The organism is Pseudomonas sp. Ant30-3, assembly GCF_000690905.1.
Classification (GTDB): Bacteria; Pseudomonadota; Gammaproteobacteria; order Pseudomonadales; family Pseudomonadaceae; genus Aquipseudomonas.
In genome coordinates this window covers 1-57,482 of sequence record NZ_JMCL01000026.1, presented here as the reverse complement: position 1 = coordinate 57,482, position 57,482 = coordinate 1, and the positions used below count along the sequence as shown (strand labels likewise).

Sequence of the window (57,482 nt, the reverse complement as noted above, 5' to 3'; positions counted from 1 at the left end):
CGTTACCGCCGGAGCAACAACCGCCGAGCGCAGGTACCAGCTGTTTTGGCTGCCCTCAGTAACACCGCCTTTGAACAGACGATAATCGAATGCACCTGCGGAAATGAGGCCACCATTGAGCGCGAAGGCCGTGTTGTTGCTGACCGTCGCGCCTTGCGCGTCAACCAGCTGGATGCCGTTTTGTAGCGTCAACCCGCCGGCGCCGCCCAGGTTCTCTACTGTAATCACGGTATTGCCGGTCAAAGTGCCGTTATTCACCACCAGCTTGTCGCTCGGTGAGCTGTCGTCACCCAGCACGCTTTGCAGCAGCAGTTTGCCTCCGTTGCCCACGTAGTTGCCCTGTACCGTCAGCGTGTCATCGGTGTGCAAATTGCCTGTGGTGAGATTAATGGTGCCGGCGTTGTTCAGAGTTGCCAGTTGGCCTGCGGTGAAGGCGCTGATGCTGCCCTGAGCAGAGGTCATGGTGCTGCTGCCATCAATGTTGAACACGCCTGTGCCGCTAACGTTGTCGCCCATCTGGAAAACGCCGTCGAGATCGAAGTTGGAGCCGCTGTTCAGATTGACCGTTTCCCAGTTGACATAACGCGCGGCGCCCGCCGAGGAGGAGGTGTCGAAAGTCAAAACGTCGTTGCCCGTACCGCCGTTGATACTCGGCGTCCGTGCAAGTGTAGTTTCGGTCAGATTGCGCAACGTCGCGCTGTCGTTGCCGGCGTCCAGCAGAATCGCCGAGAGAACCGTGCCACCGTTGCCCCAGACAAACGTGTCATCGCCCGCACTCGCGCGAATTTCACCAGCGATTTCGCCACCTGTCAGCGTGATGCTGTCGTTGCCGCCGCTGACAGACACATTGCCGCCAATGCGGCCGCCGGAGACGATGATGGTGTCGGTACCGAACCCGGTTACCAGATTGCCGAAAATCTCACCGCCCGAGAGGTCAAACAGGTTGTTATCGAGTTTCATGTCAACCCGGCCAATCGTGCCGTCGGTCATTGTTGCGCTGTCGCCGTCCTCAAATGCGCCGGTGATGGTGCCCCCGGTCATCAGGAAAGTGTCGCGGCCGTCGCCTTGGGCAAGGGATAGAATAACACCGCCGCTCATGAAGAAATTGTCGATGCCATTGCCCTGGCTGACTGCCCCGGTAATCTGGCCGGAGGTGATGGTGAATGTATCAGCGCCGTCACCTTGAGCCAGTGCGCCAATCACTGTTCCGGAGTTCATGCTGAACGTGTCGCTGCCGCCGCCGAAAACCACGTTACCGGTGATTACGCCGGAGCCCTTGGCAGGAAAAGTCAGGCTGTTGTTGCCCAGCAGATCGGTCAGCGCGCCGCTACTGGCGCTGTCGCACACGTAATTGTCGTTACCGGCGGTGGGGACCAGCGTGCAGGCCGCCTGTGCCGGTTGCGCCCAAGCGGTGCACAACCAAATGGAAACAGCGCAGGCGCTGCAGCGATAGTCGGGCCGGGTTGGCAAAAAGATCATGCTTGTCTCCGCAAGTGAGTGCCGTCCATACCTGACGCTTACTGAGTGGCATCGGGGTGTTCGTCAGCACGATTTGCGAGACAGCTACGGATAACTAACTACCCGAAAGGGAGGTTTCGGCAATCGGCTACGGTGAGTCACGCGTCCATGTATAAAACTTACGAGAACAACTCACCGTAGCTATAGAGATCCAGCAAACCTACTGACAGAAATGACAGTAGCTCATCTGGTGAGATCTGCTCATAGATGAACTTCAACCGCCAAGGGCAAATGGTCCGACAAATGCGTCCATGGTTTATTGCCCAATATCCGCGGGTTGTGGCTGCTGGCGTTGCGCAGGTAAATCCGGTCCAGGCGTAACAAGGGGAAACGTGCCGGGTACGTTTTCGCCGGACGGCCGTGGTGGCGCTCGAACGCTTCATGCAAGTAATTGCGGCGGGCGAGGGTGGCGTTGCCTTGCAGCTGCCAGTCATTGAAATCGCCAGCGATAATCACCGGCGCATCATCGGGCAGCGATTCGAGCAGTTGGCACAACAGCTGAAGCTGCAACTGGCGATGGCTCTCCAACAGGCTCAAGTGCACGCAGATCGCATGGACTTCGGCGTGCCCCGGTACGTCCAGAACGCAATGCAGAAGCCCACGACGCTCGGGGCCGGTGATGGAGACATCTAGATTGCGGTATTCACGAATGGGATATTTCGACAGCAGTGCGTTGCCATGATGACCATCAGGGTAAACGGCATTGCGACCGTAGGCGAAGTCGCTCCACATACTGTCGGCGAGGAATTCGTATTGCGAGGTCTGCGGCCACTCATTGAAGCGGTTGGAATGACGTTCATGTTCGCCGACCACTTCCTGCAGAAACACCAGGTCCGCCGAAGTGCTGCGCACTGCCTCGCGCAGTTCCGGGAGGATGAAGCGCCGATTGAACGCGGTGAATCCTTTATGAGTGTTGACCGTCAGCACCTTGAGTCGATGAATCGCCGATTGCGCGTCCAACGCTACGGGTTCGATGGCTTGCGGCTTGGAATCACTGGTCACGTTCACTCCTCTGGATCAGGCTTGCTTATGCATGCGACTGATCCGCGGGCGAGCAGTTCAGCGTGATTCGTCGTGACGCCGCGAACCTCCCGCAGCGGCGCCCACCCCTGTAGCGGCTGCCGAGCCTGCGAGGCTGCGTCCGAGGCCGAAGGACTCGCGGCACCAGGCGACTCCGGCTGCCAGGCACATTGCGTCAGCCGGTTCAGGGCTTCTGCGTCTGAACGTGCCTGAGCCGGACGCAGCCTCGCAGGCTCGGCAGCTGCTACAGGTGGTATATGCGTTACAGGGGTTGCATCAGACAAAAACGATTTCATACGGCAAGCGCATGCGTTCCAGCAGCACTGGCGGAATTAGCGGGGCAATGCCGATGGCGGGTTCGCCGTCGAGCTGGGTGGCGTAAGCGTGGGTGGCGTGGCTTTTGCGGGCCACCGTCCAGGTGTCCAGGCGCAGCTTTCGGGCGCGATGCCAGGGAATCTGCGCTTGATCGCGGGCTGCCCAGTGCCACGCCCAGACAGGCACTTCATTGCAAATTGCCCCCACTGAGGCAGCGGCCAGAGCGGCGGCACGGCCTACAGCCTCGTGGTCGCAATTGCCGTCGCCGGACCAGGTAGTGAACACCACATCGTCGGGACGCAGGTAGCGGGCGATAAATTGCGTCAGCTCGTCTTCCCGCTCGTTCAAGGCATTGTCGGTAAACCCGCCGCGAATCCACTTCAAGCTGTGCATCGGCAGGCCGAGCCGCCGCAGAGCTTCGACGCTTTCCTGCGGGCGGAACACGCTGAGGCGTTTTTCCGACCACTGGCGTGAGCCCGGGTGACTGGCACTGCCGTCGGTGATAGAGATGAGTTGCAAGGGATGGCCCAGCGCGCTGAGCAGTTGCAGCAGCCCCCCGCACGTCACCACTTCATCACCCGGATGGGGCGCGATGACCACCGCACGTGCACCTGGAGAAACAAGGCTGCGGGTGCTGATCACAGGAATGTTGTCGAGTTGAGCCGCGTGGTTCCAGATTTGTGGCGCGAGGCTGGCGTCATTGCTGGAGACAGGTTTCATGGGTCTACGTCCTTGTATCAATTGATTGCGAAGTGCCGTGCTCCAAACCCTGGATTGCGGCGAGCAGAGTATTGCTCAAGTAAGGCAATTCGTCGCCCTAATGTTCTACCTGTTTCGTTTTTCAGCCGACTTGCAGCATCCCCCGCAGATAATCACCGAAACCGCCACGAGCCCGCGCGTCCAGACGTGCGCTGGTCAGCACCTGTGGCCGGTGACTCCAGGCAATCGTCGCACCGCAGCGTTCGAGCTGCCGCACCAGATGCACGTCTTCATGACAGGCCAGAGGCTTAAATCCGCCAGCCCGCCGGTAGGCCTCGGCGCTGATGCCCAGATTGGCGCCGTGGATATGCCGATGCCCTTCACGGGCCTGGTAATGTTGGTGATAACGAATTTGCGCCGCTTCATCGAACGACTCATGCCAGGCATCCACGGTTACCGTGCCGCACACCGCATCGGTGCCAAGGGCCAGTTGTGCCACCAGCCAATCGTGGGCTACCCGGCTGTCGGCATCGGAACAGGAAATCCAGCGCGCGCCACGTTCCAGCAGATACCGGGCACCCACTGCGCGTGCTTCGCCGACGTTACGCGCCTGGATCACCAGGCTGTGCACCGGGTGACTGTTGACGATATCCAGCGAGCGATCGGTGCAACTGTCCAGCACCACCAGCACTTCAACATCTTCACCGTTCAATAACTCGTGCCGGGCTGCCACTAATGCCGCCCGAAGACATTCTTCAAGCAATGCTTCTTCATTGTGTGCCGGGATCAGAACTCCAATCATCGCAAACCCTCAAGCGCCGCCACGGAGCGTGGTTCACGGCTCCAGACTTCCAATAAAAAATCAGCTTCCTGATGCAAAACCAGGCGCGGCAAATGCAGCTGCTCGTGCAACTGGTCATGCACCTGTCGGGCGTTGAGTGGGCAGCCATCGATCGGCGGGCGCCAATGACAGGCCAGCAGTTGACCGTCGGCCGTCAGTGACCGCGCGGCGTGTTCGATCAAGCGGGTCAAATCGTCGGCATCGAGGTAATAGCCGACTTCACTCAATACAATCAGGTCGAATTGCTCGTTTGGCCAATCCTGCGGCAAACGACCCTGGCGTACTTCGGCATGATCGAACAGGCTCAGCCGCGTACGCGCCAGGCTGACCGCTGCCGCTGCAGTGTCGTAGCACAGCAGGCGATCGCAGCGGCCGGCGAGTTCCGCGCTCAGCTCACCGTTGGCGCAACCGGGCTCGAAAATGGCGCGATAGTGTGGTCGGGGCAGGGCAGAGAGGGTGATTGCGCGTTTGCGTTGTTCATACCAGCGTTGCCGGAACGACCATGGATCATCGTTGCCGGCAAACAGTCCGTCGAAATAGCGATCGTCGACACTCATATAAACACCACCTCGAACGGTTGCAGCAAACGATCGACCACATGGGGCGCCAGCACCGGCGGCAAGCCAATCTGCGGATCACCTTCCAGTTGGCTGGCGAAGGCGTGAATAGCGTGGCGCTTGCGCGCGACCAGATGCGGGCTCAACAGAATTTTTCGGGCTCGATCCCAAGGCACCGCGCAATCTTCCGGCGATGCCCAGTGCCAGGTCCACACCGGCAGTTCATACAGCGTGGCGCCCACACGCTGTGCTGCTTCAGCACTGGCGCGGCCCACGGCTTCGTGATCGCAATGGCCGTCTTCGCGCCACGTAGTGAACACCACATCAGCCGGGCGCAAATACCGTTCGATGAAATCGCACAACTCCATCTCGCGTGCTGCGACCTGACTGTCGGCAAAACCACCGCGCAACCATTTCAGGCTGTGCAGCGGCAGACCCAATCGGCGTAAAGCCTCGACGGATTCCTGCGGTCGCACTGTGCTCAGGCGTTCTACCGGCCAGCTCGCGGAGCCGGGATGACTGGCGCTGCCATCGGTCACCGAAATCAGCTGCATCGGCCGGCCGGCAGTGGCGAGCATTTGCAAAAAACCACCACAGCCGAGCACTTCGTCATCCGGGTGCGGTGCGATAATCACCGCACGCGCGCCTTCAGGCACCAGTTGCAGAATGTCGATTTCAGCCAGCTGCGCCAGCTGGCTGGAGCGTTGCCATTGATGCAGCGGCGTACCCTGACCGACGATTGGATTGGCTTTCATAACGTCCATGTTCCGCGCAGTACTTGTTCGCCGAGGGCCGCGAGGTCTCGTTCGGCGTGGCTTTGACGGAGGAACACCGGCAGATCGGCGATCAGCCGGGCGAAGTGCCGATCCTTGCAGTAGGGGCCTGCACCGAGGGCATGGCCGACGTGCAAAATGACCTGCTCGGCCGCCTGTTCGACCACACCGCGGGCGCGGCGAGCCAAGAGTTGCGCATCATCAAGGGGCGCTGCATCAATGGTCAGGGCGCTGATTCGCAAAATTGCCGCAGCCGACTGCAATGCGCAATCGACAGCGCCGAGGTGAGCGAGGGCATGAGGCTCGGGACGTTGCGCACAATGGCTGCGCAGGTACTCAGCGATGCTTTGCGCGGCGCCGTACCAACAGGCGGCGATGCCGATGCCGCCCTGCCAGAAACCGGGTCGTTGCAGGTAATCGCCGGGCTGTCCGATGGCTTGTGCCTCGGCGCCTTCAAACACCACTTCGACACTGCCGGTTGCGCCCATGCCGACCGCTTGCCAACCCTGATCGGTGACGGTCACGCCCGGTTGATCCAGCGCCACTGCAACCAATTGCTGACGGTCCTGATCATCCCAAGCGGTCAGCAGGGCATGACTCAACACCGCTGCGCCGGAACACCAGGCCTTGCGCCCGTTCAGTGTGACCAGATGGCCGTGCGGACTGATTCGAACCCGAGCTTCCGGCGGTTCCGCTGCCCACATGCCCCACGTGCTGCCCGGGGTGGGTGAACCACCGAGTTGCTGGATAATCGCCAGCGCGTCGGTGTGACCTTCATACAGTTTGCACAGCCCCAGATCATGCCCGCCGACCTCGGCCAAACGCTGGAAACGTTCCAGCGTTTGACCGTTACCGGGCAATGGAAGCTGATCGAGACCTGCCTCGACCATCTCCCGCAGGCATTGCCCTAACGCATCGGCGTCAGGGTAATCCGGTGACCAACGCAGCAGAAATGCGTTGAGGTCCATTTCACTCTTCTTCCTCATGCTGCAATTCGAACAGCAGCAACGAACGGCCGGTGACCGAGTATTCGTGACCAAACTCGAAGCGCTCCTGGCCACGAATCGACGGCTGGTTGGTGTCGATCATGCAAGTCCAGTGACCACCGTCCGGCACTTCGGGCAGGGTGAAATTCACCACGTCGTGGTGCGCGTTGACCACCAGCAGCAGGGTCGCGTCGGCGCCCTTGCGGCGAATCCCGGTTTCCTGTGCGCGGCCGTCCATCAACATGCCCAGGCATTTGCCGTGCGCATCTTCCCACTGCTCGATCGACATCTCGGCGCCACTTGGCGCGAGCCAGGTGACGTCCTTGACGCCGATGTCCTCGTTGTAATTGCCCACCAGGAAGCGACCACGACGCAGGATCGGGTAAGTCAGACGCAGCTTGATCAGACGCTTGACGAACTTGAGCAGCGCCTTGCCATCTTCACTGAGGTCCCAGTTGACCCAGCCGATGTCGCTGTCCTGGCAGTAGGCGTTGTTGTTGCCATCCTGAGTGCGCGCAAACTCATCGCCGGCCAACAGCATCGGCGTGCCTTGCGACAGCAACAGCGTGGCGAAGAAGTTGCGCATCTGCCGCTGGCGCAGTTCGTTGATTTCCGGATCGTCGGTCGGACCTTCAACGCCATGGTTCCAGGACAGGTTGTTGTTGCTGCCGTCCTGATTGTTTTCGTCGTTGGCTTCGTTGTGCTTGTCGTTGTACGACACCAGGTCGTTGAGGGTGAAACCATCGTGGGCGGTGATGAAGTTCACCGACGCATACGGACGACGTCCGCGCTGGTTGAACATCTCGCCAGAGGCGGTCATGCGACTGGCGAAATCGGCCAGTTGGCCTTCATCACCTTTCCAGAACGCGCGAACGGTATCGCGATACTGGTCATTCCACTCGACCCAGCCCGGTGGGAAGCCACCGACCTGATAGCCACCGGGGCCGCAATCCCACGGCTCGGCGATCATTTTCACCTGACGCAGCACCGGGTCCTGACGGCAGGCAACGAGGAAGCTGTGACGCTCGTCGAAGCCATCGTGGTAGCGGCCGAGGATGGTCGCCAGGTCGAAGCGGAAACCGTCGACGTGCATTTCCGTGGCCCAGTAGCGCAGCGAATCGGTGACCATTTGCAGCACGCACGGGTGACTCAGATCGAGCGTGTTACCGGTGCCGGAGTCGTTGATGTAGTAACGCTTGTCGTCCGGCATCAAGCGGTAATAAGAGGCGTTGTCGATGCCGCGCATGGACAGGGTCGGGCCCTGTTCGTTGCCCTCGGCGGTGTGGTTATAGACCACGTCGAGAATCACTTCCAGATTGGCTTCGTGCAGGTGCGCAACCATCTCCTTGAACTCGGCAATCTTGCCGCTGGCCAGGTAGCGCGGGTCCGGGGCGAAAAACGCGATGCTGTTGTAACCCCAGTAGTTGGTCATGCCTTTATGCAGCAAGTGCTGGTCATTGACGAACGCGTGGATGGGCAGCAACTCAACCGACGACACGCCAAGCTTGCGGATGTGTTCCAGCACGTCATCGACCATCAGCCCGGCACACGTACCGCGGACGTTTTCGGGGACGGAAGGGTGGCGCATGCTGATGCCGCGCAAATGGGTTTCATAAATGATCGTCTTGTCCCACGGCACGCTGACGCGCTGATCATTGCCCCAGGTGTGAGCCGGGTCGATCACTTTGCACTTGGGCACAAACGGTGCACTGTCGCGCTCGTCGAAACTGAGGTCGGCGTCAGGGTGACCGATGGTGTAGCCGAACAGCGCCTCGGACCATTTGAGTTCCCCCACCAATTGCTTGGCGTACGGGTCGATCAACAGTTTGTTGTGGTTGAAGCGATGGCCGTTCGCCGGGTCGTACGGACCGTAGACGCGATAGCCGTAGATCATGCCCGGATGCGCATCGGGCAGGTAGCCGTGGTAGATCTCGTCGGTGTATTCCGGCAACTCGATGCGCTCGAGTTCTACTTCGCCGGTGTCATCGAAAATGCACAGCTCAACTTTGGTGGCGTTGGCGGAAAACAATGCGAAGTTGACCCCCAGACCGTCCCAGGTTGCGCCTAGCGGAAACGGCAGACCTTCACGAACTCTCGATGGCTCGGCATTGACTTCTGGGGCGGATTTATCGGGACTGCTCATAGGTGCTCCTGCAAATAGGGGGGACATACGCGGCGTGCGTGGCTCTAGGTTTTTTCGAGGGCGAGCGAAGCCTCGGTGGCGAGCGCACTCGCCACGAGTCATTCAGGACAAAAGGGTGAGCGCGTCAGACAGCGGGCGGTTTACGCGCTGCGCGGGGCTTTTTATCTGCCGCTTTTTCGCCGGGCGGAACCACGGAAGAGGCCGCTGCTGGCTTCTTGGCCTTGGCTTTTGGTTCAGCACCCTTGCTATCAGCCACTTTACTGTCAGCCTTTTTCACCGGCGCTTTGCCGGCTGACTTACTGCCGGCAGCCTTAGGCGATTTGCTCGGAGCCAGTGCTTCAGCTTCAGTCAGTTTGCGAGCCATTTCCCAATGGCGGGCTTCCTGGCCCTCGGGTTTGCCTTCCGACTCCCAGATTTGATAAGCAAATTCTCGAACGCGTTTATCGTCAGTACTCATCGCATTGCTCCTGAACTCAACTCAAACTTTGATAAAGACGTTGACGGGGAAACTCCCCAGCGCTGCGCTCACGGCCAGCTCTCTGTGTTCTGTGACTGCGGCGCTACTGAAAAGTCCCTTCAGATTTTCACCGGAGACCGCGAACGGTAACTGCACCCGTGTATCGCCCCATTGCCGCGTGTCGATCTGTGGCTCGGCACTGTCTTCCAGCAACTCGGCGCAACGGATCGGTACGATGACGATGGCGGTTTTGCCTTCCAGCGATCGAGCGAAAGCGAGCACCCGATGCGCCTGGCTGCCGACCACTTCCAGCGCTTCATAGCTGCCATGTCTAAACAGCTCGGCATGCTCGGCGCGCAACTGCAGGGTGCCCTGGATCAGGGTCTGCTTGATCCGCCCGTCCCGCCAATGGCTGACCAGCTCTGGCAGCTGCGTAGCGGGCGGCACGGTTTGCTGGCGAGTGGCGTAATCCACCGGACGGCGGTTGTCCGGATCAACCAGCGAAAAATCCCAATACTCGTTGCCCTGATACAAATCCGGAATGCCCGGTACGGTCATGCGCAGCAAGGTTTGCGCCAACCCATTCAGGGCACCGGGGGCGGCGAGGGCGTTGGCAGCCTCGCCGAGGGCAGTGCGCAGCGGCTCACCTTCAGGGCTCAGCAGCAGGCGTTGCAAAAATTGCTGCGCGGCTTGCTCGTAAGCGTCGTTCGGCGCGCTCCAGCTGCTTTGCAGTTTGGCTTCACGGAGGGCTTTCTGTTGCCACTGCCAAACGCGTTCATTGTAGGCCTTTAGCGCCGCATGATCGTCGCTGCGCAGGTCCAGCGGCCAACTGCCGAGCAGCGCCTGATACAGAAACAGCTCGTCACCGGGCGAGGGCATTTGCTCGTCGTCGCGCAATGGGCGGGCGAGGGCCTGCCACAGCGGCACCTGCTCGGCATACCAGGCACTGCGTTCGCTCAATACCGCCAACCGGGCGCGGGTATCTTCGCCGCGCTTGTGGTCATGGGTCGCGGTGGCGAGCAGGTTGTCCGGGAATTCCTGCAAGCGATTGAGGCAAGCCGCATGGAAATCGGCTACCGGTGCACTGAACTGTTCCGTGCTGAAGCCGACATCGTTGCGCGAGAGCAACACTGCGGAGCGATAAAACGCCGTGTCTTCCACTGCCTTCGCCGCCGCTGGCGAAGTCAATTGCTGGAAGCGCACGCAGGCATGTTTAAGGATTTTGCGCGAGCGACCCACAGGCCGCTTACGCCAGAGCTCACCACCGAGCCAGCGCGCCAGGCAATCGAGCACCGGCCAGTCAGCTTCACCGAGCGTTTGCCGGGCGCCGTCCATGGCTTGCTGGAAGAACACATCGTCTTCGGCTGAACGTCCGCGAGGGCTGATGTAAGTGCGATACACCGGAAAGTGCACAATCAATTCCTGCAGCGCCCGACGGATTGCGCCCAGTGTCAGGTCGCGGGTCATCAGGTCGTCGCGGGCCACTTGCAGCAAGGCCTGAGCGACACTTTCAAAGTCACCGGCGAGCGAGCCGTTGAGAATCTGCTGGCGCGCCAGATGCGCTTCCTGCAGGAAATGCGCAGGACGCTGGCTGATGCTGCTCCACAAATCGCCGAGAATTTCGGCACCGGCCGGGTCGTGTTGCAGCAGCGACACCTGGTTCATGAATTCATAACCGGTGGTGCCATCCACCGACCAGTCGCGGTGCAGAGTTTCGCCTTCGCCGAGAATTTTTTCCACATAAATCGGCAAGTGTCGATCCGGGCACAGGCTATCGACGCGACGACGCAACTTGCGGCAGTAACCGCGCGGGTCAGCGAGGCCATCGATATGGTCGATGCGCAAGCCGTCGATCAGGCCTGCGGCAACCAGTTCGAATATCTTGGCGTGAGTCGCTTCGAACACGGCCGGGCGTTCTACGCGCAACCCCCCCAGTTCGTTGACATCGAAGAAACGCCGCCAGTTGATATCGTCACCCGCCGTGCGCCAACTGGCGAGGCGGTAGCTTTGCCGTTCGAGCAAGGCGTGCAGACGCTCGAAACCTTCAGGCTTGAGCGAATCGTAAGCGCCGAGGGATTGCTCGATGAGCTGGAGAATTGCCGGATCGCTCGCCAGTTCGCGCAGCTCTTCCTTCAACGGCATCGCCAGGTTGTGGGCGTCGCTTAGAAAATTGAGGGCGCTGAACCGCTCCGCAAGGGAATTAAGCGGTCCTTTGTCGACGCGCAACAGCTCGCCGTAATTCATCGGGCAGATCGGAAAGTGGTGGTCGTAATGCTCGACATAAAACGCGCCGCGCTCGGCGTCGAAGCGCAGATGCAACGTGCCGTCCTGCAAGGCGACACCGTAGTCGCTGCCCAGAAACGGCAGCAGCAGCTGGCCTTCCATCAACGGGTCGGGTGAATGCCACTGGATGTCGAAGAACTCGCCATAAGGGCTCAGGCGTCCCCATTCCAGCAAGTCTTGCCACCACGGGTTATCGCCACCGCCCACCGCCATGTGATTGGACACGATGTCGAGGATCAGCCCCATGCCCTGTTCGCGCAGGGCGGCGACCAGTCGGCGCAATGCCGCTTCACCGCCCAGCTCCGGATTGACCCGGGTCGGGTCGACCACGTCATACCCGTGCATTGAGCCTGCACGGGCGGCGAGCAGGGGAGACGCGTAAATGTGGCTGATGCCCAGGCTGGCGAAATACGGCACCAGTGGCACCGCTTGATCCAGGGTGAAATCTTTGTGAAATTGCAGGCGCAAAGTCGCCCGCAGCGGTTTAACAAGTGCTTGATTCATCGGTCACGCTCAGCTGCTTGAAGTCGCGCACAGGCGAGCAATTCCAGGCGCCGTGCGGCGTCCGGGTCATCCAGTAGGTTTTCGCTGTCGCCGGGCAGGCGACGCGACCAGTTGGGGTGTTCGTTAGTGGTGCCGGGCAGGTTGGCCTGCTGTTCGATACCCAAGGCATCTTCCAGCGGCAGCAGCACCAGCGGTGCGGGCGTGTGGCCCAGAAAACGGATGGTTGCGTCGAGTACCTGATCAGTCTCATGGGACTCTTCGCGGAAATTCTGCGGGTCTTCCGCCAACACTCGACGCAGGCCTTCACGCTCGCGTTCGCGATGCTGGCGCCATTCGATCTCACCTTGCGCATCGACCATTCCCAACCGGGCATTCCAGTCAATATCGTGACCGTGCCACCAGCCATTGATGGTCGGCAGGTCGTGGGTGCTGGTGGTCGCCAACGCGTTGTCCGACCAGTCGAGCGTACCTTTGAAATGCGCATTGTCTTGCTCGAACAACATCACGCGCATGCCCAGAATCGAACGGGCGATCAGCTTTTCCTGCAGGCCGTCCGGCACGGTGCCGAGGTCTTCGCCGAGAACAATCGCCTGATGACGATGGGATTCCAGTGCGAGCAGACGAAGCATGTCGTCGATCGGGTAATACAGGTACGCACCGTCAGCGGGCGGCGCACCGTTGGGAATCACCCACAGCCGTTGCAGGCCCATGACGTGATCGATGCGCAAGCCACCGGCGTGCGCGAAGTTGGCCCGCAGCATCTCGATGAATGCACGGAAACCGTTACGCACCAGGCCTTCCGGAGAAAACGCGGAGATGCCCCAGCCTTGGCCGCTGCGATTGAGAATGTCCGGTGGCGCGCCCACCGTCAGTGCGGCGAGCAGCTCATCCTGACGACTCCAGGCCTGGCTGCCGCCACCGTCTGCACCCACCGCCAGATCGGCGATCAGGCCGATGCTCATGCCGCTGCTGCGGGCAGCGGTTTGCGCACGCTCCAGGCAGCGGGTAATCAGCCATTGGCAGAACGCAAAGAAGCCGATGCGTCCGGCGTTTTCTTCAGCAAACTCGGCGAGTGCGTTGCTGCGCGGATCACGCCATTGCTCGGGCCACTCACGCCAGTCCAGGCTTTCACCCTTGGCGGCGCGAGCCTCTTGCACAGCTTCGAAACGGCAGTGATTCTCCAGCGCTTCACCACCGGCATGACGAAAACTGCTGAAGTCCGCATGCAGCGGGTGTTCACCCTGAACAAATCCTTCGTACAACGCTTGCAGCAGTCGATGCTTGGCTTCGGCGGCAACCGGCCAGTCAATCAAGGGCAGTGCTTCGAGTTCCTTGAGTTGCGCGGCAAGCCCGGTCGCGTCAATCGCGGTGCGCAGCGCCCGCTCGCCCAGGATTGCGCCCGGTGCGGCGTACAGGCTGTTGAGGAACAGGCGACTGGACGGCGAGTACGGGCTGTAGCGATGGGTATCGCTGCTGAACATCGCGTGCATCGGGCTGATCGCCAGCGCCTCGGCACCGCGTTCACCGGCCACTCGGGCAAGATTTTCCAGTGCCTGGGTGTCGCCAAAACCGCCATCGCCGGGACGACGCAACGAGTACAGCTGAACGCTCAGACCCCAGGCGCGGGGCAACGGATTTTCCACCGCGTCGCCCACGCTGTAGCAACGCTCCGGGGCCACCGCCAGCGTGAACTCCTGGTCGTCGATGCGCACGCTCTGATACCCGACCGGGATCAGGCCTGGCAGAAACGCTTCCGTGTCCAGCTTCAGGTCGATCCGTGAACCGTCCTCAAGATAGATTTCACAAGGGGTCTGTGGCGCGAAATACCGAGACAGATCAAGGCCGACACCGACGTCCGCGGTCAGCAACGGCGGCAGGTGCCGGGTCTGTTGCACGGCTTGTAATTCGAGCAGGCTGGCGTCGATTTCCATCGCCGTGCTCGCAGGGTGGCCGAGCCCGGTCAAAACGTTGCGTAATACTGCTGGAGCGACTTTCTGTTGGCGACCGTTGGCGTCGATCCAGTCAACGGCCAGGCCAGCTCGGCTGGCGAGTATTTCCAGTTGCGCATCACTCATGGGCGCTCTCCATCCAGGGGTAGCAAAGGGGCTGCGGCCGTGAGGCTGACTAGCGCGCAATACGGGGCAAGCGTGCCCTGATCCAGTAGGACGAACGCCTGCGGCGGATGTTCGAACACCCGCAAAGCCTCGGCCTGTGGGGAGTGGACCACTGGCGTATCGCTGAGGTTCAGGTCGATTCGCAGCTCGCTGCCATTGGTCAGGCGCCAGCGTGCAGACACCGCGCCCTTGCCCAGCACGTCGGCGCCGAGGGCCTCTGCATCGGTCAGATGCGGCACGATGTGTTCGCGGCGCAGTTGCAGCAATTGCCGGTAGAGGTCGTGGATCTCCGATGAGCGCTCACGCAGGTCAGGGCGCGATGCCTCGAACGTCTCCCGAGCATTCGGATCGGGGATTCGCTCACGCTTTTCCGGATCGGCAAAGGCACTGAAAGCCGAGAATTCGTTGCGTCGTCCTTCACGGACCAGTTCTGCCAGTTCACCGTGGTGACTGGTGAAAAACAGGAAGGGTTGCTCTGCGGCGAACTCATCGCCCATGAACATCAGCGGGATCATCGGCGACAGCAACAGCAGCGCGGTCGCAGCTTTCAAGGCATCCGGGTGAGCCAGTTGCGGCAGACGTTCGCCAAAGGCGCGATTGCCGATCTGGTCGTGGTTCTGCAGGAATAGCACGAACGCGCTGGTGGGCAGATGTCCACTAGGTTCACCGCGAGCTTCGCCGTGACGATTGGTATGGCCTTGAAACACGAAGCCCTGGCTCAGGCAACGCGCCAGCTTTTCAGTGGTGTCGTCGGCATAGTCGGCGTAATAAGCGTCAGTCTCACCTGTCAGCAATACGTGCAAGGCGTTATGGCCGTCGTCGTTCCACTGTGCGTCAAAACCTTCCTGCAACAGGCTGGCCTGGTTGTGTTCGTTCTCGACGGTAAGCCAAACCTGCCGTGCCGGATCGATCTGCTCGCGCACTCGTTGCGCCAGCTCTTGCAGAAAATCCGGGCTTTTAATCGCGTGCACAGCGTCGAAACGCAAGCCGTCGAAGCGATATTCCATCAACCACATCAGCGCGTTGTCGATAAAGAAGTCGCGCACTTCGCGCCGCTGGAAATCGATCGCTGCGCCCCACGGGGTGTGCTTGTCCTCGTTGAAGAAACCCTTGGCGTAACGATGCAGATAATTGCCGTCGGGGCCGAAATGGTTGTAAACCACATCAAGCAGCACCGCCAGACCATGACCGTGGGCGGTGTCAATCAGGTGCTTGAGTTGCTCGGGCGTGCCATACGAGGCCTGGGGCGCATAAGGCAGAACCCCGTCGTAGCCCCAGTTGCGGTCACCGGGGAATTGCGCGATGGGCATCAGCTCGATGGCGGTCACGCCTAATTCGGCGAGGCGGGCCAACTGCTTTTCAACTTCGCTGTAGCCGCCGAGAGCACCGACGTGCAACTCGTAGATCACCGCTTCGTTCCATGGCCGTCCCTGCCAGTCGCGGTGTTGCCAGGAATAGGCGAGGGGATCAACCACAATGCTGTGGCGGTCGATATCGCCGTCCTGGGCACGGGAGGCCGGATCAGGCACCTCCAGTTCACTGTCGATCTTGTAGCGGTATCGCGTGCCGGCCGAGCACCGCGCCTCGTTCATGTACCACCCATTGGCCTGAGGCAACAGTGGCAAGGATTGTCCATCCTCCAATTCAACGCTGACAGAAACCGCGTCCGGCGCCCACAAGGCAAAACGCGTGTGTTCAGCGTCCAGCATTATTGCGCCGTGGGGCCAGGTCTCTTGGGTCCGTAACGGCATTTGTAAAACCTCTTACTGTCTGTGCGATTTACCGAGCGCTTTAGCGACGAGTTGTTCATAAAGTTCGGCATAGGGTTCAACGGCTTTGCTCCAGTTGAACGGAGCGGCCATCGCGCGGCAGCGCATGGCGTTGAGCAAATCGGGGTAAGCGAACACCTTGAAGGCCCGGCTCAACGCTTCCTGGTAGCTCTCTACCGTGGATTCGTCGAACAGAAAACCGGTCACGCCATTTTCAATGGTGTCGGCCAGTCCGCCAGTGTTGCGTGCAACCGGCAATGAGCCGAAGCGTTGCGCGTACATCTGGCTCAAGCCGCAAGGCTCGTAACGAGATGGCATCAGCAGGAAATCGCTGCCGGCAAACATGCGCCGTGCATCGGTTTCGTTGAAGCCGATGCGCACGCCGACCTGCCCTGGGAAACGCAGGGCCAGCTCACGCATGGCCTGTTCTTCTTCCGGTTCGCCACGACCGATGATTGCGATCTGGCCACCGGACTTGACGATGTATTCAGTGACGCCTTCGGTCAGGTCCAGACCTTTCTGGTAGACCAGTCGGGAAACCACGGCAAACAAAGGGCCTTTGGACTCTTCCAGACCGAAAAGGTCGCGGACATGCGCGGCATTGACGGCTTTGCCTTCCCAATCGCCAATCTGGAACGGGCGGAACAAGTGGGCGTCGGTCGCCGCATCCCAGCTTTCATCGATGCCGTTAGGGATGCCACTGAGCAGGCCTTGTTGGGTCTTGGCGGCAAGAAAGCCGTCGAGGCCGCAGCCGAAGTCCGGCGTGGTGATTTCCTGGGCGTAGGTCGCGCTGACGGTGGTGATGTGGCTCGAGTAGGCCATGCCGGCCTTGAGGTACGACATCTTGCCGTAGAACTCCATGCCTTCCTGCTGCAAAGCGTGCGCAGGAATGCCGAGCTCCGGGCAGGAGCCCAGGCCGATCACGCCCTGATAGGCGAGGTTGTGGATGGTAAACAGCGTTGGCGTACGCTGCCCGCGCCAGTGCATATATGCAGGCGCCAGGCCCGCCGGCCAGTCATGCGCGTGCACCAGGTCCGGGCACCAGTGAATCTGCGCGAGGTTGGCAGCAATGTCCGCCGCAGCCAGACCGAGGCGGGCGAAACGAATATGGTTGTCCGGCCAGTCGCGACCGTTATTGGCGCCGTAAGGCGAACCCTCGCGCTCGTACAGCTCAGGGCACATCAACACGTAAATGACCAGACCGTCCGGCATGTCCATACGCCCGATCTTGCACGGCGGCAGTGCGGCATGGCCACCCAGCTCACCGATGATGTGAATCGGATTCTCGCTGTTCAGCACTTGCGGATAACCGGGAATCAGCACGCGCACATCATGCAGATGCGCCATGGCGCGGGGCAGCGCTGCGGAGACGTCGCCCAGGCCCCCGGTTTTCACCAGGTCGGCGATTTCCGAGGTGACAAACAAGACTTTCTTTCGATTCGGATTCTGGCTCGGCGTCGGTGTGAGCGTCCGCACACCCGGAACGATCACCGGGATGTTGCTGGTTACGCTCAAAGCGCTCGATTCGCCGACCTGCTGATGAGCACGTTCTCCCTGAATGTCTAAAGCCGCACTGATCATTTGAATCTCCCGTGTTATTGATCTAATTCTGGTCTGGCGAGCAATGGTCCAAAGGCCAATTCCTGTGGCCGGGCGCTAGCGCGACGCATAAGCGCGGCACAAATGCGCTGCGCAGGTGAGCAAACGCTACCCATGCGCTGAAGCAGAATGGCTGAGGTGATGGTTGCAAGGATTGCACCAGTGCAACCCGCCTACCATTAAGAGGACCGGCCACGAACAGCAAAAGTTTCGATTATTTTCGTGCTTTGTGGCTGACCGGTTTAACGCCCCGAAAATCAGTCTAGGCCAGAACATAGAGCGCTGCGGTGCAGATGGCAAAATTGTTCGACAATCGGTTCAAAGCGGTACGGACGTGCCGGATACGGTCGCGATCGCACCGACGAAGGGCGGTTTAATTTTTCCTGCGAGCTAAAAAGTGACTCATTAGTCATGTAAAGGTGCACGTCGGTTTGAGCTTTTCGCACCAACATGAAGCAACATTAAGTCCTGTGTTTGTCCGAAGCGCTGCCTTACTGGTCATCGCCGGTCCTTGGTATAGTCCGGACCTCGTTTTTCTCCGGTAAAGGATCACTGCCATGCCTGGATACACCGCGTTCACCGTCGAACTGGCCGATAAGATTGCCCATGTGCAGATTAATCGGCCGGAAAAAATCAATTCGATGAACGCTGCGTTCTGGAGTGAGATCATCGAGATCTTTCAATGGATCGATGACACCGATGAAGTGCGCGTTGTGGTGCTTAGCGGGGCCGGCAAACATTTCTCTTCCGGCATCGACCTGATAATGCTCGCCGGTGTGGCCAATGAAATGGGCAAGGACGTCGGTCGCAACGCACGGCTGCTTCGGCGCAAGATTCTGGCGCTGCAAGCTTCTTTCAATGCCGTGGACAGTTGCCGCAAACCGGTATTGGCGGCGATTCAAGGCTATTGCCTGGGTGGGGCGATCGATCTGATCGCCGCCTGTGATATGCGCTACGCTGCCGGGGATGCGCAATTCTCGATCAAGGAAATCGACATCGGCATGGCCGCCGACGTCGGTACCCTGCAACGCTTGCCGCGGATCATCGGGGACGGCATGCTGCGTGAACTGGCTTACACCGGGCGCACCTTCGGCGCTGAGGAAGCACGCGAGATTGGCCTGGTTAACCGCGTCTACAGCGACACGGCCAGCCTGCTTGAGGGTGTGATGGGCATTGCCCGCGAGATCGCCGGCAAGTCGCCGATCGCCATCAGCGGCACCAAAGAGATGATCGGTTACATGCGCGACCATCGCATCGACGACGGTCTCGAATACGTTGCCACCTGGAACGCCGCCATGCTGCAATCCAATGATCTGCGCGTGGCCATGGCCGCCCACATGAGCAAACAGAAACCCGAATTTCTGGATTGATAGACCATGACTTCACGCTGGACCACCGCAGTACTGGACACCGATCAACCCGGCGGCTGGGCCGTTGCGCGCAGCCCCGATGGTTTTCTGTTCGATGACAATGGCGCGCTGTTCCCGCGTGAATGGCTCAAGCGTCAGGATGTGTCGGTGCTGGCCGAACATGGCATCGGCCATCTGGATGGCGAGCCGGTCTATCTGCTGGAACTGCGCAGTTCCAGCGAGGTAGCGGGGTGCAACTGGAAAGGGCTGCGGGCGCTCATGCTCGAAGGCGATCACACGCTGTTCAAGGTGCTCGGCTATGCCGCGCAGATCGGCACTTGGGCCCGTGAACATCGCTTCTGCGGAAACTGCGGGCAGGCCACGCATCAAGTCCCGCGTGAGCGGGCCATGTATTGTCAGCCTTGTAATCTGCGCTACTACCCGCGGATTTCGCCGAGCATGATTGTGCTGATTACCCGCGGCGATGAGATTCTGCTGGCGCGTTCACCACGTTTTGTCACGGGGGTTTACAGCACGCTGGCGGGTTTCGCCGAGCCAGGAGAATCCGCCGAGGACTGTCTGATTCGTGAGGTCCGCGAAGAAGTGCGGATCGAGGTGAAGAATATTCAGTACATGGGCAGTCAGTGCTGGCCGTTTCCGCATTCGATGATGCTGGGTTTTCACGCTGAATATGCCGGGGGCGAGATCGTCTGTCAGGAGGACGAAATCGAGGATGCCCAGTGGTTCAACGTGCATGAGCTGCCACCGTTGCCGGCGTCGCGCTCGATTGCACGTTACCTGATTGATGCCTACGTGGCGCGCCGGTCAGGCCACGCTGAACCAGTGCTGCCACGCTAGGCGTACGGTCAGGCCCAGCACCACGGTGATGAATACCGGCCGGATGAACTTCGCGCCGCCACTGATGGCGGTGCGCGCGCCGAAGAACGCGCCGACCATCACCGACAGGCCCATGCTCAGGCCGATGATCCAGTCCACCTGACCCGAGAAGATAAACACCGACAGCGCCGCGATGTTGCTGACGAAGTTCATGCTGCGCGCGACACCGCTGGCTTTGACCAGATCGATCGGGTACATGAGCATGCTGCTCACCGTCCAGAACGCGCCGGTACCGGGGCCGGCCACACCGTCGTAAAAACCAAGGGTGAAGCCTTGGGTTGATTGCCATTTCTTCTTGATCGGAGCGTCGCTGTCCAGAGGTGCTTTGGGTGTGCCGCCGAACAGCAGGTAGAGGCCGCAACCGAATACGATCACCGGGAGCATCTTGTTCAGCCATTCGGCAGGGAGGTAGTGCGCGACCACGGCGCCGGTCAGTGCGCCGATCAGCGTGCCGACGATCGCGTGCATCCACTGTCGGGGATGGAACAGCTTGCGCCGGTAGAAGGTGAAACTGGCGGTGGCCGAACCGAAGGTCGAACTGAGCTTGTTGGTGCCCAACACCAGGTGCGGCGGCAGACCTGCGGTCAACAGCGCTGGCGTGGTCAACAAGCCGCCGCCGCCAGCAATGGCGTCGATGAAACCGGCAATAAAGGCAACGACGGCCAGAATGGCCAGGGTAGTGAGGTCAACGCTGAGTTCGAATGGCATGGAATCGACTTATTCGGCGGGGTGCAGATTTGAGCTGCGGGGAGGGCGGGTATCTTACCTATATCCACATTGGGCGGCGACTACTCAGGCGCCATCGCGGGCAAGCCCGGCTCCCACAGGTTTTGGGCCAGCCGCAGATTTTGCATTTCACACGAATCCTGTAGGAGCAAGCTTGCTCGCGATTGCGGTGGCTCAGTCACAGTCTGAGTTGAATGACACACCGCCATCGCGGGCAAGCCCGGCTCCCACAAAATTCTCGGCCAGTCGCAGATTTTGCATTTCACACGAATCCTGTAGGAGCAAGCTTGCTCGCGATTGCGGTGGCTCAGCCAGAGTCTGAGTTGAATGACACACCGCCATCGCGGGCAAGCCCGGCTCCCACAAAATTCTCGGCCAGTCGCAGATTTTGCATTTCACACGAATCCTGTAGGAGCAAGCTTGCTCGCGATTGCGGTGGCTCAGCCAGAGTCTGAGTTGAATGACACACCGCCATCGCGGGCAAGCCCGGCTCCCACAGAATTCTCGGCCAGTCGCAGATTTTTATATTCGGGCTCGGCTCCTGTGGGTTAAGCGGTGATTACAACCCCAACTCCGACAGACCCGCATGGTCATCCGGACGACGGCCCAGTGGCCAGTGGAACTTGCGATCGCTTTCCTTGATAGGCATGTCATTAATGCAGGCAAACCGATTGGCCATCAGCCCGTTTTCGTCAAATTCCCAGTTCTCATTGCCATACGAGCGAAACCAGTTGCCCGAATCGTCGTGCCATTCATAGGCATAACGTACGGCGATGCGGTTATCCGTAAAAGCCCAAAGCTCCTTGATCAGGCGATAGTCCAGTTCCTTGGCCCATTTGCGCGTCAGGAAGTTCTTCGCTTCCTCACGGTTATGCGCGAATTCCGCCCGGTTACGCCATTGCGTGTCCAGCGTATAGGCCAGCGAAACCCGTTCAGGGTCGCGGGAGTTCCAGCCGTCTTCGGCGAGGCGGATTTTTTCAATCGCAGTTTCACGAGTGAAGGGCGGCAACGGCGGACGAACTTCTGCACTGGACATATCAATGTCTCCCTATCAAGTTAACGATGTAATCAGTTATCAACGAGTTACAGGTCCAACAACTTTCGCGCGACATTTTGTGCATCATCAGCGGCGCCGTGATCACCCATGATCAATGCCACGGTGATGGCGCCGTCAATCAGGATCAGCAACTGCCTGGCGGCTGTCAGAGGTTCAGCAACCCCATGCTCGGTACACAGCTCGCACACATAGTCGAGCAGCTTTTGTTTATGCTCTTTGGCCACCAGGCGGACCGGGTCGTGCGGATCGCCGGTTTCGCCGCTGGTATTGATGAACGCGCAGCCCCGAAAACCTTCCGAGGCAAACCAGGTCTTCAACACGGTAAACAGGTTGAGCAAACGTTCGGCAGGGGTTTCTGCCTTGTTCACCTCCGTTCGGTACCAGTGCATCCAGCGCACATCGCGGCGTTGCAGGGCGGCAACGGTCAACGTCTCCTTGTTGGTGAAGTAGCGGTAAATGCTTTTCCTCGAGACGCCGGCAGTTTTCACCAGCAGATCCATGCCGGTGGCCGCAATGCCACTTTTATAGATCAGCTTCTCAGTGACATCCAGAATGATATCGCGGGTTTGATTGTTGGTGAGTTCGTTCATGCGCTTACAGTAGAACGACCGTTCTACATGGTCAAGGTCATATTTATAATGGCTGATGAAATGCCTCCGCCGGCAGGCGGCTCGGAGAAGATCAGGGCACACCACAAGACCCGAACGGATCCATGGTGTAAGCTCTGAAGCTCTTCGGATTCGACCCATTGCGAGCCCTATGCCGTCGCTTTTCAAACGCTCCCTGCTGCCCAAACTGCGCAGTTTCCCGCTGACCGCCGAGGCCGTCACCATTCTCTCTGGCGCTGCCGAGTTTCGTCGTTGCCTGCTGGAACAGATCGCCAGCGCAACCCGGCGGATCTACATCGTGGCGCTTTACCTGCAACAGGATGAAGCCGGCCAGGAAATTCTTGACGCCTTGCATGCTGCCAAACTGGCGCGTCCGGAGCTGGATGTCGTGGTGGTGGTCGACTGGCTGCGCGCCCAGCGTGGTTTGATCGGCGCGGGCAAGCAGCCGGGCAACTCGGCGTGGTATCAGGAAACGACTCGCACACACCAAAGTGAAGTGCCCGTATACGGGGTTCCGGTGCAAACCCGCGAGCTGTTCGGTGTATTGCATCTGAAAGGTTTCGTGATCGACGATTGCGTGATCTACAGCGGCGCGAGCCTCAATAACGTCTATCTGCACAAGTTCGACAAGTACCGTTACGACCGTTATCACCTGTTGAACAACGCCGCGCTGGCCGACTCGATGCAGCACCTGATTCAGCATGGTCTGATCGCTTCCAAAGCGGTGCATCGCCTCGATCTGCCGAATCTGCCGACCACCCGCAGTCTGCGCAATGACATCGGCGACTTGCGCAGTCGCCTCAAGCACGCGGCGTATGACACGACCGCCGGCAGCACGGCCAGGAATGGTTTGTCGGTCAGCCCGCTTTTGGGCGTCGGCAAGAACAACCCGTTGAGCCGGGTGATCTGCGAGTTGATTGCCAGCGCCAAATACCAACTGACCATCTGCACGCCGTACTTCAACCTGCCATTGGCCGTGACCCGGGAAATCAATCGGGCACTGGCGCGTGGGGTGAAGATCGACATTGTGGTCGGCGACAAGACCGCCAACGATTTCTACATCCCGCCGAGCGAGCCGTTCAAGGTGATTTCGGCGCTGCCGTACCTGTATGAAATCAGCCTGCGCCGCTTCGCCAAGCGCCACCATCGCAGCGTCGAGGGTGGCCAGTTGAACCTGCACCTGTGGAAGGATGGCGATCACACCTATCACCTCAAAGGCATGTGGGTCGACCAGCGCTACACCTTGCTGACCGGCAACAATCTCAACCCGCGCGCGTTCCGGCTTGATCTGGAAAACGGCCTGTTGATCGATGATCCACAAGGCGAAATGCTTGAGCCGCGCGCACGTGAACTGCAAGAGATTTTCCAGCACACCTCGCGCATCGAGCGATACCAGGATCTGCAGACGATGCCGGACTATCCGGCCGGCGTGGCGAAGTTTCTCAAGCGCGTGAGTCGAGTGCGCATTGAGCGTTGGTTGTACCGGATTTTGTAAACAGGTTTGGGTTGGTGTCGTCAGTGACGACGCTTTCGCGAGCAGGCTCGCTCCCACAGGGAAGTGCGTGGATGCCGAACCCAGCGAGATCCCCCACGTGTTGATGGCTCAGTTCAACCCCAGCTTACCGCGCATCATCGACAAATCCTCGGCCAGTGTATTAACCGGCCCGACCAGTCGTTTGCGGTCGTTGTCCTTGACCTTGTCATAGGTTTCAAAGCCACCGTTCGCGGTCCGGTATTTCGCCAGTGTGTTATTTACCGTCGCGAAATTTTTGTCGACCTTGGCCATGAACGCCGCGTCCTGCTGCTCGATCTGCGGCCGGAACAGGTCAACGATTTTCTTCGCGCCGTCGATATTGCCCTGGAAGTCATACAGATCAGTGTGGCTATAGCGATCCTCCTCCCCGGAAATTTTCGTGGCCGCTACTTCCTCCAGCAACACCGCTGCACCACCCACCACTTTTTCAGGGGGGAAGGTCAGGCCCGCCACACGGGTTTGCAGGTCTTGCACATCGTTGTTCAACCGGTCCGCCAGAGCCTCCAGGCCCTGGGTGCTGTTCTCGGCGAACAGTGAATATTCGATGCGGTGAAAACCGGTGAAATCAGGCGCTTTCACGCCTTGCTCGTGGTCATCGACCCGCGAATCGATGGACGCATCCAAGTCGCTGAACAGCTCGGCAATCGGCTCGACCGTCTCGTAAAACACTCGCGTCGGCGCATACAGTTTTTTCGCCGTGGCCAGGTCACCGTGCTTCACCGCTTCGGTGAACTGCTGGGTGTGGCTGGCCAGTTCATCCAGCTGTTCGGTGACATAGATTTTGTAATCCGATATCGGATTCACCAGCTCCAGCGGCGCCGGCGCCGCGAACGCCGTGGCGGGGATGTTGAGCGAACCAAGGGTCAGCAGTAAAGCGAGTGGCGACTTTTTCATGGGCGGTTCCGTGTGGGGAGGTCTTAAACAGGAGCTTGCGAGTGCGTGGCTGCGAGCAGTGAACGACCGATGAAATCCTGCTCGTCAGTGACACCCGGCAGCGTGAAGAAATAACCACCACCGACCGGTTTCAGGTATTCCTCCAGCGGCTCGCCGTCGAGCCGCTTTTGCACAGTGATAAAGCCTTTTTCGAGATCGGCCTGATAGCAGATGAACAGCAGGCCCATGTCCAGCTGACCGTTCTTGTTCACCCCGTTGGAATAGTTGAACGGCCGGCGCAGGATCAGATTAGCCTGGCTCGCAGCGGTACGCGGATTGGCCAGGCGAATGTGCGCGTCGAGTCGGGTCAGTTTGCCGTGCGGATCCTCGCGGTAATCGGGCACTTGTGTTTCCTGCGTGCCGCCGATTGGAGCACCGGTGGTTTTGATCCGACCCAGAATGCTTTCCTGCTCTTGCAGCGGTGTGCGGTCCCAGCGTTCGACAAAATTGCGGATGATTCGCACGGCTTGGTAACTGCCGTGCGCGGCCCAGGCCGGTTCGTCACTGCCGGGTTGCACCCAGACGAGGCTGTCCATGGCCTTGGCATCGTTGGAATCGGGGTTGGCCGAACCGTCACGAAAGCCGAGGAAATTGCGCGCACTTTGCGCTGGCACGCCCGGTTTGGATGGCGCTTGCGGCGGCACACTGCCTTCCTGTATCCAGCGCACCAGCAGCAGGTCCGGGAGGTTTTTGACGATGTCGCGCAGGGCATGAATGTTGGTGTCGGCGGTGTTGGCGCAAAACTGCAGGCTCAGGTCGCCATGGCAGCAATCGGCGTCCAGCGCGTCATTGGGGAAGCCGACCATGCGCGACAAGCGCTTGGGTTTGGCGTTGGCCAGGCCAAAGCGTTCGTCGAACAACGATTCACCGACCGACACGGTGATGGTCAGGTTGTCCGGCGTAACGACCGGGCCGAGAATCCCGGAATCTACCGGCGGCAGTTTCGGATCGACTTGCTCCAACGGGCCACCCTTCATCAAAAAGGCGATGCGCTCGTTAAGGGTGCGAAACAACCGCTCAAGATCCTCGCGATCGCTGGCCAGCACATCGAACGACACCAGCATGCCCGACGCCGGGCGAGGGGTGACGATGCCGCTTTGATGCTTGCCATAAAACGCCTGGCGGTTTTCGGTGTTGTCGCTGCTCGGTGCTTCGGTCACCTGGGCAGCGCTGGCTGCCATGGCCGGGCAACTCAAGGCCGAACCGGCGAGTGCGACGCCGGCAGCGCCCATGCCGAGCAATACGCGGCGGCGCTGGGCAGAAAATTGTTCTGAATTGCTCATCGTTGGTGTCTTCTGCTTACAGGCCGGAAAGGCCGAGGGCGGGATCGATTTCAGTGAGGGCAGCGGACAGCGCTTTGGCCTTGTCGGCAATCTGCTGACGTTTCCCGGCGCTGACGCTGTCATAGCTGGCGTAGCCTTGCGCGTCCTTGAGGTCGTTGAGTTGCGCATCGAACGCATTGGCAGCGGTGTCGACGTTCATTAGCAAGTCGGCGTTGGATTTGCTCAGTAGAGGACGCAACAGATCGACCACTTTGCGCACTGCAAACAGGTTGGCGGCGAAGCCGTTGAGGTCGGTGTGGCTGTACCGTTCTTCCTCGCCACTGCCGGCGCGCACATTGCCCAGGCTGTCCAGGTTGCGCACCACGATGCTGACCAGTTGTTCAGGGGGCAGCGACTGGGCGAGCAGTTGCTGTTTGAGTGCGGTGACATCGCTGAACAAACGCTGGCTGATCGGCGTAAGACCGTCGAGCGAGCGCTGCTGGAACATTGCAAATTCGACGCGATGGAAGCCGACAAAGGCGGGATCCTGTTCGCGTTTCTCAAAGTAATCGGCGCGGGCGTTGATGGCATTGTCCAGCTCGGCGAATCGCTGCGCAGCCGGGGCGATACGTTGATAGGCGGCGCGGGCCGGTGCATACAGCGCTTGCGCCCGACTTAGATCACCGGCATCGATGGCCTGCTGTAACGCCGCGACGGCCTTGATCAGGGCGCTGCTCTGGCTGCTCAGATAGACGCGGAATTCCGACAACGGCCCGACGAATGCGGTCATCGATGGCTTTGCCTTGGCGGCTGCATCGGAAGCGGCAGTCGCGGTCACGTGCAGGGTGCCGCGTGGATTACTCAGCAGGCCACAGGTAATCGCGTAGTCGCCGGGCAACAGCTTCGCGTTGATTACCTGACTCAGGCCCGGTGCGATGTTCTCCCGCTCTTCAACCACCAGCACACCGTCGAGGATTTCCCACTCAACCGCCCGGTCGGAACGGTTGACGATGCGGAAACTCGCGCGGCCGGCGGGCACCGTCAGTGCATTGGGTTCACAGCTGTGCGGGTGAATGGTCACCTGCACTTCGTCGTGGTTGATCTGTCGTTTGCTCGCGGCCAGTTGCGCGGCGTAATAGAACAGAGCGCCCGCGGCGATCATCACCACGACGGAGCCCGCCACCGCCCAGCGCAGTGCGCGGGGAGGGGAAGCCTGAGGAGGTTTTTGGTTGGGCATGGTGGGCCTTATTGATCGGTCATTGTTTGAGGTTGCCGGGCAGGCAGGAAAAACATCACCAGTGCCACTACCAGATAGAGCAGGTATGCCCCGAGCGTGCTGACAGTTGGTGCGTCCTGATAGCCGAACATCCCGGCCAGCACCGAGCCGAGCGGGCCGTCCATTGGCAGCGTCGCACTGACGTCGAACAGCACGCTTTGCAAGTGATTCCACACGCCGGCTTCGTGCAGCGCCTGCACCGAATTGGCGAGAATGCCGGCGGCGACCACCAATATGAACAATCCGGTCCAGCGGAAAAACGCGCCGAGGTTCAGGCGCAAGCTGCCGCTGTAGATGAGGAAACCAACAATGACCGCCAGCACCAGACCGAGCAGGGCGCCCAGTGGTGCAGCGGGACCTTCGCTCTGCTGGAACACGGCGAGAAGAAAGAACACCGTCTCCAGGCCTTCCCGCGCGACGGCGAAAAACACCATGGCGATCAGAGCGGTCACCTGATGTTTATTGCCCGCCAACGCCTGGTCCAGTGAGGCATGCAGCGAATGCGTGATCGAGCGTGCGACTTTGCGCATCCAGAACACCATGGAACTGAGGATGGCGACGGCGACCAGTCCGACCACGCCTTCGAACAGCTCCTGTTGTTTTTGCGGAAATTCAGCGCTGACCAGTTCCAGACCGCCACCCACCAGCAACGCCAGCGCGGCGGCCAGAAACACGCCGATCCAGACTGCGGGCATCCATTGCCCGCCCCCGGTTTGCTTGAGGTAGCTGGCGATGATGCCAACGATCAGCGCGGCCTCGATGCCTTCGCGCAGCATGATCAAAAAGGGAACCAGCATTCAGCACCGTGGAGTAATTAGTTAGGGTGCTAAGTTGTAACATAATGACATTCATTCCCAAATGGCAATCATTGACATTTAGCTGAACCTAAGCTGAACAACTTTCAACACGTTGAGATGGGTGCAGCATTCCGATTTGCCCGCGATGAGCGCGACACCGTGCCTGCAGCCGACCGCGTCATCGTTCATCGCTGGCAAGCCAGCGCCTACGGGAATGCAGCGCCATGCGCTACTATGCGCACCATCCCGAAAACAACACGGCCCACCTCGCTCCATGGCGGAAAAAGACACCATCTCCATCCAACTGGTGCGTGAAGCGCTGTTGCAAAGTTGCGCGCCGGGCGCGGCCACCGAAGAGGTGTTGCACAAGGTCGGCATTGATCCCGGGTTATTAAAAAACCTGACGGCCCGCGTCCCGGCCACCGCTTACGCACGTCTTTGGCGCTTGCTGGCCAGGCGCCGCGATGACGAGTTCTTTGGCATGGACCCGCGCCAGCTCAAATCGGGCAGCCTGGCCTTTCTGTGTCGCTGTGCGATGGCCCAGCCGACGCTGGCGGCGGGCCTGACCTCGGGTCTCGGCTTTCTCTCGCTGATGCTCGAACACATGCCGGCGCAACTGGTGCGGCAGCAAAGTCTGGCGGAAATTGTCCTGCTCGAAGACGAGCGCGATCCACGCCGGGCCTTCACCTATTTCACTTACTGGATGATCGTGCACGGCGTTGCGTGTTGGCTGGCAGGGCGGCGGATCCCGATTCTGGCCGTCGAGCTGCGCTGCGCGGAACCGGATTTTTGTGACGATTACCAGGTGATGTTTTCGCAAAACCTGCGCTTCGATCGGCCCCGCACGCGGATGATTTTTTCTGCCGATTGCCTGGATTTGCCGATCAAGCGCAGCGCCGAAGAACTCAAGCGTTTCCTTGCCCATGCGCCGGCGAACATCCTGGTGAAGTACCGCGACCCGCAGAGCCTCGCCAGCCGGATCAAGCACGATCTGCGTCATCTGCCTGCCGAGCGTTGGCCCGAAACCGAGGCGCTGGCACAGCAGTTGTGCATGTCCGCCTCAACCTTGCGTCGTCGTTTGTCTGAGGAAGGGCAGACGTATCAAGGGCTCAAGGACAGCGTGCGCAAGGAGTTAGCGATTATCTGGCTGGCCGAGCCGGCGATCAGTTTCGCCGAAATCGCCATGCGGCTAGGGTTTGCTGATGTGAGCTCGTTCTACAAGGCGTTTCGCAAGTGGTCGGGGTCAAATCCGGGGCATTATCGGAGTTTGATTTTGAACGAGGCTGATTGATCGTACCCTCAGACCTCCCATCGGCGAACCCACAGATGAAGATCTGCGTCCCTAATCTGGCTGGGGAATGCGACGCAGCACGTCATCATAGGCAACCAGGTCGAGAAACGCTGTTACCTCGGCGGCCCGTCCCCCCTCCATGCGCAAGATCCAGACGTAACTGTTGGTGTAGGGCTTGCCGTCGCGCGCGAGGGCTTCCCCGTCCCAGTTGATAACGACGTGATCGCCTTCGGCCCAGATTCGTTTCGCGACCGGCCGGATCGGTGTGCTCAGGCGGGTGGCGAGAGGACGAACGGCCCGCGCCATCAAGTCATCCCGGCCGTGGTAGGTCCCCGCACTTGGCCCGGAGCCCTTGATTGTCCAGACGACGTCAGGCGCCAGTACTTCATTGAAGAAGCCGGACCCGCCGGCGGCCCAGCGATCAAATGCGGCCGAGACGAAGGCTCTGTTTTGCTCGATTGGCGCCTCCTGTAGGGGCGCTACCTGGGCCAGCGCAGGCATTGCAAAGCAGGCAAGAACTGCGCAAAACACGGCGGTGGTGAAACGCTTGGCGTAAGTTATACGAGTCATGGCATTACCTCCTGACTGCGACGGTGTTTTTGCCGAAGATAAGTTGCTGGCCCATCGGCCGGCCGATGAAGTTCTCCGGGAAAATAGGCGCGATCGCGCTGGCCTGGTTAAGTCGCTCCAGCTGATCCGCTGTGAATTCAACGTCTAACGCGCCGAAATTGTCCTCGGCCTGGCCCAGCGTGCGCGCGCCCATGACGGGCGAGACCACGCCCGGATGCTGTAACGTCCACGCAAGCGCAACTTGCGAGCGCGACGCGTGCGTCTCTTCGGCTATTTCACCCACTACGTCCGCGATGGCCAGTGCATGCTCGTTAAGGTGGCCCGACGAGGCAATCACACCCTTGCGCGTTGCCGACACATTCGCATCATTCTCGCTCGACAGATCGGCCCTGCTGTATTTGCCGGTGAGTATTCCGCCGCCCAGGGGTGACCACGGCAGAACGCCAAGGCCCATCGCTTGCGCCATCGGCATGAGCTCATGCTCGACGGTACGCTCGACCAGGCTATAACCGATCTGGAGCGCGACAAAAGGCGACCAGCCGCGAAGATCTGCCAGTGTTTGCATCTGTGCGACCCGCCAGGCCGGGGTGTTGCAAATGCCGACATAGAGAATCTTGCCCGACTGGACGAGGGCATCGAGACTTCGCATCACCTCGTCAGGCGTCGTCGTGAAATCCCAGGCATGCAAGTACAAGAGGTCGATGCGGTCGGTATCCAGCTGGCGAAGACTGGCCTCAACCGAGCGCACAAGGTTCAAGCGATGATTGCCCCCGGAGTTGATATTCTGCGCGTCCCGCGCCATGGTGAATTTGGTCGCCAGAATAATCCGCTCACGCTTTTCTTTGATAAAACCACCGAGGATCCGCTCGGATGCTCCATCGGTGTAGTTCACGGCGGTGTCGATGAAATTTCCCCCGCGGTCAACGTAGGCATCAAAGATGCGTTTGGCTTCTGCGTCATCAGCGCCCCAGCCCCAATCAGACCCAAAGGTCATGGTGCCCAGCGACAGGGGCGATACCCGCAGGCCTGAGCGGCCGAGCAACCGGTAATTGTTCAGTAACGTTTGGTTAGCCATTATTGCGTCCTCACAGGATCGTCAGTTGGGATAGCTGGCGCCAGTGGTATCCCGGCAAATGCAATCGCCAGCACAAGAAAAGCTCACGCTTCGCATGTGCCCATTCTCTTGAGACAGGGACGGTGCCGGTAGAACGCTTTTCCTGAATGATTGCACGATCATCCAGACGGCTCTGATAATCACGAAATGCCGTTCAGGCTCGGTGGACTGAGCGAATAGTGGAGTAATGCCAATGACTCAGCTCGAACGATTCCGTGACGCAATAGCTCGGCACACGCCGCAAGACGGGACGTTCGAATGTCCGGTCCCTGGCGTGAAGCTGATTCGATGGTCAGAACCGACGATGCCGATGCCCGTCATCTACGAGCCGACAGCCTGCTTCGTCGCGCAGGGGCGAAAGCGCGCCACGCTCGGCGCCAGCGTGCTTCATTACGACCCGACCAGCTATCTGGTTGCCTCGGTGGGGCTTCCCGTCGTGGGCACAGTCATTCAGGCGAGTGAATTGCACCCTTACATGAGCGTTCAACTCGACCTCGACTCGACCGAGCTCGGGGAGTTGGCGTTGAGATATCCTCGCTCACCCGCCCAAAGCACAATCTCGGCAGGCCTGACGGTCAATGAGATGACTTCGGGACTTCTTGATGCAGTTACGCGGCTCGTTACGCTGCTTGATACACCAGAGGATATCGAGGCGCTCGGGCCACTCGCCACACGTGAGATCTTTTACAGACTGTTCACAGGACCAAGCGGTGGAATCATCCACGCGATGACTCAGTCCGATAGCCGGCACGGTCAGGTCGCCCGTGCGATCCTGTGGATCAGAGGGAATTTCAAAGATGCCTGTCGTATCGACGAATTAGTCAAGGTCGCGGGCATGAGTCGGTCGGCCTTCCATGAACATTTCAAGGCAGTCACGGCAATGAGCCCCTTGGCGTTCAGGACTCAGTTGAGGATGCAGGAGGCGCGCCGCCTTATGGTCACGGACGGACTGGAGGCGGCAAGCGCTGGACATGCGGTGGGGTACGATAGCCCGTCGCAGTTCAGCCGCGATTATTCACGGCTGTTCGGTACACCCCCGGCAAAGGATGCACACCGCTTTCGCTTGGTCCATGGCAGGTAACGCTGCGGTTTTCACATTCCCCTGGCGAGCAGGACCACGCCGAACGCTAGACTCGTGCATCCCGTCCTTCGACGCTCCCTCCCAAACCTTGGCCAAACCAGTCAACCAACTTGGCCGCTTTGACCATTGCCCCGCGCCCCGCACAGCGCGAATATTCCCTTGTTGAATTCGGTTCCCCCAACCTAATAAAAAAACAGAGGGATTCTGGTCATGCGCGATTACTTGTCTGCCGCGTCTCAGTTCGATTACCAGCACACCGTCGATACCGCGCTGTCGGGTGATCTGACCGCGCTCAACGCCTGCGTCGAGTGCTGCGACCGCCACGCCTTGCCGGGGCGCATCGCCCTGTTCTGGGAAGGGCGCGACGGTGACAGTGCGACGTACACCTTCAGCGACCTGCAAGACAAAGCCGCGCGTTTCGCCAATTTCCTTCTGGCTCAAGGGGTGAAGAAGGGCGACAAGGTTGCCGGCCTGTTGCCGCGCAATATCGAATTGTTGATTACCGTGTTCGCCACCTGGCGCATCGGCGCTGTCTATCAGCCGCTGTTCACCGCGTTTGGTCCCAAAGCCATCGAACATCGCCTGAGCAGTTCCGGCGCCAAAGTCGTGGTGAGCGACGCGGTCAACCGCCCGAAACTCGCAGAAGTCGCCGACTGCCCGACTATCGTCACCGTAGGCGCTGCCAAAGGGCAGGGCATCGTCCGGGGTGACTTCAGCTTTTGGGCCGAGCTGGCCAATTATTCCGCTGACTGCGAACCGGTCATGCTCAGCGGTGAAGACCCTTTCCTGCTGATGTTCACCTCGGGTACCACCGGCCCGTCAAAGGCTTTATCCGTGCCCCTCAAGGCGATCGTCGCCTTCCAGAGTTACACCCGCGACGCCGTTGACCTGCGCCCGGAAGATGCCTTCTGGAACGTCGCCGATCCTGGCTGGGCGTACGGCATCTATTTCGGTGTCACCGGGCCGATGGCGATAGGGCATCCGATCACCTTCTACGATGGCCCGTTCACCCTCGAAAGCACCTGCCGGGTCATCAACAAATACAAAATCACCAACCTGACCGGCTCGCCAACCGCGTACCGCCTGCTGATCGCCGGCGGCGACGACTTCGCCAAATCGATCAAGGGCAGGCTGCGCATCGTCAGCAGTGCCGGCGAGCCGCTGAACCCGGAAGTCATCCGCTGGTTCGCCGACCACCTCGGCGTCGTCATTCACGACCATTACGGCCAGACCGAATTGGGCATGGTGCTGTGCAACCACCACGGCCTGGACCATCCGATCCATATGGGGGCTGCGGGTTTCGCTTCACCGGGCCATCGCATTGTGGTGCTCGATGATGCGTACAACGAACTCGGCGTAGGTCAGCCCGGCATTCTGGCGATTGATCGCAGCCAGTCACCGATGTGCTGGTTCGGCGGTTACGAAGGCGTGACGACCAAGGCGTTCGTCGGCAACTATTACCTGAGCGGCGATACGGTCGAGTGGAACCCGGACGGCAGCATCAGCTTCGTCGGGCGCAGTGACGATGTGATTACCACGTCCGGTTACCGCGTCGGCCCGTTCGATGTCGAGAGTGCGTTGATCGAACATCCGGCTGTTATCGAAGCTGCAGTGGTCGGCAAGCCCGATCCGGAGCGCACCGAGCTGGTCAAAGCCTTTGTCGTGCTCGGCGCGCAATACCGCGCCGCGCCGGAGCTTGCCGAAGAACTGCGGCTGCACGTGCGCAAGCGCCTGGCCGCGCATGCCTACCCGCGCGAAATCGAATTTGTCAGCGAGTTGCCGAAAACCCCAAGCGGCAAATTGCAGCGCTTTATCTTGCGCAATCAGGAAATCGCCAAGGCCCATGAGGCCGCGGCGAAAACCACTCAGCTTGAATCAGGGAAACAATGATGCAGATCGAAAACAAGATTTTTATCGTCACTGGCGGCGCCTCCGGGCTTGGTGCAGCGACCGCTGAAATGCTGGTCGCAGGCGGTGCCAAAGTGATGCTCGTGGACATGAACGCCGACGCGCTCGCGGCCCAGGCCCAGCGCCTCGGTGCGCACAGTGTCGTGGCCGACATCAGTAATGAAGCCGCTGCCGAGGCTGCTGTTGCGGCGACGGTCGAAGCGTTCGGCGGCCTCAATGGTCTGGTCAACTGCGCCGGCATCGTGCGTGGCGAGAAAATCCTCGGCAAGAACGGCCCGCACGTATTGGCCAATTTCAGCCAGGTGATCAATGTCAACCTGATCGGCAGCTTCAACATGCTGCGCCTTGCCGCCGCAGCGATTGCCGAAACCGAAGCGGATGGCGACGGTGAACGCGGTGTGATCATCAACACCGCGTCGGTGGCGGCCTTCGACGGTCAGATCGGCCAGGCGGCGTATGCCGCTTCCAAAGGCGCGATTGCCAGCCTGACTTTGCCCGCCGCGCGGGAACTGGCGCGCTTCGGGATCCGCGTAATGACCATCGCCCCAGGTATTTTCGAAACGCCGATGATGGCCGGCATGACCCCGGAAGTACGCGACTCGCTGGCCGCCGGTGTGCCGTTTCCGCCTCGCTTGGGTAAACCTTCCGAGTACGCCGGGCTGGTCCGGCATATCATTGAAAACAGCATGCTCAACGGCGAGGTGATCCGTCTCGACGGCGCCTTGCGCATGGCCGCCAAGTAAGAGGAATTTGTCATGACGATTGCCAACGATCCGATAGTTATTGTCAGCGCTGTCCGCACACCGATGGGCGGTTTTCAGGGCGAACTGAAAAGTCTGAGCGCGCCGCAACTCGGTGCCGCCGCCATCCGTGCAGCGGTCGAACGCGCCGGTATCGGCGCTGATTCGGTCGAAGAAGTGTTGTTTGGTTGCGTACTGTCCGGCGGCCTCGGCCAAGCGCCTGCACGTCAGGCAGCGCTGGGTGCAGGGCTGGATAAATCGACCCGTTGCACGACGCTGAACAAGATGTGCGGGTCGGGTATGGAAGCGGCGATTCTGGCCCACGACATGCTGGTCGCCGGGAGCGCCGACGTGGTGGTGGCCGGTGGCATGGAAAGCATGTCCAACGCGCCGTACCTGCTGGACCGCGCGCGCAGTGGTTACCGCATGGGCCACGGTCGCGTGCTCGATCACATGTTCCTTGATGGCCTCGAAGATGCGTACGACAAGGGCCGTTTGATGGGCACCTTCGCTGAAGACTGCGCCGAGACCAACGGCTTCAGCCGTGAGGCTCAGGATGCGTTTGCCATCGCGTCGACCACTCGTGCACAGCAGGCGATTGCGGATGGCGCTTTCAAGGACGAAATCGTCCCGCTCACCGTGACGGTCGGTAAGGAACAGGTGCTGATCAGCAACGATGAGCAGCCACCGAAAGCCCGGCTGGACAAGATCGCCTCGTTGAAACCGGCGTTCCGCGAAGGCGGCACGGTGACGGCGGCTAACTCCAGTTCCATTTCCGACGGGGCAGCGGCGCTGGTGCTCATGCGTCAGTCCGAAGCGCAAAAACGCGGCTTGAAGCCCTTGGCAGTGATCCATGGTCACGCGGCGTTTGCCGACACGCCAGGCCTGTTCCCGGTCGCGCCGATTGGTGCGATCAAAAAGCTGATGCAGAAAACCGGCTGGTCGCTGGACCAGGTCGATCTGGTGGAAGTCAACGAAGCTTTCGCGGTGGTCGGCCTGGCAGCCATGACCCAACTGGAAATCCCCCACGAGAAGGTCAATGTCCACGGCGGCGCGTGCGCCCTCGGTCATCCGATCGGCGCGTCGGGTGCAAGAATCCTGGTGACGTTGCTCTCGGCGTTGCGCCAGAAAGGTTTGAAGCGTGGTGTTGCGGCAATCTGCATCGGCGGCGGCGAAGCGACAGCGATGGCGGTTGAGTGTTTGTACTAACTCGATTCCTGTAGGAGCGAGCCTGCTCGCGATAACGGTGGATCAGTCAATACAAAGGGTGGCTGATCCACCGCTATCGCGAGCAGGCTCACTCCTACAGGGGTATCCACTTCTTAAGGTTTACCCATGATTCCCAACGACGAACAACTGCAAATCAGCGAAGCGGCCCGGCAGTTTGCCCAGGAGCGGCTCAAGCCGTTCTCCGCTGAGTGGGACCGTGAGCACCGCTTCCCCAAGGAAGCCATCGGCGAAATGGCCGAGCTGGGCTTCTTCGGCATGCTGGTGCCGGAACAGTGGGGTGGCTGCGACACCGGCTACCTGGCCTACGCCATGGCACTGGAAGAAATCGCCGCCGGCGACGGCGCGTGCTCGACCATCATGAGCGTGCACAACTCGGTTGGCTGCGTGCCGATCCTCAACTACGGCACCGATGAACAGAAAGAGCGTTTCCTCAAGCCATTGGCCAGCGGCGCCATGCTCGGCGCCTTCGCCCTCACCGAACCACAGGCAGGGTCCGATGCCAGCGGCTTGAAAACCCGGGCGCGTCTGGAAGGCGATCACTACGTGCTCAACGGTTGCAAACAATTCATCACGTCCGGGCAGAACGCCGGTGTGGTGATCGTGTTCGCGGTGACTGACCCGAGCGCCGGCAAACGCGGCATCACCGCGTTGATCGTGCCGACCGATTCGCCGGGCTACAAAGTCGCCCGGGTTGAAGACAAACTCGGCCAGCATGCGTCGGACACCTGTCAGATTCTGTTTGAAGACGTCAAAGTGCCGGTGGCCAATCGCTTGGGCGAGGAGGGCGAAGGTTATCGCATCGCCCTGGCCAACCTGGAAGGCGGCCGCGTCGGCATCGCGTCGCAGTCGGTCGGCATGGCCCGCGCTGCGTTCGAAGCGGCGCGTGATTATGCCCGCGAGCGCGAGAGCTTCGGCAAGCCAATCATCGAGCATCAGGCTGTGGCGTTTCGTCTGGCCGACATGGCCACACAGATCGCGGTTGCGCGGCAGATGGTGCATTACGCGGCGGCCCTGCGAGACAGTGGCAAGCCGGCGCTGGTTGAAGCGTCGATGGCCAAACTGTTCGCCTCGGAAATGGCCGAGAAGGTTTGTTCTTCGGCATTGCAAACCCTGGGCGGCTACGGTTATCTGAACGATTTCCCGCTGGAGCGAATTTACCGCGACGTGCGGGTTTGCCAGATCTACGAAGGCACCAGCGACATTCAGCGTATGGTTATTTCGCGCAATCTTTGAGAAGGAGTCCGTTGTGAACTACGACACTATTTTGCTGGAAGTCCAGGGCCGCGTTGGCCTGATCACCCTCAACCGTCCGCAAGCGCTCAACGCGCTGAATGCGCAGATTGTCAGCGAGCTGAATCACGCGCTGGATGGCCTGGAAGCGGATTCGAATATCGGATGCATCGTCCTCACCGGCTCGAAAAAAGCCTTTGCTGCCGGCGCGGACATCAAGGAAATGGCCGAGCTGACCTACCCGCAAATCTACCTGGACGACTTGTTCAGCGACAGCGATCGCGTGGCCAACCGCCGCAAGCCGATCATCGCTGCGGTCAACGGTTTTGCCTTGGGCGGCGGCTGTGAGCTGGCGTTGATGTGCGACTTTATTCTGGCCGGGGACAACGCGAAATTCGGTCAGCCGGAAATCAACCTTGGCGTGCTGCCCGGCATGGGCGGCACCCAGCGCCTGACCCGCGCGGTGGGTAAAGCCAAGGCGATGGAGATGTGCCTGAGCGGGCGCTTGATCGATGCGGTGGAAGCCGAGCGCTGCGGCATCGTCGCACGGATCGTGCCGGCGGATGAGCTGCTGGATGAGGCGCTTAAAGTCGCGACGCTGATTGCGAAGAAGTCGTTGCCGATTGCGATGATGGTCAAGGAAAGTGTGAACCGCGCGTTCGAGGTGAGCTTGTCGGAAGGCGTGCGTTTCGAGCGTCGGGTGTTCCATGCCGCGTTTGCAACGCAGGATCAGAAGGAAGGGATGGCGGCGTTTATCGGCAAGCGTGAGGCGGAGTTCGTCGGTAAATAAAGTGGCGTTTTCACTGTCCCCTTCGCGAGCAAGCCCGCTCCCACATTTGACCGCGTCTCCTCAGGAGAAATGCGGTCAAATGTGGGAGCGGGCTTGCTCGCGAAAGCGTCATTGTGAGCAGGCTCGCGCTGACAGGTAATCGGTGTTCTTTCAAACGACGCATCACCTGTGGTAGCCGGGCTTGCCCGCGATGCTTTTAAGCATCACACCAGGTAATGCTTCAACTCCCGCGCAATCACCATCCGCTGAATTTCGCTCGACCCTTCGTAAATCTGCGTAATCCGCGCGTCGCGGTAATAGCGCTCAACCGGGTAATCCTCCAGATACCCGTAGCCGCCATGAATCTGCATCGCCGACGAGCACACTTTCTCAGCCATCTCCGACGCAAACAGCTTGGCCTGTGAAGCCTCCGACAGACACGGTTTACCGGCACTGCGCAAGCGCGCCGCGTGCAGGATCAGCAAGCGTGCAGCGTTCAACCGAGTGTGCATGTCCGCCAGCATGTTGGCGATGCTCTGGTGCTCGATGATCGGCTTGTCGAACTGCACCCGATCGCGCGAATAGGCCAGCGCCGCTTCGAACGCCGCGCGGGCGATGCCCAATGCCTGGGCCGCGATGCCGATGCGGCCGCCTTCGAGGTTCGACAAGGCGATTGCCAAACCCTTGCCACGTTCTCCCAGCAGGTTGGTTTGGGGAATCGTGCAATTACTTAACGTCACCGCGCAGGTGTCGGAGGCGCGGATGCCCATCTTGTGCTCGGTGCGGTCGACGACAAATCCTGGAGTGTCCGTCGGCACCAGAAACGCCGAGATGCCACGCTTGCCCAGATCAGGGTCCGTCACCGCGAACACGATCGCCAGTCTGGCCCGCTTGCCGTTGCTGACAAATTGCTTGGCGCCGTTGATTACCCACTGGCCGTCACGCAGTTCAGCGCGGGTGCGCAGGTTATGTGCTTCGGAACCGGCCTGCGGTTCGGTCAGACAAAAGCAACCGATGGCCTGGCCGCTGGCAAGGTCCGGCAGCCAGGTTTTTTTCTGCTCCTCGGTGCCGTAATTGAGTACCGGCCCGCAGCCCACCGAATTATGAATGCTCATCAGCGCGCCGGTAGCGCCGTCACCGGCTGATATCTCCTCGACGGCCAAGGCGTAGGCCACGTAGTCGACGTAGGTGCCACCCCATTCTTCCGGGACCACCATGCCCAGCAAGCCGAGTTCGCCCATCTTCGCCACCAGCGCGTCGTCGATCCAGCCGGCCTTTTCCCAGGATTGTGCGTGCGGCGCGATTTCGCCACGGGCAAAATCCCGGGCCATGTCGCGGATCATTACCTGTTCTTCGCTTAATTCGATGTCGTGCATGGCTCAGCTCCCACTCTGTTCGAGGCCGCTGAAAAAACTCGCGACATGCTCGGCATCCAGTGCCTGCAAAGTCGGCGGGTTCCAGCGCGGATTTTTGTCCTTGTCGATCAGCAGGGCACGCACGCCTTCGATCAGGTCACCGCGTTCAAACCACTGGCGGTCCAGGTGCAACTCCATGGCGAAGCACGCTTCCAGGCTCAAATGACGACCGCGTCGTAACATTTCCAGGGTCACACCCATGGCCAGCGGCGAGCGGCTTTCCAGCAGGGCAGCGGTAGCGACCGCCCACTCATGGCTGTCGGCAACCGTCACTTCACGCAGTTGCTCCACCATACTCGGCACGTCGGGGAGGGCGAAGAAGTGATCGATCACCGGACGCAAGGTGCTCAGTGGCGCATCGGGCAATTGCTGCACGGCGAGTTTCGCCAGCAAGCCCTGTAGGTCCTTCAGCGGCGTATCGTGCCATTCAAGTTGATCGAGCTGTTCGTCAAGCGCGCCAAGACTGGCGCTCTCCAGGTACCAGTCGGCCAGCCCGCAATACAGCGCGTCGGCCGCGCGAATCTGCACGCCGCTGACACCCAGATAGATGCCCAGCTCGCCTGGAATGCGTGGCAGGAAATAGCTGCCGCCGACGTCCGGGAAATAGCCGATCGCCACTTCCGGCATGGCCAGCCGGCTCTTGTCGGTCACCACGCGCAAATCCGCCCCTTGCACCAGGCCCATGCCGCCACCCAGTACAAAGCCGTCCATCAGGGCCAGCACCGGTTTGCGGTAGTGATGGATGGCGAGGTCGAGCGCGTATTCCTCGACAAAGAAATCCTCGTGCAGCGTGTCGCCGTTCTTGAAGCTGTCGTAAAGGGAGCGAATGTCACCGCCGGCGCAGAACGCTTTATCGCCAGCACCGCGCAGTACCACGGCGTGAATCTGTGGGTCCTGCGCCCAGGCATCCAGCTGACGCTGCAGGTGGCGGACCATGTCGAGGGTAATTGCATTGAGCCCGGCGGGGCGATTAAGGGTCAGGTGACCAATGCGGTTGCGAACCTCGGCCAATACTTCGTTTTGCGTGGCATCCATGGACTGGGTCCTCGGAGAAGAAACCTGAGCAGTCATCACTAACTCCCTGCTTTTATTGTTCTTTATGGACAAGCTCGCGCGCGAGCGATGCTGGATCGTACCAGCGCAAATTTGCCCAGTACAACCCGGATACGTGCAGGTGTAGTCTGCATTTTTGCCTTACGCAAACTATTCGACGCGAGGCGACAGCACTTCGCCGATGCTGCGGCGTTTAGCCTGCAACTCGGTGGCGTGGATCAACTGCTCGAGGTCTTCGGGCGTCACGTCGATGAAGGCTTCCATGTCGGCGAGGGCCAGTTTCAGGTCCTGGGCAGTGATCGCCTGGCTGTCGACGGGCGAATGGTCCGCAGGCACCACGGCCACCGGTTCTGCGGCGCGCTTGGGGTAGCGAATGCGGGTGAGGTTGTTATAGACCAGCGCACTGAATAGCAGGGTGAAGGCAGCGAGCATCACCGGAGCGAGGATCTTCCAGTCCATGGCAATGGTCGCCGGGTCCGCCAGCACCAGCAGCAATGCCAAGGCGCCGGCGGGCGGGTGCAGACAACGCAGCCAGCACATCAGAATCAGCGCCATGCCGGCAGCAAGGCAAGCGCTGCCCAAGGTGCGCCCAAGTACGTGCGCCACCAGCAACGAGACGACCCCGGCGCTCAGGTAGCCGCCCACTATCGACCAAGGCTGGGCCAGGGCGCCCGAGGACACGGCAAACAGCAATACCGCCGACGCGCCCAGCGGACCGATCAAGTGTTGCGCCACCTGAATGCCGAAGAACTGACTGCACAGCCATACGCTGAACAGCGTGCCCAGCGACATGCCGATGGCGGCGCGGCTCCATTCAGTCGGACGGGTGTTGATGGCGGCGGGTAACCAGCGAGCGAGCATTGGGCAGGTGATCCAGAAATTCGAAAAAAAAAAAGGCTTGTCTGGGTAACCCAGAAAGCCCTTTGAAGGTGTCCCAACTATTGGGGGAGGAACCGGCACAGTGTGCCGTTCATTCAAGGCAGTGACAAATTCATATTAATGCAGTTTCAGTGCATTAATTTTGCAGTATCGCCACACGCCTGCCGCTGAGGAAACATAATAATCCTCCCACCGCCGTCAATCCGCTCAGGGCATAAAACATGGTTGGCGCCGGCGTATGCATCAGCAAAAAACCGCAAATCATCGGGCTCAGAGCGCCGCCAAGGGCTGCCAGGTTTTGCGCACCGTAGTAACTGCCGCGTAATTCTTCGGGCGCGAGGGTGTCGACGAACAGGAATTCGGCGGGGTAGATGATCATCTCGCCCAAAGTGAAGATAAACATCGCCACGCACCAGGACACAAGGCTGTCAGCCAGGCTGAAGCCGATCAGGCCGACGATAAACAGGCTGGTGCCGCCCGCGATCCAGTAGCGCAACTGTTCACGTTTGAGAAAGCGTCCAATCTGGTATTGCAGCAGGATCACGCTGATCGCGTTGCAGGCGAGCAACGCGGCCATGGTCTGCAGCGCTCGCTTGGAATCTTGCGTCACCAGCAGGTATTGCGACAGGTACAAGGTGAAACGGCCGTGGACGACGGTGCTGAGCAGGCAGCCGCAAGTGAACATGATCAGCGTGCGGTCGTTTTTCAGGGAGATCAGGGTTTTCAAAAAGCTCTGCGGCTGGCCGATTGCAGGCGTCGGCGCCGCGTCTTTGGGAATCCCGCTCATCAGGAATATGCTAAAGAAGGCAATCGCCCCGGCAATCAGAAAGGGCGCAATCGGGTACACACCTGCAATCACTACGCCGAGCATCGGGCCGGTGGCGTAGCCGATATTGGTCAGCGTGTAGCGCAGCGAGAACGCCTTGGCGCGTTGGCCTATTGGCAGGTTTTCGCTGAGGATCGCTTTGGAACCGATCAGGAACAGCGCCGACGCCGTCTCGGTGATCACCAGGGTCAGGGTGGTCAGGTACAGGTTGTCGGCAAACGTGAGCAATACAAAGCCGATGGCGCTGGAGAGCATCGCGAGAATCAGCAGCCGGCGCTTTTCCAAGCGGTCGATGATGTAACCGCCATACAGCGCGAGCAGCGTTGCGATGAATACGGCAATGCCCAGCAGCAGACCGACGTCCTGCTGGTTGAGGCCGAGTTTGTTACTCAGGAACAGCGTGAGCAAGGGACTGGTGATCGCGCGGCTGACCACAATGGTGAGGGAGCAGATCATGAGTCGGCGGATGACGAGCGAGTAAGTGGCCACGGTGGGACGGATGTCCTTATTCAGAATGTTTGCGTGCACTGGTCGACCTTGAGCAGTCCTTCACGCCAGATAATCACGATAATGGCGCTCATACACGGCCGCTGGATGATCGTCGGTGACCGGCGGCGCCGATCCGGCCCACCAGCGCGCGACATCGGCACCGGTAGCCATCCACACATCGTCATGCTGTTGAATGCCCTCGAGCAATTCGCGCAACACTCCAATCCGTCCGGGCGTGGCGATGATCTCCGGGTGCAGGCGCAACACGTAGCACAGACCAAAACGATGAAACCCGGCGAAATCCATCTGCAGGTTGCTCAGGGTGTGGCTGTAAGAAGCGATGCGAGATTGCGCCGGAGGCACGGCCGGGCTGAGATTAAAGGCGAAGTAAGGCTCGTCTTCCAGCTCGTAATGCAGCGGTAACTCGATCACCTCGGGCGCTGTGGGATGGGCGAATGGCAAGTCATCACCGCGCCAGGACGAAGACCAGCGAATGCCCTGATCTTTCAGCGCCTGAATGAACCCAGGCGCACCGTTACCGGCCGGAATGCGAAAACCGCTGGGTCGCTGACCGGTGAGAGTTTCGAGCGCCTCACAGCCGCGAGCGATGTCGGCGGACTGCGCGGCCAGGTCGAGGTGGTCGTAATTCTGATGGCGATAACCCGCGCAGGCGATTTCGTGCCCGCCCGCTTGAATCGCGCGAACATGCGCAGGATTTTCCTCGGCGACAATGCCGGGGATGAACCAGCTGCTGGCGACGTTCAGTTCTTCAAACAATCCCAGCAACCGCTCAACCCCGCGCTGCGTCCCGTAACGCCATACCGACAGGGTTTTGTCGCGGCCGGCCACTTCCGGGGCCTGGGTCAAAATGCCGTGGATGTCGTTGTAGTCGACCGTCAGGACCACGGCGCAGCGGTAGCCGTCGGGCCAGGTTTTCGAGTCAGCCATGGTGATGCTCCTTCAGCCACCATTGCGCGACATCGCGGCAAGTGGCAAACCAGACGTCGTCGCGCTGGCGCATGTGTTCGAAGAGTTTTTCCAGGAGCAAGATGCGCCCCGGTTTTCCGATGATCTTGGGATGGAACAGGGTCGTCAGGCACAGTCCCTCGTTCATCGCACCGTCGTACTCGCGGCACCAGTTATCCAGCGTCAGTTCATAGCTGGCCGTGCGGTCCAGGCCGGAGGGGAAGTCGGGCGCGCGGGTGTAGGCGAGGGAGGCGTAGTCGTCCATCTCCCAGCGGCCCGGAATTTCCACCAAGGGCGTGTCGAATCCGGCGACGTTGACCAGGTAGGGTCGATCATCGCCGCGCATGCTGCTGGAGTAAGTCACCCCGGCCTCCACCAACATTGCCGGCGTTTCCGCTCGCCAGTCACCGGACGGCGTGCGAAAGCCTTCGGCACGAATGTTCAAGTGTTTCCAGAACACCTCGCGGCATTTGCTCATCACCTCTTTTTGCTGTTGCAGCGTCAAGGCGTAGAAGGACTCGTGCCGGTAACCGTGATAGGCCACTTCATGCCCGCGTTCGACGATCGCCTGGCATTGTTTCGGCCAGTTTTCCACCACCCACGCCGGAACGAAAAAGGTGGTCGGGATGCGGAATGCATCGAGCAGATCAAGCAGGCGCGGGAGGGCACGGTAAGGGCCGTAACCCCCAAAACCGAAATACTCGGGCTTGCGCCAGATCGAGCCATCCAGCATGGCGTCGCCGGTCGGGCCGTCGAGGTCGAAGGCCAGCGCAAGGCAGGCTTTGTGCTGGCCGGGCCAGGCGGGACGGGTTAAGGAGGACATAATTGGTGCTCCAACTATTTATCTGTAAACACCGGCCTCCTGTGGGAGCGAGCCTGCTCGCGATGGGTGTCAGCTACATATTTGCCAATCGACACACCATCGCGAGCAGGCTCGCTCCCACAGGGATCAGGGGGCGGCGGCCTGATTATTTGCCGGCGTTGATCGTCACGGTCTCGATTGCACCCTGTTGCAGATCCCACTTCTTCAGAATGGCCAGGTAAGTGCCGTCATCAACCATGCTCTGCAGCGCCACTTTCACCGCTTCACTCAGCTCGGGTTTCTTCTTGCTGACGCCCAACCCGGTGAACTGCTTGGAAATCGGCATGCCTACGGTCTTGTACATGTCCTTTTCCTGCGTCTTCAGGTACGACAGCGTTTCGCTACCCTGCATCGCGGCATCAATACGGCTCTGACGCAGCTGCGCGCGGGCATCGGCCGAGCCTTCGGTACCGACCACGTTGATCGCAGGTTTGCCCGAAGCTTCGCAGTTTGCTTTGCTCCACTCGGCGATTTCCGACGGGAAAGTGGTGCGACGGCTGGTGCCGACTTTCTTCCCGCACAGGTCGATGATCTCGTTGAAATCCTTGTTTTTCTGCAGTGTGTAAAACTGCGGGCCGCTGGTGAAATAGTCCACAAACGTTACGCTGGCCTGGCGCTCAGCCGTGTCAGTCATGCCCGACAGAACCATGTCGACGCGATCGGTGGTCAGGGCGTTGATCATCTGTTCGAAACCGGTCTCCTGCCATTTGATCTTCACACCCAGACGCTCGGCCAGGGCATTGCCCAAGTCATAGTCAAGACCGGTGAGAGTATTGGTGGCCGGGTCCTTGAAATCCATGGGTGGGTAATTGGGCATGATCGCGACGACGACCTCGCCTTTTTCCTTGATGCTGGCCGGTAAATCGGCGGCGTAGGTGAAGCTGGAAGCCATCAGGCCTGCAAGTACTGCCGGGATTACGAAATTCTTCATGGTCGTTCTCTTATGTGAGTTATGAGGTCGGCTCGGGTTGTCGAGTCGGGCCTAGGTTCGAACGGCAGAAATGAAGCTTTGGGTGCGCGGGTTTTGCGGACTCAGCAGTATTTCTTCGGGGCTTCCTGCCTCCACTATCTGCCCGCCGTCCATGAACACCATGCGGTTGGATACCTCGCGAGCGAAGCCCAGTTCATGGGTGACGACGATCATGGTCATGCCCGATTGCGCCAGATCGCGCATGACCGACAGCACTTCACCGACCAGTTCCGGGTCGAGTGCCGAGGTGGGCTCATCGAACAACATCAGCTTGGGGCGCATGGCCAGCGCCCGGGCAATTGCCACACGTTGCTGCTGCCCGCCTGACAACTCGATCGGGTAACTGTTGCGCTTGTCCGCCAGGCCGACTCGGGCGAGCAGTTCCACGGCTTCTTCAAGTGCTTCTTTTGGCGCGCGCTTAAGCACCTGGCACGGGCCTTCGGTGATGTTCTGCAATACGGTCATGTGCGGGAACAGATTGAAGCGCTGAAAAACCATGCCGGTGGCCAGACGCTGCCGGGCGATTTGCGATTCGTTGAGTTCGTGAAGCTTGTTGCCGGCGATGCGGTAACCCACCAGTTCGCCGTCGACCCAGAGGCCGCCCTTGTCTATCTTTTCCAGCTGATTCACGCAGCGCAGCAAGGTGCTTTTACCGGAGCCGGAGGGGCCGATGATGCACAGTACTTCGCCTTGCTCGACTTCAATATTGACGTCCTTGAGCGCGTGGAACTGGTCGTAATATTTGTTCAGGCTCACGGCCTTGACGATGCTTCTCATGATCAAATCCTCAAGAACGTTTGCCGGCGCCGCGAGCGAAGCGACGCTCGAGACGACTCTGACCAAAGGACAGCACGGTGACGGTGGCCAGGTACCAGATGCCGGCGACGATCAGCAGCTCCATCACGCGGGCGTTGGCGTAGTAGATATTCTGGGCGTTGTAGAGCAGCTCCGAGTACTGGATCACGCTCGCCAGCGAGGTCATTTTGACCATGCCAATGAATTCGTTGCCGACCGGCGGAATGATGACTCGCATGGCCTGCGGCAGGATGATCCGGCGCAGCGCTTGCAGGCGCGGCATGCCAATCGACTTGGCCGCTTCGTATTGTCCGGTATCAACGGACAGCAGGCCGGCGCGCACCACTTCAGCGGTGTAGGCGCCTTGGTTGATGCTCAAACCGAGCAGGGCGGCCACGAACGGTGTCATCAGGCTGACCGTGTCCATCTCGAACACGCCGGGGATGCCGATAGTGGGAAAGATCAGCGCCAGGTTGAACCACAGCAGCAGCTGCAGAATCAGCGGCGTACCGCGAAACAGCCAGGTGTAGGTGATCGCCACATAGCGCAGGATCGGGTTGGCCGACATGCGCATGATCGCTGTGATCACGCCGAAGACGATGCCGAGCGCCATCGCCAGCACCGCCATGACGATGGTATTGAGCAGGCCCCACATGATCGCCTGGGAGGTGAGGAACTGCCCGATGTAAGACCATTCGATCTTGCCTTCGGCGAACGCTCTTACGAGGCCGACTATCGCAATGACGATGACCGTGGCGAAAAAAATCCGCCCGTAATAGCGCCTGGGCACGTGGTCGTACTGGGTAATATCAAACTGGTTTTCCGCCAGTTTACGCTCCGCCTGGAGTCGTTCTGCCTGAGTCTGGCTCATTGTTGTGCTCCGTAAACTGTTCTTTCAAATCAACCAAAATCTCTATGGGAGCGGGCGTGCTCGCGATGGGGGCGGATCAGCAACATGAGTGTTGAATGTGATACCGCAATCGCGAGCAAGCCCGCTCCCACAAGTTTTGTGTTCTCCCTTAAAGCCGGAATCCCTGATAGTCCTCGGTCCACGCTTGCTGTGTCGCGAGCGCAGTTTTCAACCGGCCGATCTGCTCGCGGACCCGCTCCGGCGCGGTGCCGCCCCAACCACTACGAGCAGCGATGGCGGCTTCCAGCGTCAGGCTGTCGCGCACGTCAGCGGTCAGGCGCGGATCGATCTCGGCCAACAAGGCCGGCGATGCTTCCCACAATTCGAGGTCATGTTTCTCACAGGCCTGGACCAATGCACCGGTGATTTCGTGAGCTTCCTTGAACGGCACGCCGCGCACCGCCAGCCAGTCAGCGACTTCGGTGGCCAGGGTAAAACCGAGCGGTGCCTGACGGCGCAGTTCTTCGACGTTCACCTTCATGGTCGCGACCATCCCGGCCATCGCCGGCAACACCAGCAAAAGCGTGTCAACGCTGTCGAGTACGCCGTGCTTGTCTTCGCTCAGGTCGCGGTTATACGACAGCGGCAGGGATTTCAACGTCGACAGCAGCCCGGTCAGGTTGCCAATCAAGCGACCAGCCTTGCCACGCGCCAGCTCGGCGATATCAGGGTTTTTCTTTTGCGGCATGATCGAGCTGCCCGTCGCGTAGGCATCGTCCAGCGCGACCCAGCGAAATTGCCGTGATGACCACAAGCAGAACTCTTCCGCGAGGCGGGAAATGTTGATGCCCAGCATGCTGGCGATAAACAGGAACTCGGCCACGTGATCGCGGCTGGCGACCGCATCGATCGAGTTTTCGCACACGCCGCTGTACCCCATCTCTTTTGCCGACTGCTGCGGTAACCGAGCAATGGCAGAACCGGCCATAGCCGCCGCGCCAAGGGGCGACAACGAGCTGCGCACATCCCAATCGATCAGGCGTTGTACGTCGCGCAGCATCGATTGCGCGTGAGCCAGCAGATGATGAGCGAAGACGATCGGTTGTGCCTGCTGCAAGTGGGTGAAACCTGGGCAGATGCTCTCAATGTGTTGTTCTGCCTGACCCACCAGCGCCTGTTGCAAGGCCAGCACTTCCACCGTCAGCGTGCGTACGTGATCACGCAAAAACAGGCGCAGGTCGTTGGCGGTCTGGTCGTTGCGCGAACGCCCGGCGCGCAGTTTGCCGCCCAACGGGCCAAGGCGCTCGGTCAGCAGGCGTTCGATGAACGTGTGAACGTCTTCGTCGTCCAGCGTCGGAGCAATGGTGCCGGCCCGGAAGTCGTCGCCAATGCGCGCCAGTGCGTCGAGCATGGTCAGGGTTTCCTGCTCGCTCAACAGCCCGGCACGTTGCAGTTCACGGGCATGCGCTCTGGAGCCGGCGAGGTCGTAAGGCGTCAGGCGGAAATAACGTTCGGGGCAACGCGACAGGTTTGCCAGGGCGGCGGACGGGCCGCTCTTGAAGCGGGCACCCCAGAGACGGTCGGTAGTTTGGGACATTGTTATTTTTCCTCGTCGGTAGAACGAACTGAAACCAGAATGCAAGGGCGCTGACACGAGCCAAACAGTTTCGGCGGCGTGGCGCTCAAGCAGTTTTCGAAGGGGCAGTTGCGACAGAGCGAGCGATGATCGGAATGTCAGCTTTTAGTAGTTCGGAATCAGCGAGTTGGCACTCAAGTACGGAGATTATTAGCGGTTGCCAAGCCTGGTTTTCTGTGTTCATTATTATTTACCAGCACTGTTTTTGTTGTTGGACACAGAGTGTTGAATAGGGCGCCAGAGGTAAATAAGCATTATGGAAACCCCACTTTCCAATTCCGGAAACCCGCCGCCGAAAACGTCGCATCGAGCACCTCTGGCCTTGAGCGGTCTGGATTTCAAGTTGCTCAAAGTGTTCAAGGCAGTGGTCGAGGCGGGCGGCTTCAGCGCTGCGCAAAACGAGCTGAACGTGGGACTGGCAGCCATCAGCAAACAGATATCCGACCTCGAAATTCGTATCGGCATGCGTTTGTGTACGCGGGGAAGGGAAGGCTTTCATCTGACCGAGGAAGGCAGTCTGGTGTACCAGGCTTCCATCGATCTTTTTGCTTCGGTCGACAACTTTCGCGACCGGCTTAGTTCTGCACAGAACGAACTTGTTGGCGACCTTGGCGTCGGGGTAATCGACAATACTATTTCTGACTCGAACTCTCCGTTAGTTGCTGCGTTGAGAACGTTGAATGACCAGGCGCCGAAAGTAAGGTTTCAACTTCATGCGTCGCAACTCGATGAAGTTGAGCGTGGCGTGGTTGAGGGCCGTTTAGTTGCAGGCATAGTCCCGGTGTATCAACGTCGGGAAGAGTTCGATTACTACGCTTTATATGAGGAACGCTCGGAAGTCTATTGCGCCTTCGGCCACCCTTTGTTTGGCGTTTCAGACGCAGAACTGAGCAGCGATGTGCTCAAGGAATACGAGTGCATCAATCACCGCTACGCGATCCATCGCGACAAGCTGAACTTCGCCCGGTACGACGGCTATTCCGCCTCGGCAACGCAGGTTGAAGCGGTTGCCTTGTTGATCCTGACCGGACGTTTCGTGGGTTTTCTACCCCGGCATTACGCGGCCAGTCTGGTCAGCCAAGGGCAGATGCGAGCAGTGCTTGCGGAGTCGATTCATATCGACACCCCTTTCAATCTGATCCTGCGTCACAACACGGTGCGCAGTCCTTTGGTCAAGGCATTTGCACGGGCCTTGGCCGTTGATTTGAAAGTGCCGGTATAGGCGCAGGAGATTTGACTTTCGCGGCCAGGGTGGGCAGGTTGGTCAGCTATTGAACTGCGTGGTTATACGTCGCGCAGGTCATCGGTACATGAGCGTTAGTTTTTCGTGAAGTCCTACAGCAATTTTCTGTTTAAACGTAGGACGTTTAACCTTATTAGTTTTTCATTGATCTGTTTCCATTCAAGGCTGTTTCGTTTTGATTGACTTACCTGCTGTTGATTCAAATACCGCCAAAACCAACCCAATGTCCGTGTACCTGGCGCGGCTGGCACCGTCCAGCCAGTTGACCATGCGTTACGTGCTGCAGGATGCGGCCGATCGTCTGGGCTTCGAAGACATGAACGTCGATGACATTCCATGGCACCAGCTGCAGCCTGAGGATGTGATTGCTCTGGTCGCGGCATTGCGCGCCGATGGTTACGCGCCGAACACGTCGTCGCTGTACGTCAACGCAGTGCGCGGGGTGATGAATGAGGCGTGGCGAATGAGCCTGATCAGTCAGGATCACTTGCTGAAAATGCGTTCGGTCAAAGCCATTGCCGGCACGCGACTGTCGCAGGGGCGCAACCTGCGCCGCTCGTTGATCCAGGAAATGATGGCGGTATGCGCGGCCGACCCACGGCCGCAGGGGCTGCGCGATGCGGCCATCATCGGGATTCTGTACGGGTCGGGGATGCGCAAATCGGAATCGGTGAACCTCGACCTCGCTCAGGTCGATTTCACCGAACGCAGTCTTCGCGTCACTGGCAAAGGCAATAAAGAGCTGATCAAGTACGCCCCGGCCTGGGCGTTCGCCAAACTTGATGCGTGGCTGGAACTGCGCCGCTCGCAGCTTAAGGAAAGTGAGGCGGATGATCCATTCCTGTTCAATCGCATCCGTCGTGGCAGTCACATCACCCGCGAGCGCATTACCAAACACGCGATCTATTACATTGCCCGGCAGCGCGGCGCGCAGGTTGGGGTGAAGATCATGCCTCACGATTTCCGCCGTTCGTTTATCACCCGGGTGATTGAAGAACATGACCTGTCGATCGCGCAGAAACTCGCGCACCACAGCAACATCCAGACCACCGCCAACTACGATGTACGCGATGACAACGAGCGGCGGCGGGCCGTGGATCGTTTTGATCTTTGAATGGGGTGAGCCGATGCACCGCAGACGACCGCTGCGCGCCCGGACGCAGGCTGCGCCAGCTGCTACAGAATCTGCGGCAGATGCTGGTTTGTAGCAGCTGCCGAAGGCTGCGTCCGCTGAGCCCGGACATGCCCCGACGCAGGCTGCGCCAGCTGCTACAGAATCTGCGGCGAATGCTGGTTTGTAGCAGCTGCCGAAGGCTGCGTCCGGGCGCGCAGCGGTCGTATAACGATAACGCTAAGCGTCCGTCGGGCACCCTGACTGATTCCCGCCCGCTGCGCGATTGATCAATGCAGCAAGCCGTTTGACGTTGGTCTGCTGGGCTACCACCAGTTCATCGACGGAGGGCCCGGACGGTGTCTGCAACGTGCTTCGGCATGTCAACAACTCGCCGTCGCCATTGCGCAGGCGCCATTTGACATCGATCAAGCCATATTGCCCCGGAATCGAGTCAAAACGCTGCACATCCAGGCGCACCGACACCTTGCGCTGAGCGCCACTGCCCAGTTGATCCACCAACGCGCTGCGCAACTCATCCACCAGACTCGCCGCCCACCATTCGGTTTCCAGAATCGCCAGGCTGCTGTTGCCCTGGCGAATGACAATCTGTGGGCGGTCGACCTGGGGCGGTACGCTCAGCCCTTCGATCTGGATCTCCCCGGCGTTGCCCCGAGCAGCCATAGGCTGCGCAGGCGTTAACGTATGGAACTGAATCGGGTCACTGCGGCACGCCGCCAGCAGCAAGCATGCGGTGACCAAGGTGATCTTCAGTGATAAAGCCATGGTGTTGCTCCTGTGATCAATTGCGTGGCGGCGCCTTCAAGTCCAGTGGCGCAGCATTGTCGGGGCGGCCGCGAATCAGCGACTCTGGGTGCCGGCCCAGGTAGTCCGAGAGTTCACGCAAGGAGCGCGACATCCGTCCAAGCTCGTCCATGGTCTGGCCCAGCTGCTCGCGCTGTGGTGAGTCTTCGGCCAGAGTCGACTGGGCCGATTGCAGCGTCTTGCTGACATCCGCCAGGGTTGATTGCACGCTCGGTAAGGTTTTCGCGTTGAATTGCGTCAGCCCTTTGCGCAGCTCGACCAGGTTGCTGTCGAGATTGCTGGCGATGCGTTCTACCGGCAGGTTGTTGATCTTGTTGACCATGCTTTCGAGTTTTTCCTGCAGCTGCTCGAGGCTGCCCGGTATGGTCGGGATAGAGACCGGACGGGCAGTCGCGTCGAACGTGACCTTCGGCGCTTTCGGGTAAAAATCGAGGGCGATGTAAAGCTGCCCGGTCAGCAGGTTGCCGCTGCGCGCCTGAGCTCGCAGACCGTTTTCGATAAAGGTGCCGATCAGGCGAATCCCCGCAGCCTCATCATCAGGATCATGTTTCAGGACCTCGAGCATTTTGACGTGCGCCTGGCCTAGGCGCTGCGGGTAGATGACGATGCCGACATTGACAGGGAAAGTACGTTTTTTCGGATCGAAGTCCAGGTTCACTGACACGACCCGACCGAACTCGATGCCCAGAAACTCCACCGGCGCATCGACTTTCAGCCCGCGCAATGCCTGATCGAAGCGCAGGCTCAGGTACTGAGGTTTGCCGTTGGGCGGGGCGAGGGCGACCTGCTGGTCGTCGAACAGCTCGAAGATTTTGTCTTCCACCGCTGGGGTGTCATTGGGGCTGTATTGCGGCGCACGAAAGGCAATGCCACCCACCAGCAACGACGATAGCGACTCGGTCTTTACTGCGAAGCCATTGGCGCCGACGTCGACATCGACACCGCTGGCGTTCCAGAACCGGGTGTTTTCAGTCACGTACGCGTCGTTGGGGGCGTGAATAAACACGTCGATATTCACCCCTTTGCCGTCAGCATCGAGTGCGTAAGCCACGACCTGACCGACCGGAATCTTGCGGTAATAGACCGGGGAGCCGATGTCCAGCGAGCCAAGGTCCTCGGTGTGCAGGGTGAACCGTTTGCCCGGTTCGCCGTAGGTGATGGGCGGCGGATTTTCCAGGCCTTTGAAGGTTTTCGCCCTAGTCTCCGACTGGCCGATATCGGCGCCGATGTAATCGCCGGACAGCAATGTATCGATGCCAGACACGCCACCGGCACCGATGCGCGGACGCACCACCCAGAACTGCGAGTCCTCGCGGGTGAAGCTTTCTGCCTGCTTGTCCAGTTTGATTGTGGCGTTGACGCTCTTCTGGTCATCGCTCAACTCGACTTCGGAGACGTGGCCAATCACCACGTTACGGTATTTCACTTCGGTCTTGTTGGCGGTCAGGCCACTGCCGGTCTTGAACGTAATAGTGATGGTCGGACCTTCCTGCATCATGCTGTGCACCACCAGCGAAAGGCCGACAAGTACCGCGACAATCGGCACGATCCACACCAGCGACACGCTGAACCGACGCGTCTTGACGGGGGCCTGACCGGGGCTCTGCGACCCATCAGTGACTTGCGACTTCATCCATGACCTCCTCGTTTTGCGGGTTGCCCCGCGAATTGTCGTTATCCCAGATCAGGCGTGGGTCGAAACTCATCGCCGCAAGCATGGTGAACACTACCACCAGGCCGAAAAACAGAATGCCGAGGCGCGGTTCGATATCACCCAGCGCCTGGAACTTCACCAGCGCTGCCACCAACGCCACCACGATGACGTCGAGCATCGACCAGTAGCCGATCAGCTCGACGAAGCGGTAGAGTTTCGAGCGCTCTTTGCGCGCCCACAAGCTGTTGCGCTGCACGGTAACCAGCAGCATCGTCAGCGCGCCGAACTTGATGCCCGGGACCGCGATACTGGCAATGAAAATGATCAGGGCGATGTCCCACGCTCCGTGCTGCCAGAACTCCAGCACGCCGCCCATGATCGTACTGTCGGCACCCGAGCCGAGCATGGTGGTGTTCATCACCGGCAGCACGTTGGCCGGGATGTAGAACACCAGCGCTGCCAGCAGATAAGCCCAGGTGCGCGTCATCGAATTGGCCTTGCGCTGGTGCAGGGGCGCACCGCAGCGTTCGCATTCATGCGGGTCAAGGCTTACGTCACAGGCGAGCCCGCAGCTGTGACACAGGCAGAGGTCAAGGTCACTGGCAATTGGCGGCTGGTTCACAGGATGTCCCACAGTTCACGGATATCGCGACCGGCGATGCGGATCATCATCAGGCTGAGGACCGCAAGAGCGAACAGGCCGATGCCGGGCAGTACATCAAGCATTCCGGCCAGTTTGAACACCGCGACCATAGCGCCGAGCAGGCACACTTCGAGCATGCTCCACGGCCTCAGGGTTTCCAGCCAGCGCATGCAAAATCTGAAACCGGGGGCGCGCTGACCGGCAAGTGCATAGCTCAACACCCAGATCAACAGCATGACCTGGATAATCGGTGCGACGATCATTGCAATCGCGGCCACCATGGCGATGAACGTAATGGGGCCGTGGCTCAGTGCCAGTACCGAATCCCACAGGGTCGCGCTGTTTTTCAGGCCTTTCAGGCTGATGCTCATGACCGGGTAGAAGTTGGCAAACGCCCACAGCACAGCCGCCGTGTAGGCCAGCGCCAGGCGCTGTTCCACGGTCAGGCCGTTATAGCGTTGAAGCACGCCGCCGCAACGGATGCACAGGGTTTTCTGATGTTTGCCGAGTGTAACCTTCTCGTACACGCAGTCGCAGTGCTCGCAGATAATCAATTGGTCAGTCGTAGCCATAGGCCGCTCGCCAGGAGACAGAAAATTCGGAGCACCCCCACAATATAGAAGCGGTTCACGATAGAGCAAATGGAAAGGCTGAAACGAATGCAAGTCTGTCGCAAAAATCCCGTGCCCGAATAAGCCTGCTTGTGACTGAGCATCTTCGTCGGCTGGTATGGCCTCTTCGCGAGCAAGCCCGCTCCCACAGGCAGGAATCGCGTCAGCCCAGCATTTCGCGCAGGCGGTACCAGAACATTCCGAGCGCCAACAATGGCGAGCGTAGCATCGGGCCGCCGGGGAAGGTCATGTGGGGCACGGCGCTGAAGACATCGAAACCTTTGCTGTGCCCGGCATGTATCGCTTCGCCCAACAGTTTCGCGCACCAGTGGGTCACGTTCAGCCCGTGCCCGGAGTAGCCCTGGGCGTAGAACACGTTCGGGTGCTGACTCAAACGGCCAACCTGCGGGAAGCGGTTGGCGGTGATGCCGATCATTCCACCCCACTGATAATCAATGCGCACATTGGCCAGTTGCGGGAAGACCTTGAGCATGTGCGGGCGCATATAGGCGCTGATGTCCGCCGGGTCCCGCCCGGAATAGTGGCAAGCGCCGCCGAACAACAGGCGGCGGTCTGCCGAGAGGCGGTAATAATCCAGGCCGACTTTCTGATCGCACAGGGCCAGATTCTGCGGAATCAATTGCGCCGCAGCTTCGGCCGTCAGCGGCTCGGTGGCAATGATGTAGCTGCCGGCCGGCAGCACCTTGCCGCTGAGTTTCGGTTCGAGTTCTTCCAGATGCGCATTGCACGCCAGCACAATGCTCCCGGCGCGCACCGTGCCACCGGTACAGCGCACCTGAACGGTGCTGCCATGGATCAATTCCAGCACCGGGCTCTGCTCGAAAATCTGCACGCCCAGTGACTGCGCCACGCGCGCCTCACCCAGCACCAGGTTGAGCGGGTGCAAATGCCCCGAACCCATATCCACCAATCCGCCGGCATACACCCCCGAGTTCACCACCTGTTGGCGGATCTGCTCCGGCGCGACGAGGCGGGTCTCATGGGCATAACCCGATTCAATGAGGCTCTGCTGCTCAGCCTTGAACGACTCGAACTGCGCTTTGGTGTTGGCCAGTTCGCAGAAACCCCAGCGCAGGTCGCAGTCAATGTTGTGTTCACGAATGCGCTGGCCTACCAACTCGACCGACTCAGTGCCGGCCCTTTCGAGGTAGCGCACGCCTTCGTCGCCGACATATTTGGCGAAACCGCTGACGTCATGGCCAACGCCGCGAATCAACTGACCACCGTTGCGGCCGCTGGCGCCCCAGCCGATTCGGCGACCCTCCAGCAAAATTACCGAAAGCCCGCGTTGTGCCAGTTCGATCGCCGTGTTGACCCCGGTAAAACCGCCGCCGATTACGCAGACATCGGCAACTTTGTCCTCGGCCAGCGCCGGATAGGGCGTCTGGCTGTTGGCAGTCGCCGCGTAATAGGAATGAGCGTGTTCGTTGTTCATTTGTTGGACTTCACTTTGCTCCAGGAACGGGTCATCAGACGCATGATTGTCTGGGGCGGGGTGCTCGAAATGTACAGTTTGTCGAGAACAGCCTGCGGTGGATACACCTCAGGATTGTTGACCAGCTCGGCGTCCATGAAGGCCTGTGAAGCCGGGTTCGGGTTGGCGTAACCCACCGAAGCGCTGACCTGGGCGATCACTTTCGGATCAAGCAGGTAGTTGATGAACGCGTGGGCTTCTTTCGGGTTGCTTGCGTCGGCCGGAATCGCCAACAAGTCAAACCACAAGTTGCTGCCTTCCTTGGGGATGGTATAGGCGATGTTCACGCCATTCTTGGCTTCCTTGGCGCGATTCGCCGCCTGGAACACGTCGCCCGAATAACCGAACGCCACGCAGATATCGCCGTTGGCCAGGTCCGAAACGTACTTGGAGGAATGGAAGTAGGTGATGTACGGACGAATGCTCAGTAGCTTGGCTTCAGCCTTTTTATAGTCCTCAGGGTTTTCACTGCGCGGGTCCAGGCCCATGTAGTTGAGCACCGCCGGGAATACTTCATCCGCCGAGTCCATCATCGACACGCCGCACTGGCTGAGCTTTTTCAGATTTTCCGGTTCGAAGAACACCGCCCAGGAATCGATACGATCAATGCCGAGCACCTGCTTGACCTTGTCGACGTTATAACCGATGCCGTTGGTGCCCCACAGGTACGGCACCGAATGCGCGTTGCCCGGGTCATTGCGCTCCAGCAACGCGAGCAGTTTCGGGTCGAGGTTTTTGAAGTTGGATAATTGCTCGCGGTCCAGTTTCAGAAAAGCGCCGGCTTTCACCTGACGAGCGAGGAAGTGGTTGGACGGCACCACCACGTCATAACCGGTGCGACCTGCGAGCAGCTTGCCTTCCAGGGTTTCGTTGGAATCGAAGACGTCGTAGATCACCTTGATGCCGGTTTTGCTCTGAAAGTCGGCGAGGGTGGTTTCGCCGATGTAATCAGTCCAGTTGTAGACGCTGACGCTTTGCTCGGCTTGCGCACTGGCGCTGACGAATATGGCCAGGGCGAGCGGAGCCAGGGTTTTCAGTAGACGCATATCGACACCTCTTATAGTTGTAGGATTTCTGGGCCTTGCGGACCTCTGTAGGAGCCGGCTTGCTGGCGATGGCGCAGTGTCAGACATCATCAATGTGGATGACACGCCGCCATCGCCAGCAAGCCGGCTCCTACGAGGGTTGGTGGTCTTAGGTGAGACTGGT

Annotated in this window: 50 protein-coding genes (1 of these 50 running past the window's edge); 12 read left to right on the top strand and 38 right to left on the bottom strand. The window is 59.8% G+C overall.

Going from position 1 to position 57,482, the window contains the following annotated elements:
* The 13 genes from DU29_RS0107050 to glgA all read right to left on the bottom strand — a co-directional run.
* On the bottom strand, nucleotides 1-1,479 hold the 5' portion of the coding sequence (locus DU29_RS0107050) for an autotransporter family protein (protein ID WP_028621110.1). The gene continues 1,128 nt to the left of window position 1, outside the view; the window shows 1,479 of its 2,607 coding nt (coding positions 1-1,479); its start codon is at nucleotides 1,477-1,479; the stop codon falls past the left edge of the window.
* 240 nt (nucleotides 1,480-1,719) lie between these two features.
* A complete protein-coding gene (locus DU29_RS0107045; protein WP_028621109.1) occupies nucleotides 1,720-2,520 on the bottom strand; it encodes an endonuclease/exonuclease/phosphatase family protein in 801 nt (266 codons plus the stop codon).
* Nucleotides 2,521-2,814: 294 nt separating this feature from the next.
* Entirely contained in the window at nucleotides 2,815-3,573 is a 759-nt protein-coding gene (locus tag DU29_RS0107040; protein ID WP_028621108.1) for a PIG-L deacetylase family protein, read from the bottom strand.
* Between the two features lie 121 nt (nucleotides 3,574-3,694).
* Entirely contained in the window at nucleotides 3,695-4,354 is a 660-nt protein-coding gene (locus DU29_RS0107035; protein ID WP_028621107.1) for a glycosyltransferase, read from the bottom strand.
* Nucleotides 4,351-4,950: an SAM-dependent methyltransferase gene (locus DU29_RS0107030; protein WP_028621106.1), complete on the bottom strand. Its 600-nt coding sequence runs from the start codon at nucleotides 4,948-4,950 to the stop codon at nucleotides 4,351-4,353. Before DU29_RS0107030 ends, DU29_RS0107035 begins: the two co-directional genes overlap by 4 nt.
* The gene (locus DU29_RS0107025; RefSeq protein ID WP_028621105.1) at nucleotides 4,947-5,705 is read right to left on the bottom strand and encodes a PIG-L deacetylase family protein; all 759 of its coding nucleotides are present in this window, start codon (nucleotides 5,703-5,705) and stop codon (nucleotides 4,947-4,949) included. The genes DU29_RS0107030 and DU29_RS0107025 overlap by 4 nt, the downstream gene beginning before the upstream one ends.
* On the bottom strand, nucleotides 5,702-6,691 hold the full coding sequence (locus DU29_RS0107020; protein ID WP_028621104.1) for an acyl-CoA dehydrogenase family protein: 990 nt from the start codon (nucleotides 6,689-6,691) through the stop codon (nucleotides 5,702-5,704). The genes DU29_RS0107025 and DU29_RS0107020 overlap by 4 nt, the downstream gene beginning before the upstream one ends.
* A 1-nt stretch (nucleotide 6,692) precedes the next feature.
* Nucleotides 6,693-8,852, bottom strand: coding sequence for a glycogen debranching protein GlgX (gene glgX, locus DU29_RS0107015; RefSeq protein WP_028621103.1), 2,160 nt, complete (start codon nucleotides 8,850-8,852; stop codon nucleotides 6,693-6,695).
* Between the two features lie 124 nt (nucleotides 8,853-8,976).
* Nucleotides 8,977-9,309 (bottom strand): DUF2934 domain-containing protein, encoded by a 333-nt coding sequence (locus tag DU29_RS0107010; RefSeq protein ID WP_028621102.1) that lies wholly within the window; start codon nucleotides 9,307-9,309, stop codon nucleotides 8,977-8,979.
* A 21-nt stretch (nucleotides 9,310-9,330) separates the two neighbouring features.
* Complete coding sequence (locus DU29_RS0107005; protein ID WP_028621101.1) at nucleotides 9,331-12,096, bottom strand: malto-oligosyltrehalose synthase; 2,766 nt, start codon at nucleotides 12,094-12,096, stop codon at nucleotides 9,331-9,333.
* Nucleotides 12,093-14,171 carry a 4-alpha-glucanotransferase gene (gene malQ, locus DU29_RS0107000; protein ID WP_028621100.1) on the bottom strand — a complete coding sequence of 693 codons (2,079 nt, stop codon included), beginning with the start codon at nucleotides 14,169-14,171 and terminating at the stop codon, nucleotides 12,093-12,095. Before malQ ends, DU29_RS0107005 begins: the two co-directional genes overlap by 4 nt.
* Nucleotides 14,168-15,961, bottom strand: coding sequence for a malto-oligosyltrehalose trehalohydrolase (gene treZ / locus DU29_RS0106995; RefSeq protein ID WP_028621099.1), 1,794 nt, complete (start codon nucleotides 15,959-15,961; stop codon nucleotides 14,168-14,170). Before treZ ends, malQ begins: the two co-directional genes overlap by 4 nt.
* Nucleotides 15,962-15,973: 12 nt before the next feature.
* Entirely contained in the window at nucleotides 15,974-17,560 is a 1,587-nt protein-coding gene (gene glgA / locus DU29_RS0106990) for a glycogen synthase GlgA (protein ID WP_028621098.1), read from the bottom strand.
* 575 nt (nucleotides 17,561-18,135) lie between these two features.
* On the opposite strand from glgA, the gene DU29_RS0106985 reads away from it, so the two are divergent.
* Together DU29_RS0106985 and nudC are read left to right on the top strand one after the other, a co-directional pair.
* Nucleotides 18,136-18,948: a crotonase/enoyl-CoA hydratase family protein gene (locus tag DU29_RS0106985; protein ID WP_028621097.1), complete on the top strand. Its 813-nt coding sequence runs from the start codon at nucleotides 18,136-18,138 to the stop codon at nucleotides 18,946-18,948.
* Between the two features lie 6 nt (nucleotides 18,949-18,954).
* Nucleotides 18,955-19,785, top strand: coding sequence for an NAD(+) diphosphatase (gene nudC / locus DU29_RS0106980; RefSeq protein WP_028621096.1), 831 nt, complete (start codon nucleotides 18,955-18,957; stop codon nucleotides 19,783-19,785).
* Here nudC and DU29_RS0106975 read toward each other — a convergent pair.
* From DU29_RS0106975 to DU29_RS0106965, 3 genes are all read right to left on the bottom strand, one after another.
* Nucleotides 19,753-20,532, bottom strand: a complete 780-nt coding sequence (locus DU29_RS0106975) for a TSUP family transporter (protein ID WP_028621095.1) — start codon at nucleotides 20,530-20,532, stop codon at nucleotides 19,753-19,755. The two genes, nudC and DU29_RS0106975, sit on opposite strands and share 33 nt — an antisense overlap.
* Nucleotides 20,533-21,109: 577 nt before the next feature.
* Nucleotides 21,110-21,586, bottom strand: coding sequence for a nuclear transport factor 2 family protein (locus tag DU29_RS0106970; protein WP_028621094.1), 477 nt, complete (start codon nucleotides 21,584-21,586; stop codon nucleotides 21,110-21,112).
* A 47-nt stretch (nucleotides 21,587-21,633) separates the two neighbouring features.
* On the bottom strand, nucleotides 21,634-22,197 hold the full coding sequence (locus DU29_RS0106965) for a TetR/AcrR family transcriptional regulator (protein ID WP_028621093.1): 564 nt from the start codon (nucleotides 22,195-22,197) through the stop codon (nucleotides 21,634-21,636).
* A gap of 169 nt (nucleotides 22,198-22,366) precedes the next feature.
* Between DU29_RS0106965 and pssA the strand changes: the two genes are divergently transcribed.
* Nucleotides 22,367-23,710, top strand: a complete 1,344-nt coding sequence (pssA, locus tag DU29_RS0106960) for a CDP-diacylglycerol--serine O-phosphatidyltransferase (protein WP_028621092.1) — start codon at nucleotides 22,367-22,369, stop codon at nucleotides 23,708-23,710.
* Nucleotides 23,711-23,818: 108 nt separating this feature from the next.
* Here pssA and efeO (DU29_RS0106955) read toward each other — a convergent pair whose 3' ends face one another.
* The 4 genes from efeO (DU29_RS0106955) to efeU are packed head-to-tail and all read right to left on the bottom strand — an operon-like array spanning nucleotide 23,819 to nucleotide 28,017.
* Complete coding sequence (gene efeO / locus DU29_RS0106955; protein ID WP_028621091.1) at nucleotides 23,819-24,643, bottom strand: iron uptake system protein EfeO; 825 nt, start codon at nucleotides 24,641-24,643, stop codon at nucleotides 23,819-23,821.
* A gap of 23 nt (nucleotides 24,644-24,666) precedes the next feature.
* Complete coding sequence (efeB, locus tag DU29_RS0106950) at nucleotides 24,667-25,965, bottom strand: iron uptake transporter deferrochelatase/peroxidase subunit (protein ID WP_028621090.1); 1,299 nt, start codon at nucleotides 25,963-25,965, stop codon at nucleotides 24,667-24,669.
* Between the two features lie 16 nt (nucleotides 25,966-25,981).
* A complete protein-coding gene (gene efeO / locus DU29_RS0106945; protein WP_028621089.1) occupies nucleotides 25,982-27,181 on the bottom strand; it encodes an iron uptake system protein EfeO in 1,200 nt (399 codons plus the stop codon).
* Nucleotides 27,182-27,189: 8 nt separating this feature from the next.
* Complete coding sequence (gene efeU / locus DU29_RS0106940; RefSeq protein ID WP_028621088.1) at nucleotides 27,190-28,017, bottom strand: iron uptake transporter permease EfeU; 828 nt, start codon at nucleotides 28,015-28,017, stop codon at nucleotides 27,190-27,192.
* Nucleotides 28,018-28,291: 274 nt separating this feature from the next.
* Here efeU and DU29_RS0106935 point away from each other — a divergent pair, with 274 nt between their 5' ends.
* Complete coding sequence (locus tag DU29_RS0106935) at nucleotides 28,292-29,308, top strand: AraC family transcriptional regulator (protein ID WP_028621087.1); 1,017 nt, start codon at nucleotides 28,292-28,294, stop codon at nucleotides 29,306-29,308.
* A gap of 51 nt (nucleotides 29,309-29,359) precedes the next feature.
* On the opposite strand, the gene DU29_RS0106930 is transcribed toward DU29_RS0106935, so the two are convergent.
* Entirely contained in the window at nucleotides 29,360-29,878 is a 519-nt protein-coding gene (locus DU29_RS0106930) for a nuclear transport factor 2 family protein (protein WP_028621086.1), read from the bottom strand.
* Between the two features lie 4 nt (nucleotides 29,879-29,882).
* Nucleotides 29,883-30,953: an aldo/keto reductase gene (locus DU29_RS0106925; RefSeq protein ID WP_028621085.1), complete on the bottom strand. Its 1,071-nt coding sequence runs from the start codon at nucleotides 30,951-30,953 to the stop codon at nucleotides 29,883-29,885.
* A gap of 232 nt (nucleotides 30,954-31,185) precedes the next feature.
* Here DU29_RS0106925 and DU29_RS0106920 point away from each other — a divergent pair, with 232 nt between their 5' ends.
* The 6 genes from DU29_RS0106920 (at nucleotide 31,186) to DU29_RS0106895 (ending at nucleotide 37,971) form a co-directional block, all read left to right on the top strand.
* The gene (locus tag DU29_RS0106920) at nucleotides 31,186-32,073 is read left to right on the top strand and encodes an AraC family transcriptional regulator (protein WP_028621084.1); all 888 of its coding nucleotides are present in this window, start codon (nucleotides 31,186-31,188) and stop codon (nucleotides 32,071-32,073) included.
* Nucleotides 32,074-32,283: 210 nt separating this feature from the next.
* Entirely contained in the window at nucleotides 32,284-33,963 is a 1,680-nt protein-coding gene (locus DU29_RS0106915) for an AMP-binding protein (RefSeq protein ID WP_028621083.1), read from the top strand.
* Entirely contained in the window at nucleotides 33,963-34,724 is a 762-nt protein-coding gene (locus DU29_RS0106910) for an SDR family NAD(P)-dependent oxidoreductase (protein WP_028621082.1), read from the top strand. Before DU29_RS0106915 ends, DU29_RS0106910 begins: the two co-directional genes overlap by 1 nt.
* 12 nt (nucleotides 34,725-34,736) lie before the next feature.
* On the top strand, nucleotides 34,737-35,930 hold the full coding sequence (locus DU29_RS0106905; RefSeq protein WP_028621081.1) for an acetyl-CoA C-acyltransferase: 1,194 nt from the start codon (nucleotides 34,737-34,739) through the stop codon (nucleotides 35,928-35,930).
* 126 nt (nucleotides 35,931-36,056) lie between these two features.
* The gene (locus DU29_RS0106900; RefSeq protein WP_028621080.1) at nucleotides 36,057-37,184 is read left to right on the top strand and encodes an acyl-CoA dehydrogenase; all 1,128 of its coding nucleotides are present in this window, start codon (nucleotides 36,057-36,059) and stop codon (nucleotides 37,182-37,184) included.
* Between the two features lie 13 nt (nucleotides 37,185-37,197).
* Nucleotides 37,198-37,971 (top strand): enoyl-CoA hydratase, encoded by a 774-nt coding sequence (locus DU29_RS0106895; protein WP_028621079.1) that lies wholly within the window; start codon nucleotides 37,198-37,200, stop codon nucleotides 37,969-37,971.
* Between the two features lie 203 nt (nucleotides 37,972-38,174).
* Here the strand turns inward: DU29_RS0106895 and DU29_RS0106890 are convergent, their stop codons facing one another.
* From DU29_RS0106890 to argH, 10 genes are all read right to left on the bottom strand, one after another.
* Nucleotides 38,175-39,326 carry an acyl-CoA dehydrogenase family protein gene (locus DU29_RS0106890; RefSeq protein ID WP_028621078.1) on the bottom strand — a complete coding sequence of 384 codons (1,152 nt, stop codon included), beginning with the start codon at nucleotides 39,324-39,326 and terminating at the stop codon, nucleotides 38,175-38,177.
* A gap of 3 nt (nucleotides 39,327-39,329) precedes the next feature.
* Nucleotides 39,330-40,436, bottom strand: a complete 1,107-nt coding sequence (locus DU29_RS0106885) for an enoyl-CoA hydratase/isomerase family protein (protein WP_028621077.1) — start codon at nucleotides 40,434-40,436, stop codon at nucleotides 39,330-39,332.
* A 132-nt stretch (nucleotides 40,437-40,568) separates the two neighbouring features.
* On the bottom strand, nucleotides 40,569-41,279 hold the full coding sequence (locus tag DU29_RS0106880) for an HPP family protein (RefSeq protein ID WP_028621076.1): 711 nt from the start codon (nucleotides 41,277-41,279) through the stop codon (nucleotides 40,569-40,571).
* Between the two features lie 154 nt (nucleotides 41,280-41,433).
* Nucleotides 41,434-42,612, bottom strand: coding sequence for an MFS transporter (locus tag DU29_RS0106875; RefSeq protein ID WP_028621075.1), 1,179 nt, complete (start codon nucleotides 42,610-42,612; stop codon nucleotides 41,434-41,436).
* Nucleotides 42,613-42,672: 60 nt separating this feature from the next.
* Nucleotides 42,673-43,560, bottom strand: coding sequence for a polysaccharide deacetylase family protein (locus DU29_RS0106870; RefSeq protein ID WP_028621074.1), 888 nt, complete (start codon nucleotides 43,558-43,560; stop codon nucleotides 42,673-42,675).
* Nucleotides 43,553-44,401, bottom strand: coding sequence for a polysaccharide deacetylase family protein (locus DU29_RS0106865; protein ID WP_028621073.1), 849 nt, complete (start codon nucleotides 44,399-44,401; stop codon nucleotides 43,553-43,555). The genes DU29_RS0106870 and DU29_RS0106865 overlap by 8 nt, the downstream gene beginning before the upstream one ends.
* Before the next feature lie 145 nt (nucleotides 44,402-44,546).
* The gene (locus DU29_RS0106860; RefSeq protein ID WP_028621072.1) at nucleotides 44,547-45,371 is read right to left on the bottom strand and encodes an ABC transporter substrate-binding protein; all 825 of its coding nucleotides are present in this window, start codon (nucleotides 45,369-45,371) and stop codon (nucleotides 44,547-44,549) included.
* Nucleotides 45,372-45,422: 51 nt separating this feature from the next.
* A complete protein-coding gene (locus DU29_RS0106855; RefSeq protein ID WP_028621071.1) occupies nucleotides 45,423-46,187 on the bottom strand; it encodes an amino acid ABC transporter ATP-binding protein in 765 nt (254 codons plus the stop codon).
* 10 nt (nucleotides 46,188-46,197) lie between these two features.
* Nucleotides 46,198-47,076: an amino acid ABC transporter permease gene (locus tag DU29_RS0106850; RefSeq protein WP_028621070.1), complete on the bottom strand. Its 879-nt coding sequence runs from the start codon at nucleotides 47,074-47,076 to the stop codon at nucleotides 46,198-46,200.
* Nucleotides 47,077-47,224: 148 nt separating this feature from the next.
* Nucleotides 47,225-48,652 carry an argininosuccinate lyase gene (gene argH / locus DU29_RS0106845; RefSeq protein ID WP_028621069.1) on the bottom strand — a complete coding sequence of 476 codons (1,428 nt, stop codon included), beginning with the start codon at nucleotides 48,650-48,652 and terminating at the stop codon, nucleotides 47,225-47,227.
* 295 nt (nucleotides 48,653-48,947) lie between these two features.
* Between argH and DU29_RS0106840 the strand changes: the two genes are divergently transcribed.
* Both DU29_RS0106840 and DU29_RS0106835 read left to right on the top strand, forming a co-directional pair.
* Nucleotides 48,948-49,913, top strand: a complete 966-nt coding sequence (locus tag DU29_RS0106840; RefSeq protein WP_028621068.1) for a LysR family transcriptional regulator — start codon at nucleotides 48,948-48,950, stop codon at nucleotides 49,911-49,913.
* Between the two features lie 244 nt (nucleotides 49,914-50,157).
* Entirely contained in the window at nucleotides 50,158-51,048 is an 891-nt protein-coding gene (locus tag DU29_RS0106835) for a site-specific integrase (protein WP_028621067.1), read from the top strand.
* A gap of 237 nt (nucleotides 51,049-51,285) precedes the next feature.
* On the opposite strand, the gene DU29_RS0106830 is transcribed toward DU29_RS0106835, so the two are convergent.
* From DU29_RS0106830 to DU29_RS0106805, 6 genes are all read right to left on the bottom strand, one after another.
* A complete protein-coding gene (locus tag DU29_RS0106830) occupies nucleotides 51,286-51,831 on the bottom strand; it encodes a PqiC family protein (protein WP_028621066.1) in 546 nt (181 codons plus the stop codon).
* 16 nt (nucleotides 51,832-51,847) lie between these two features.
* A complete protein-coding gene (locus DU29_RS0106825) occupies nucleotides 51,848-53,503 on the bottom strand; it encodes a PqiB family protein (protein WP_028621065.1) in 1,656 nt (551 codons plus the stop codon).
* Nucleotides 53,484-54,146, bottom strand: coding sequence for a paraquat-inducible protein A (locus DU29_RS0106820; RefSeq protein ID WP_028621064.1), 663 nt, complete (start codon nucleotides 54,144-54,146; stop codon nucleotides 53,484-53,486). The genes DU29_RS0106825 and DU29_RS0106820 overlap by 20 nt, the downstream gene beginning before the upstream one ends.
* On the bottom strand, nucleotides 54,143-54,739 hold the full coding sequence (locus DU29_RS0106815; protein WP_028621063.1) for a paraquat-inducible protein A: 597 nt from the start codon (nucleotides 54,737-54,739) through the stop codon (nucleotides 54,143-54,145). Before DU29_RS0106815 ends, DU29_RS0106820 begins: the two co-directional genes overlap by 4 nt.
* Nucleotides 54,740-54,941: 202 nt before the next feature.
* The gene (locus tag DU29_RS0106810) at nucleotides 54,942-56,234 is read right to left on the bottom strand and encodes an NAD(P)/FAD-dependent oxidoreductase (protein WP_028621062.1); all 1,293 of its coding nucleotides are present in this window, start codon (nucleotides 56,232-56,234) and stop codon (nucleotides 54,942-54,944) included.
* Entirely contained in the window at nucleotides 56,231-57,319 is a 1,089-nt protein-coding gene (locus DU29_RS0106805; protein ID WP_028621061.1) for a polyamine ABC transporter substrate-binding protein, read from the bottom strand. Before DU29_RS0106805 ends, DU29_RS0106810 begins: the two co-directional genes overlap by 4 nt.
* Nucleotides 57,320-57,482: the final 163 nt, after the last annotated feature.

What these genes read in the sequence shown, in the direction of transcription:
- DU29_RS0107040 (WP_028621108.1), bottom strand. Translation starts at nt 3,573, where the DNA reads ATGAAACCTGTCTCCAGCAATGACGCCAGCCTCGCGCCACAAATCTGG.
- DU29_RS0107035 (WP_028621107.1), bottom strand. Translation starts at nt 4,354, where the DNA reads ATGATTGGAGTTCTGATCCCGGCACACAATGAAGAAGCATTGCTTGAA.
- DU29_RS0107030 (WP_028621106.1), bottom strand. Translation starts at nt 4,950, where the DNA reads ATGAGTGTCGACGATCGCTATTTCGACGGACTGTTTGCCGGCAACGAT.
- DU29_RS0107025 (WP_028621105.1), bottom strand. Translation starts at nt 5,705, where the DNA reads ATGAAAGCCAATCCAATCGTCGGTCAGGGTACGCCGCTGCATCAATGG.
- DU29_RS0107020 (WP_028621104.1), bottom strand. Translation starts at nt 6,691, where the DNA reads ATGGACCTCAACGCATTTCTGCTGCGTTGGTCACCGGATTACCCTGAC.
- glgX (WP_028621103.1), bottom strand. Translation starts at nt 8,852, where the DNA reads ATGAGCAGTCCCGATAAATCCGCCCCAGAAGTCAATGCCGAGCCATCG.
- DU29_RS0107010 (WP_028621102.1), bottom strand. Translation starts at nt 9,309, where the DNA reads ATGAGTACTGACGATAAACGCGTTCGAGAATTTGCTTATCAAATCTGG.
- DU29_RS0107005 (WP_028621101.1), bottom strand. Translation starts at nt 12,096, where the DNA reads ATGAATCAAGCACTTGTTAAACCGCTGCGGGCGACTTTGCGCCTGCAA.
- malQ (WP_028621100.1), bottom strand. Translation starts at nt 14,171, where the DNA reads ATGAGTGATGCGCAACTGGAAATACTCGCCAGCCGAGCTGGCCTGGCC.
- treZ (WP_028621099.1), bottom strand. Translation starts at nt 15,961, where the DNA reads ATGCCGTTACGGACCCAAGAGACCTGGCCCCACGGCGCAATAATGCTG.
- glgA (WP_028621098.1), bottom strand. Translation starts at nt 17,560, where the DNA reads ATGATCAGTGCGGCTTTAGACATTCAGGGAGAACGTGCTCATCAGCAG.
- DU29_RS0106985 (WP_028621097.1), top strand. Translation starts at nt 18,136, where the DNA reads ATGCCTGGATACACCGCGTTCACCGTCGAACTGGCCGATAAGATTGCC.
- nudC (WP_028621096.1), top strand. Translation starts at nt 18,955, where the DNA reads ATGACTTCACGCTGGACCACCGCAGTACTGGACACCGATCAACCCGGC.
- DU29_RS0106975 (WP_028621095.1), bottom strand. Translation starts at nt 20,532, where the DNA reads ATGCCATTCGAACTCAGCGTTGACCTCACTACCCTGGCCATTCTGGCC.
- DU29_RS0106970 (WP_028621094.1), bottom strand. Translation starts at nt 21,586, where the DNA reads ATGTCCAGTGCAGAAGTTCGTCCGCCGTTGCCGCCCTTCACTCGTGAA.
- DU29_RS0106965 (WP_028621093.1), bottom strand. Translation starts at nt 22,197, where the DNA reads ATGAACGAACTCACCAACAATCAAACCCGCGATATCATTCTGGATGTC.
- pssA (WP_028621092.1), top strand. Translation starts at nt 22,367, where the DNA reads ATGCCGTCGCTTTTCAAACGCTCCCTGCTGCCCAAACTGCGCAGTTTC.
- efeO (WP_028621091.1), bottom strand. Translation starts at nt 24,643, where the DNA reads ATGAAAAAGTCGCCACTCGCTTTACTGCTGACCCTTGGTTCGCTCAAC.
- efeB (WP_028621090.1), bottom strand. Translation starts at nt 25,965, where the DNA reads ATGAGCAATTCAGAACAATTTTCTGCCCAGCGCCGCCGCGTATTGCTC.
- efeO (WP_028621089.1), bottom strand. Translation starts at nt 27,181, where the DNA reads ATGCCCAACCAAAAACCTCCTCAGGCTTCCCCTCCCCGCGCACTGCGC.
- efeU (WP_028621088.1), bottom strand. Translation starts at nt 28,017, where the DNA reads ATGCTGGTTCCCTTTTTGATCATGCTGCGCGAAGGCATCGAGGCCGCG.
- DU29_RS0106935 (WP_028621087.1), top strand. Translation starts at nt 28,292, where the DNA reads ATGGCGGAAAAAGACACCATCTCCATCCAACTGGTGCGTGAAGCGCTG.
- DU29_RS0106930 (WP_028621086.1), bottom strand. Translation starts at nt 29,878, where the DNA reads ATGACTCGTATAACTTACGCCAAGCGTTTCACCACCGCCGTGTTTTGC.
- DU29_RS0106925 (WP_028621085.1), bottom strand. Translation starts at nt 30,953, where the DNA reads ATGGCTAACCAAACGTTACTGAACAATTACCGGTTGCTCGGCCGCTCA.
- DU29_RS0106920 (WP_028621084.1), top strand. Translation starts at nt 31,186, where the DNA reads ATGACTCAGCTCGAACGATTCCGTGACGCAATAGCTCGGCACACGCCG.
- DU29_RS0106915 (WP_028621083.1), top strand. Translation starts at nt 32,284, where the DNA reads ATGCGCGATTACTTGTCTGCCGCGTCTCAGTTCGATTACCAGCACACC.
- DU29_RS0106910 (WP_028621082.1), top strand. Translation starts at nt 33,963, where the DNA reads ATGCAGATCGAAAACAAGATTTTTATCGTCACTGGCGGCGCCTCCGGG.
- DU29_RS0106905 (WP_028621081.1), top strand. Translation starts at nt 34,737, where the DNA reads ATGACGATTGCCAACGATCCGATAGTTATTGTCAGCGCTGTCCGCACA.
- DU29_RS0106900 (WP_028621080.1), top strand. Translation starts at nt 36,057, where the DNA reads ATGATTCCCAACGACGAACAACTGCAAATCAGCGAAGCGGCCCGGCAG.
- DU29_RS0106890 (WP_028621078.1), bottom strand. Translation starts at nt 39,326, where the DNA reads ATGCACGACATCGAATTAAGCGAAGAACAGGTAATGATCCGCGACATG.
- DU29_RS0106885 (WP_028621077.1), bottom strand. Translation starts at nt 40,436, where the DNA reads ATGACTGCTCAGGTTTCTTCTCCGAGGACCCAGTCCATGGATGCCACG.
- DU29_RS0106880 (WP_028621076.1), bottom strand. Translation starts at nt 41,279, where the DNA reads ATGCTCGCTCGCTGGTTACCCGCCGCCATCAACACCCGTCCGACTGAA.
- DU29_RS0106870 (WP_028621074.1), bottom strand. Translation starts at nt 43,560, where the DNA reads ATGGCTGACTCGAAAACCTGGCCCGACGGCTACCGCTGCGCCGTGGTC.
- DU29_RS0106865 (WP_028621073.1), bottom strand. Translation starts at nt 44,401, where the DNA reads ATGTCCTCCTTAACCCGTCCCGCCTGGCCCGGCCAGCACAAAGCCTGC.
- DU29_RS0106860 (WP_028621072.1), bottom strand. Translation starts at nt 45,371, where the DNA reads ATGAAGAATTTCGTAATCCCGGCAGTACTTGCAGGCCTGATGGCTTCC.
- DU29_RS0106855 (WP_028621071.1), bottom strand. Translation starts at nt 46,187, where the DNA reads ATGAGAAGCATCGTCAAGGCCGTGAGCCTGAACAAATATTACGACCAG.
- DU29_RS0106850 (WP_028621070.1), bottom strand. Translation starts at nt 47,076, where the DNA reads ATGAGCCAGACTCAGGCAGAACGACTCCAGGCGGAGCGTAAACTGGCG.
- argH (WP_028621069.1), bottom strand. Translation starts at nt 48,652, where the DNA reads ATGTCCCAAACTACCGACCGTCTCTGGGGTGCCCGCTTCAAGAGCGGC.
- DU29_RS0106840 (WP_028621068.1), top strand. Translation starts at nt 48,948, where the DNA reads ATGGAAACCCCACTTTCCAATTCCGGAAACCCGCCGCCGAAAACGTCG.
- DU29_RS0106835 (WP_028621067.1), top strand. Translation starts at nt 50,158, where the DNA reads ATGTCCGTGTACCTGGCGCGGCTGGCACCGTCCAGCCAGTTGACCATG.
- DU29_RS0106830 (WP_028621066.1), bottom strand. Translation starts at nt 51,831, where the DNA reads ATGGCTTTATCACTGAAGATCACCTTGGTCACCGCATGCTTGCTGCTG.
- DU29_RS0106825 (WP_028621065.1), bottom strand. Translation starts at nt 53,503, where the DNA reads ATGAAGTCGCAAGTCACTGATGGGTCGCAGAGCCCCGGTCAGGCCCCC.
- DU29_RS0106815 (WP_028621063.1), bottom strand. Translation starts at nt 54,739, where the DNA reads ATGGCTACGACTGACCAATTGATTATCTGCGAGCACTGCGACTGCGTG.
- DU29_RS0106810 (WP_028621062.1), bottom strand. Translation starts at nt 56,234, where the DNA reads ATGAACAACGAACACGCTCATTCCTATTACGCGGCGACTGCCAACAGC.
- DU29_RS0106805 (WP_028621061.1), bottom strand. Translation starts at nt 57,319, where the DNA reads ATGCGTCTACTGAAAACCCTGGCTCCGCTCGCCCTGGCCATATTCGTC.